Here is a 57,671-nt window from a genome sequence, read left to right as displayed (position 1 = left end):
CACCGACTGGTCGCGCGACGCCCCGATCCTGCTGCTGAGCCTGACCAGGCCCGAGCTGCTCGAGGAGCGCAGGCAGTGGGGCGGCGGCAAGCTCAACGCCACGTCGATGCTGCTGCAGCCACTCACCGAGGCGCGCTGCCAGCGGCTGATCCGCAGCCTGATGGGTTCGGACGACCTCGCCCCGGAGCTGGTCGACCGGATCACCTCGTCGGCGGCGGGCAACCCGCTGTTCGTCGAGCAGATGGTCGCCGCACTGGTCGACGACGGCCTGCTGCGCCGGGAGGGCAGCCGCTGGACGGCCACCAGCAGCCTGCGCAACGTCAAGGTCCCGCCGACGATCTCGGCGCTGCTCGCCGCCCGGCTCGACCGGCTCGACGCCGCCGAGCGCCGGGTGCTGGAGCGGGCGGCGGTGGTCGGCAACCGGTTCTACCTGGACGCCGTCGTCGACCTGTCCGAGCCCGACGAGCGGCCCCACGTCGCGGCGCACTGCCTGGCGCTGGTCCGCAAGGAGCTGGTCCACCCGGACCGTTCGGACCTGCCCGGCGTCGAGAGGTTCCGGTTCCTGCACGTGCTGCTGCGCGACTGCGCCTACCAGGCGACGTCCAAGCGGCAGCGAGCCGACCTGCACGAGCGGTTCGCCCGCTGGCTGCAGGCCAGGATGCTGGGCGGGCCGGGCGAGCACGACGAGCTGGTCGGCTACCACCTGGAGCAGGCCTACCGCTACCGGGTCGAGCTCGGCCAGCGGGACGAGGCGATCGGCGAGCTCGGCCGGCAGGCCGCGACCTGCCTGATCGAGGCGGCCGACCGGGTCCGCCAGGGCGACGAGATGGGCGCCGCCCAGCTGCTCAAGCGGGCGATCGTGCTGCTGCCTGAGCTGGACCCGCTGCGCCTGCGGGCCGAGATCGACCTGGGCTGGGCACTGTACTCGTTCGGCCGGCTCTCGGATGCCGACCGGATCCTGCGCCAGGTCACCGAGCGGGCGCGGCGCGCCGGCGAGGACGGGCTGCGGGCGCACGCCCGGCTCGCCCACCTCCGGGTGCTGTTCTCCACCGAGCCGGACGGGCTGGTCGCCACCACTCTGGAGGAGGCCGGCGAGGCGCTGGCGGACTTCGTCCGCGAGGGCGACGAGGTCGGCGCGGCGCTGGCCTGCCGCAGCCAGGCCGCCGCCTACACCGCGGCCGGCCAGTACGCCGCGGCCGAGAAGGCGATGGAGATGGCGGTCGGGCACGCCGAGGACTCGGGCGTGCCGCGGGCGGCCCAGTCGCTACGCCGCGAGCTGACCGGCCTGCTGAGCTGGACGCCGCGGCCGGTCGGAGAGTCGATCGCGATCGCGACGGCCGCGCTCGCGGAGGCGGGGGACGACCGCGGCCAGCGGCGGGCGTTGCTCGCCCAGCTCGCGGTGCTCACCGCCATGGCCGGCGATCTGGAGGCCGCGAGGGCTCATCTCAAGGACGCCGAGGAGATCGTCTGGGATCTGCGCGGCCCACGCTTCGACCCGTTGCACAGCGGGTTCGTCGTGGCCAGAGTGGCGCTGCTCGCCGACGACCTCACCACCGCCGAACGGGAGCTGCGCCGCAGCTGCCGGCGCCTGTCCCAGATGGGTGAGCGGGCCTACCTCGCGACCAGGGCCGCGGCGCTAGCCGAGACCATGCTGGCGCTTGGCCGGCTCGACGAGGCCGGCAAGTACGTGACCCGCTGCCGGGACGCGGCCGCCACCGACCAGCTGCCCGCCCAGGCCGGCTGGTGCGGCGTCCACGCGCGGCTGCTGGCCATCCGCGGCCGCGACGCGGAGGCGCTGCGGTTCGCCGACACCGCCGTGGACCTCGCCGGCAAGACCGACGACTTCGACTGCCAGGCCACCGCGCTGCTCGCCCGCGCCGAGGTGCTGCACCGCGCCGACCGCAAGGACGACGCGGCCGTGAGCCTGGCGGACGCGCTCGAGCGCTACCACCGCAAGGGCAACATCACCGCCGCCGCGCTGGCGGGCCGCGCCTTCGACAGCCTCGAGGGCCCCGCCACCGTCGTCATGCTGACCCCACCGCACTGAGTAGCTGGTTCGCTCCGTCCGGGCACCGCGCTCCGGCCCCTCACTCGCTTCGCTCCCGAGGGACCTCCGCGCGGTGTCCTCCTCCGCTCACGTGCCCTCCGGCGACCTCCGCTGCGGCCCAACCACTTCGCTTCGCTCGTGGCCGGGCCTCCGCGGAGGTGCGCCTCCGGGCCAGCTCAGTTACGGAACGTTTCAACGTTGCGAACCGGACTGGCCTTTTGCGGGAGGACGACTTCGTGGTCATGCGTGGCTGGGGCTCTTGGCGTCGCCTGGTTCGCGAGCGTGGGCGGTGGCTAACCGTCCTCGGGCTTCGGGAGGGGGTTGAGCCGCTTCACGTCATAGGCGAAGCCGGCCAGGTCGATCGTCTGTGGCGAGGCCGGTTTGAAGGTCGCGCCGCCGTCGCCGAAGGTGGCCGTCACCAGGAAACCGCCGACCCTCAGGTCGTTGGAGATCCTGGGGTTGAACTTCTGGTCCTTGAACACGAGCTGGCCGTCGATCCAGATGAGCATCAGCCCGTCGGCGAAACCCTCGAAATTCAACTTCAGACCCTGCTCGACGCAGACCCACCGCCCTCGTGGCCAGTGCCAGGTGTCCTTGCCCACGGTGTTGGTCGGATGATCGGAGCGGGCCGTGTTCGCATATACGAGGCCGGAGTCACCATCTCTCCACGCGAAACGCGTGGCAAAGCCGCTGCGCATCGTCTCCGTTCGTACCCGGTTCTTCACGATCGTCCCGAAGAAACCCGGCAGACGGCCACCCTTCCCGAAGTCGAAGTTCCGCGGAAATCTCACGTAATAACGCAGGTAGAGCTCGTACGGCGAGCGCAAGGTGTGGTCGACGAACATCTGGACGCCGCCGTAGGTGGCCCCGTCCTGGTAGGCCCGCGTCTCCTCGGGGTTCGTGACGTCGACCGGGATCGACACCCGCAGAAAAGAAGGGAACCGCTTGTCGTCGGACGGCAGCACCTCGGCCAGGTCGAGTCCGAAGCTGGACCGGGTCGTCGGGACCAGCTTCTCGCCGAAGAACTGCCTGGCGACACCCGGGTTGGCGAGGGTGCGGCGAGCACCCGCCGGCGCGGTCGTGGCCGCGGCCGGCGTCAACGTGTCCGGCGGCAACGTCTCGCTCGCCGGATCGACCTGCCCTGTGCCCGAATCGCAGGCGGCAAGCCCACCGCTGAGGCCGGCCGCCGCCAGCCCCAGCGCGCAGGCGGCCGACGAGCGCATCAACGCCCGCCGGCTCATTCCCCCGTTCAACCGTGTTTCCTGTTCGCCGATCCTCACAAGGTCGGCCGACCAAGTGCGTGAAAGGTCCAGCCGGCCTGCCGCCAACGCACCGGGTCGAGGGTGTTACGCCCGTCGATGACGACCGGATTACGAGCGACGGACGCGAGCACAGCGGGGTCGATCTCGCGGAACTCCGCCCACTCGGTCAGGTGCAGCACCACATCGGCGTCCAGCGCCGCATCGAGCGCGTTCAGCTCGTACCGCAGTTCAGGGTGACGGCGTCGGGCGTTCGGGATCGCCGCCGGGTCGCAGACGGTGACCACCGCGCCCGCGTCATACAGCGCCTTGGCGACGTCGAGCGCCGGCGAGTCCCGGATGTCGTCGCTGTTCGGCTTGAAGGCGGCGCCGAAGACAGCCACCCGCTTCCCGGTCACCTCGCCACCGATCACCTCGGTCGCCAGTTCCACGACGCGTGCCCGCCGTCGGAGGTTGATCGCGTCGACCTCGCCGAGGAACGCGACCGAGCGCCCGATGTTCAGCTCCTGCGCCCGCGCTTGGAAGGCACGAATGTCCTTGGGCAGGCAGCCCCCGCCGAAGCCCACACCGGACCCGAGGAATCGGCCGCCGATCCGGGTGTCGTAGGAAAGCGCCTTCGCCAGGACCGTCACATCGCCGTCGGTCGCCTCGCAGACCTCGGCCATCGCGTTGATGAACGAGATCTTCATGGCGAGGAAGGAGTTCGCCGCGACCTTCACCAGCTCGGCGGTGGCGAAATCCGCGACGATCAGGGGAGTGCCGGCGTCGAGCGGCCGGGCATAGATCTCGCGCAGGACGGCCTCCGCCCGGCCGCCGTCATCCGTCGGCACACCGAAGACGAGACGATCGGGGCGCAGGGTGTCCTCGATCGCGAAGCCCTCGCGGAGGAACTCCGGATTCCAGCCGAGGCCCGCCTGGGGCGCCTCGGCCGCCAGCCGGGCGGCGAGCCGGGCGGCCGTCCCCGCGGGCACGGTCGACTTGCCGATCACCAGCGCTCCCGGCCGGAGTCCGGCCGCCAGCAGACCGTCCATCGCGCTGTCGAGGTAGCGCATGTCGGCCGCCGACGAGCCCGCGCGCTGCGGGGTACCCACGCACAGGAAGTGCKCGTCCGCGTCGGCGACGTCCTCGAAGGACGAGCTGAAGGTAAGCCGACCTGACTCGAGATTCTTGCGAAGCAGCTCCTCGAGCCCGGGCTCGAAGAACGGCACGACACCCGAAGCGAGGCTCGCCACCTTGGCCTCGTCGACGTCCAGGCCGACGACCGTGAAGCCGAGCTCACTCATGCACACCGCGTGCGTGGCACCCAGGTAGCCGGTACCCACCACGCTGATCTTCCTCACCAGCGGACCAGAGGCCGCCGGACCATCTCCTCGCGAAACCGCGGTGTCAGAAAGCACGCTCGCACTCCCCCCATATACGTAAGGCGACCGGCCGCCATGAGCAGTCACGTGATGACGCTCAGCATCCGGTCCAACTAGCCATGCGGCCCGGACGGCATGTTGCCAAATGCCGCCGGCCAGCTAGACACCGGCCAGCCCAGGCGACGATTGCGGATACGGGGGCTTGCGGGGATTTAATCGCAGAGACCACTGTGGGACCACAGATTCACAACGGACGGAAAGATATAACGTTCCGTGATCAGAGCAGTCGCCAGGGATATGAAGATCCGCCATCTGACGATCAGCGCGAGCGCGGCGACCATCGGTGCCGACAGGACCACTGCTAGCCTACTGGCGTCCACCGGAGAAATCGATCATTGACTTGCCGGGGACGGAATTCAGGGCCGCTAAGGCGCGTAGCTGCCCGACCACGGGTCGCATCTGGGGGGTCCCGCGACAATGCAATGGCTCAGTACGGCGGTTGATTTCATAACCAGCCACCGAAGTCTCGTACCGATCGGCATCGCCGGCGTCATCTCGTGGGTGGTCTGGCTCACACGACGACTGTTCTCCATGCGTTACCGACCTGTACGGAACAACTTCAGGACGACGACATCTGTCGTCGTTCCGTCCTTCCGCGAGGACCCAGAGGTCCTCGAGCGCTGCCTGAAGACCTGGCTCGCCCAGAACCCGACCGAGATCATCATCGTCCCCGACGTCGAGGACACGGCGCTGATCGAGTTGCTCGACCGCCGCGCGGACCCGAAGGTCCGAGTGATCCCCTTCGTGCATGAGGGCAAGCGCTCCGCGCTCGGCGTCGGGATCTCAGCGGCGACGTCCGAGGTCATCGTGCTGTGCGACTCGGACACGGCGTGGGAGCCCGGCCTGCTGGCGGCCGTGCAGATGCCGTTCGTCGATCCAGAGGTCGGGGGGGTCGGTACCCGGCAGAACGTCTATGAGCCACGCAGCAGCGTGTGGCGGCGGGTCGCCAACTGGCTCGTGGACATCCGATACCTCGACTACGTCCCGGCCCAGGGCCGGGTAGGCGCGGTGGCCTGCCTGTCGGGGCGGACCGCGGCTTACCGCCGCGCGGCCGTCCAGCCCGTCCTGTACAACCTCGAGCACGAGTTCTTCCTCGGGCGCCGTTGCATCGCCGGCGACGACGGTCGGCTCACGTGGCTGGTGCTGGCCTCCGGATACAAGACGGTGCACCAGGAGACAGCCCGGGCCATGTCGATGTTCCCGGACAGCCTTCGGGCGTTCATCAAACAGCGGGTCCGATGGAGTCGTAATTCCTATCGCACCTATCTCACCGCGATCTACAAGGGCTGGTTGTGGCGCCAGCCACTCATCACCCAGGTCGGGGTGCTCCAAATCGTGCTGACACCGGTGACCATGGGTGTCGCGATGACCTACTTCGTGCTGTGGATGTTCCGGCCCGAGGCGAACGCACCMATCATCGCGATCTGCTGGCTCCTCCTCGGCCGAATGATCCGCGGTTTCTCGCATCTCAGGGAGAACCCGCGGGACATATTCATCCTCCCACTTACCGTGTTGATGATCATCGTCGTCGCGCTACCGATCAAGGCGTGGGCCTTCGTGTCCATGAACAAGCAGGGCTGGCTGACCAGACGCGCCGACATGATCGGTGGTGAGGGGCAGACGGACGCCTCCACCAGGACCGTCGCGCCCGGTACGGCCACGGTGGGTGCCTGATGACCGTGCCCCGGCGAAGCCAACCGGCCCATCGCCCGCGGGTGCTGATCGCGAGTCTGCTCGCCGGCGCCGCGGTCACCGCCATCGTCCTGGCCGCTCTGCCCGCGCAGGCCTCCTCCGTACAGCCTCTCCCTCCCATCTCGTCGGCCGACGCGAAGAAACAAGCCACGCTCGTGGATGCCGAGGACATCCGGCTACGGACGATGTTCGAACGTTTCGGTGTGCTCACCCAGCCGGTCCTGGTCGAGACGGCGGGCAGCCTGCCGACCGTGCTGCTCCCGGCGCGGTCGGAGCCCTACACGGCCGCCGATGTGATCGACGCCGGCGGCGGCCGGCGCGAGGTCGATGGAGCGGTGCTGTTCACGGCGAACGTGCTCGTCGGGCCGCAGGCGCGCCTGGTGATCAACTCACAGGCCACCGAACTCCGGCTGGCCAGCGGGCCAACCGGTTTCGCGACCGTCGCCGCCTGGCGCGGCGCGCTGGAGTTCGTCGGCGCGTCGCCGGACCACAAGCTGCCCATCGTCGGTTGGGACGTGCAGAACCTCCGGCCGGACACCACCACGGTCGACGGTCGGTCCTACATCCGGACGATGGGCGGTGAGCTCATCGTCCGCAATGTCGACGCGAGCAACCTGGGCTTCTGGACGGGACGCACCGGCGGCATCGCCTGGACCGGGAGCAAGGGCGAGCCCAGCAGCGGCGGCGCCGCGGACTCCATATTCCGAAACAACATCTACGGTGCCTACATCTCCGGCAGCGAGGGCATCCAGATGATCGGTGTCCGGCTCGAGGACAACGAACGCTCTGGGCTCGGCGTCCACCGGGACGCGACCGGAACACTGATCTCGGGCGTCACGGCGGCACGCAACCACGGCGACGGCATGACCATTGACCGCGCTTCCGGATCGCGGGTCATGCGCAGCACGGTCACCGACAACAGCGGTGACGGCATCACGGTCGACGGCCGTGGCCTCGGGGTGGTGGCGACCGCGACCGGCGTCCAGGTCAACCAGATCAAGGACACCCTGATCGACAGCAACACCGTCAGTGGCAACGGGCGGTACGGGATCCGGGTCGTCGGGGGTGAGAACGCCGTCGTCCGGGCCAACAAGGTCACCGGAAGCCAGGTCGGCATCATCGTCAAGAGCGGCGCCAACGGCACCCAGATCACGGACAACAAGGTGAACGACGCCAGCGAGACGGGGATCCAGGTCGGCCCGGACGCACGGCGCACCGCAATGGTCAACAACACGATGACCGACAGCCAGCGAGGCATCGTCGTCCAGGACGCCACGACGAACATCCTCAGCCGCAACCGGGTAACCGGTGCCACGGACTACGCGATCCTGATCCGTGGCCAGGCCACGGACACAAAGATCCAGAACAACACGCTCGCCGGCCGGGGATGGCGGGCGATCGACATCCGCAAGGCGCTCGGCATCAACACCCGCGAGGTGCACGACAACAGCACCGGAGGGTGGGTGTCGCTGAAGCCCCACCACTGGTACACGCTCATTGAGCAGCACCCGGCGCTCCTCGTCTGGGGAATAGTCGTGCTGCTGCCGATCTTCGGCTGGTGGAGCCGTCGGCGGGCGAGGAAGCGGCCGGCCGCGCATCCCTACCCGGAGTCGGAGCTGCTGCTCAAGCGGTTGACCGGTGGGACCATGCGGCCGCCGGGCCAGCAGGACCTGATCATGGGTCCGCGCGGCCGGCCCGCCGTCGGCGGTCGCGCATCCGACCCCGTGCGGACCGTGCCCCGGTCACGGCAAGCCCGCGAGTACGACGTCCCGGTCGAACAGCGCCCGGTCCGCGGACCGTCGCCCTATCCCCCCGTCGACGCCGAGGCGACGCTGACGGTGATGCGTGTGCAGCGCAGGGGATCGTCCGGCGCCGGCGGTGACACCCGCTCGGAGCAGGCGCCCGCCGCCGTGGACCTGGGCCTGGAGGACGAGTCGACGACGAACTACTTCGTTCCTCGCACGCCAACGCCAACGCCACCGGCGGACCGCGATCAGGCCCCGGGGCACCGACGGCCACCTCGCCGATCCGGACGATGACACCACTTGCCGGCAGGCGGAATCGGCGTGACTGATCAAGACGGGGTGACTATCGGTGAACGCCATGTCGATGCCGCGAGACCGCGCGTCGGCTCGGGTTCGCGGCGGCGGAGCCGTCCGCGTGGCGATGTTGGTCATCGCCGCCACGCTGGCCGCCGCGTCCTGCGGCGGCAGCGGCGACCGGCCCACCGAGCTCGCGTCGGTGCCAGCGGCCTCACCGAACCCGAGCGCGTCGCAGGGCCCGGGTGACGGGAAGGGGCACCCGAGTGGCGGCCCGGTGGGAGCGGGCGGTGCCGCCCCGAGCGCTCCGGCCGGCGGGAAGGTCACCTGCCCAGGTGGGGGCGGCACCACCGTGCACAACGCGGACGAGCTGACGGCGGCACTGGAGTCGGCCCACCCCGGCACCATCATCCGGATGGCCGCCGGCCGTTACGTCGGCGACTTCAGCATCACGGTCTCGGGAACCGAGGCGAGCCCGGTCTGGCTGTGTGGCTCGCCGGACGCCGTCATCGACGGCGAGGACGACGCCAAGTACCTCCTGTACCTGAACAAGGTGTCCTGGGTCCGGGTGGTCGGGTTCAGCCTCAGCGGCGGGCGCAAGGGCGTGGTGGCCGATTCCGTTCATCACTCGATCATCGCGTCGCTCCACGTCAGCAAGATCGGCGACGAGGCCATCCACCTGCGCACCGCCAGCACCGACAACCTGGTGATCGGGAATGTCGTCCGGGACACCGGCAACCGCTCGGAGAAGTTCGGCGAGGGCATCTACGTCGGCAGCGCCACCAGCAACTGGTGCACGTATACGAACTGCGAGCCCGACCGCAGCAACCGCAACTCGGTGATCGGGAACGACATCGCCGGCACCACCTCCGAGAACATCGACATCAAGGAGGGCACCGAGGGCGGGGTCGTCAGCGGCAACCGGCTCAGCGGCTCCGGGATGATCGCGGCCGACTCGTGGATCGACGTCAAGGGCAACGGCTGGCTGGTGGAGAACAACACGGGCTCGGCGGACGGCGGTTCCATCGAGGACGGCATCCAGACCCACGTGGTCGCAAAGGGCTGGGGCCGCGAGAACACCATCCGCGCCAACCGGCTGACGGTGGACGGCGAGGGCTTCGGCGTCTACATCCACGACGGCAAGGCGACCCTGAACATCGTCGGCTGTGACAACAAGGTGACCGGCGCGGCGAAGGGTTTCTCGAACATCACCTGCGCCTCGGGCTGACCGCCGCCGCGCGGACCCAACCTTCCCCACCGATTTGCTGGTCGGCACTCGATGCCCATCCGTACGTTCGGCGCCTCCACCACCGGTAGCAAATCGGCGGGGACCCCGCGGAAGGGTCGGGCTAGAAGTTTCGGTGCTGCTCCTGGAGCCAGTAGAGCTCCTGAGCCCAAACACGCAGGCGCTCGATGCCGGCCAGCTCGCGGGCCAGCGCGCGGGCGACGGCGGGGCGGCGCAGCACGTCCAGCTCGCTGTCACGGAAGGGCCAGCCGGGGCCGTCGTCCTCGCTGGCCCGCCGAAACGCCGCCCGCGCCAGGGCGATCTCGGCCAGGGCGTAGTCGACCTGCTCGCGCACCACCGCATACCGGGCGCTGAGATCCTCCTGGCTGGCCCAGCCTCCCCCGTCGACGGGCGGGGCGGGCACTCGGCGGGTGTCGGTGTGTTCGGCCTCCAGGCCACTCGACAACCCGTCACGGGCCCCGGGAACTCCGGGGACGGACTGGCGCAGGGCGACGGGACCGGTCACGGTCCCCGAGGACGCGCTCTGGACGTCGCCCTCAGCCGTGTTCATCGCCTCGGCCGCCGCGGCGGCGGTCGCGGCCAGCTCCGCCAGCAGGGCCGGCAACGCCGCGGTCGACGGCGCGGTAGACGGCGCCGTCCCGGCCAACGGGGGACTCGCGGCCGGCGGCGTCGGCGGCACGGTCTCGGGCCCGAAGGGCGACAGCGGTCGCTGGACCGGGACGGCGTCCATGACCGCCGGGCCGACCGGCGCGACCGGGTTGACCGGCGCGGCTGGACCCTGGACGACGACCGGGTCGACCGGGTCGACCGGGTCGACCGTCACGAACCGGTCAGCGGGCGCCGCGGGCGCGGGCGGGCGCACGCCCTGGCCCGGCACGACGTCGTCCACGAGCACGTCCCACCCGGCCGGCGACGCCGCCGACGGGTACGACGGGTACGACGGCGCCGGTGGCGCGGGCGGAGGCTGCGGGTACGGCGACGGGGATGGTTCCGGATACGGCGGAAGGGGCGCGTCGAAGTCGATCGCGCCCTCGTCCAGGGCGGTTAGGCCCACCCCGGTGTTTCCGGCCGGCACCGGCACGGACGCCGGCACCACACCGGCCGGCATCGACACCGAGGGCAGCGCCGCGTAGGGGGCCGGCGGGACGGCCATCGACTCGTCCACCGTCACCACGTGGGTGGTCACCGCGTCGAGCGAGGTGACCTCGGGCTGCCACCTGCCCGGCCGGGAGACGGTCGGAAAGGGCCCGTCCAGGTATGGCTCCGCTGTCGGCGACGCGTACCCATACGCGGGCAGGTGCGGCGGCGAGATTGGGGGGCCGACGACCGGTTCCTGGTACTCGGACGGCGACGGCCTCGGCGACGGGTGCGGATCTGGCTGGGGCGGGGGCGCCGACGGCGGCGGCGGAATCGGCCGGCCGAACTCGTCGACCGCGAGCCGCCAGTCGGTCACCGGCCCCGAGCGCCCGGGGGCGGGAGTGCTGCGCTGGCCGGCCGGCGCGGCGGCGTCGACCACCCATGGCGACGGCGGTTCGGCGGCCGGGTAGCTGTCCGAGCCATGCGCACGCTCGTAACGGTCCTCGTACGGACCGTGGCCTTCGTACGAGCCAAACGACGCAGACATGGTAAGGGCAGAGTACGGCGGTCCCGGTGCCGGACGCTCCGCGCCCGCACCCGGGCGCCGCCTGTCGGGCGCCGAGCGCCCTCCCTTCGTGGTTCCGGGTCCCGGCATATGGAGGTGGTCGATCCGGGTCCGAATCAGTGAGGTGGCTGGGTTGGCGCTGCGCTGAGGCGCCGTCACTGGCTGTGGCTGGCTTGTGCCCGCTGCTCACCAGCACCACGTCACGCCCTGGGTAGGGGCCGAGGAGGCGGCTGGGGTCGAACGGGCGATGTGGGGCAGGTCTGGCGAGCCGGTGCATTCTTCGTCAGGTCGGCGGGTCGGCGCGGGTGGGGCGGGCTCGGAGGTTCCGGGCAGCGGCGGCGGCCGGGCTGCCGAGTCGTCCGAGCGGTGAGAACGTGCAGGGGCGGGCGCCTTCTCCGACCGCCGCTTCCTCGGCCGGCTGGGCAGGTCGGGGCGGAGCAGGCGATACCGGTTTGACACCGGCATTTGGGACCACCTCGGTTTTACGGCTACCTCACGCGGTATGCGCGGAGAGGCTAACTCGTCATGGGTGAGGGTGGTACTGCAGAGTGACAAAGTGGCAACGGTGGGTAGCTGATAAATGGGCTACCTCGTCGCGGTCCGCGCCCACCGCGGCAAGGACCACGCGTTCTTTTGGTACCAGGCCTTTCAGGGGGTTCAGGTGGAGGTAACCGCGCCGTCGGCCGTTCTCGTGGTTGGGTTCCCGCTGCTGCTGATGCTCGTCATGCTGCTGATGAACGCTGTCGAACGACGGCTGACCGGCTCGGAGCGGTCCGCCCTGCGCCTGGTACCCACCGGCGGCACCGAGGAGACGGCCACCGGCGACGACGGAGCACTCGCGGCGACAACTGCCGCGCCGATCCCGCCATCCGGACCAACCACACCAACCACACCAACCGCGCCGGCGACCGACAGCACCGAACGGCCCGTCGCGGCCGAGCACCGCCGCACCCTTCGCCTCCTGCCGGTCGACCTCCTGACAGCCGATCTGGTGCCCGCCGACGCGACGCTGGCCTTCACCCACTCGGCGGTCCGCGCGGCCGAGGCCGGCGTCCTGTCCGGGGGGGCCGAGGCGGGTTACCACTGACCCCACTTCTTCCCTTGGACGTCCGACCTTGGACGTCCGCGGACTCCCACGGACCGAACTAGCGCGAGTCGGCGGAGAGGCGCGAGTCGGCGGAGAGGGCCGGCTGCGCCGGGACGACGCGGAGGCGGCCGGTCAGTCCGGTCGCCGCGACCAGTTCCAGGAACGCGGGCGTCGGCGCGCGAACCTCCAGCGTGGCGTGGACGCGCCGCAGTAGCAGATCCGCACGCAACAGCGCGGCGAGCGCCGGAATGTCCACCTGGCGCAGGCCACCGACGTCGACAGTCACCGTGCAGCCGCCGCGGCCGAGCAGATCGCCGACCTGGTCGCGCAGGCAGCGCCGGCCAGGCCCGTCCAGCTCGCCGACGAGCTCGATGAGCACGTCCTCGCCGCCCCGCGCATCGCGGTGCACCGTCATCCGCAAAGCCCCGGCGTCGACCTGCATCTCACCCCCGATCCCATGGCCGCCGGCTCCCCCGCGGCGAGATGGTTACGGAGAGTAACATGAGGCCGGCCGCCGGGCCCTCAGCGCAAAGGCTCGCGGCCAAGGGCCAAGGACCCGGAAGTGCCTGGCGCCCCGCGTCAGCCGGCCACGACGGACACTGGGAAGCCGGCGCGGAAGCGGCGGATCAGGGTGTTCGTCGAGGCATCGTGCGCGAGCTCCGGCTCACCGGAGGCGGCGAGCTCCGGAATGATCCGGCCGGCGAGCACCTTGCCCAGCTCGACGCCCCACTGGTCGAAGCTGTTGATCCCCCAGATCGCGCCCTGGGTGAAGACCTTGTGCTCGTACAGCGCGATGAGCTGTCCGAGGGTGAACGGGGTCAGCTCCCCCGCGAGCAGGGTGTTCGTCGGCCGGTCACCGGTGAAGACCTTGTGGGGCACGAGCTCGGGCGCCACCCCCTCGGCGGCGACCTCGGCGGCGGACTTCCCGAACGCCAGCGCCTCGGTCTGGGCGAAGAAGTTGGCCATCAGCAGCAGGTGCTGGTCAGCTGCTCCCGTCCCGCCGACCTGGGTGTGCGGCGGTGCGACGAACCCGATGAAGTCGGCGGGGATGACCGTCGTCCCCTGGTGCAGCAGCTGGTAGTAGGCATGCTGGCCGTTCGTGCCCGGGGTCCCCCAGACGACCGGCCCGGTGTCCATGGTGACCGGCCGGCCGGCTCGGTCGACCGACTTGCCGTTGCTCTCCATGTCCAACTGCTGCAGGTACGCCGGGAAACGGCTCAGGTACTGGCTGTACGGCAGCACCGCGTGCGTCTGCAGGCCGAAGAAGTCTCGGTACCACAGGCCGATCAGCCCCATCAGGACCGGAAGGTTGCGACCGGGCGGCGTGGTGCGGAAATGTACGTCCATCGCGTGGAACCCGGCGAGCAGCTGGCGGAAGTTCTCGGGCCCGATCGCGACCGCCAGGGAAAGGCCGATCGCCGAGTCCATCGAGTACCGGCCACCCACCCAGTCCCAGAACTCGAACATGTTCGCCGTGTCGATGCCGAACTCGGCGACCTTCTGGGCGTTCGTCGACACCGCGACGAAGTGGTGGGGGACGGCGTCCTCGCCGAGGGCGGCGACCAGCCAGGCCCGGGCCGTCCGCGCGTTGGCGATGGTCTCCAGGGTGGTGAAGGTCTTGGACGAGACGATGAACAGCGTCTCGGCCGGGTCCAGGTCGTGCGTCGCCTCCCAGATGTCGGAGCCGTCCACGTTGGACACGAACCGGCTCGTCAGGGAGCGGTCGGCGAACGTCCGCAGCGCCTCGGTGGCCATCGCCGGGCCGAGGTCGGAGCCGCCGATGCCGATGTTGACGACGTTGCGGATGTGCCGGCCGGTGGCACCCGTCCACGCCCCGGAACGGATCCGGTCGGCGAAGGCGTACATCCGCTCGAGCACCGCGTGCACGCCGGGGACGACGTCGACGCCGTCCACCTCGATCGTCTCGCCTTCGGGGGCACGCAACGCGGCGTGCAGCACGGCGCGACGCTCGGTCGTGTTGATCTTCTCGCCGGCGAACATCGCCTCGACCCGGGCGGGCAGCCCGGCCCGCTCGGCCAGCGCCACCAGCAGCCGGACCGTCTCGGCGGTCAGGAGGTTCTTCGAGAAGTCCAGATACAGGCCGTCGGCCTCCGCCGACAACGTGTCAGCCCTGCCCGGGTCGGCGGCGAACAGCGCGCGCAGGCCGGCACCAGCCAGCTCGGCGTGATGCGCCCGCAATGCCGCCCATTCCGGCGTCTGCGTGATGACGACCGGCTCGCCATCCAGGTGAGAGGGCTCGGAGCTCGGCAGTGAACTCGGCATCGCGCGACCACCCTTCGGTTCCAGACCTGCTCGCTGAGATCTGCTACCGCCAGTCTCCACGCCTCCTCTCCCACCGATTGGCCAGGTGGGGGCTTGATGCCTGTCGGGCGCGTCCGACCTCAAGCAACTAGGCGGCCAGTCCGGACCTCCCAGAGCCGATCGGCGGCCGACGGGCCGCCGCCGGTGTCGGTGAGAAGATGGGTGCACACCGTGTCAGACATCCGACGCCCACCAACTGACCCCCGCCAGGGGCGATCTCGGGGGTACCAGGCCGTAGTATCGCCGGGTACACGACGAAGGGTGTGTTTGCGGCCCGGGCGCGGCCTTCGTGATTTGTACGTCCGCGTGAAGTGGCCGGCGGCGAACGGGACCAGACCTTGCTAATCGATCGTTCTCTGGTGGAGGCGGCGCTTCCCGGCTACCAGGTCGAAGGTGACCTCGGTAAGGGCGGGTACGGCCTCGTGCTTGCCGGCCAGCACCGGCTCATCGGCCGCAAGGTCGCCATCAAGATCCTCCTCGACACCTCCGACGACCCCGAGCTGCGTGCCCGCTTCCTCGCTGAGGCGCGCGTGCTCGCCGAGCTCGACCATCCACACATCGTGCGCGTGCATGACTACGTCGAGCACGAGGGCACGTGCCTGCTGGTGATGGAGCTTCTCTCCGGCGGAACGCTCAAGCAGCGCATCCAGGCCGGGAAGGTCAGCCAGGAGACCATCTGCGCGGTCGGCATCGCGGGCGCTGCCGCGCTCGCCAACGCCCATGCCGCTGGCGTCCTGCACCGGGACATCAAGCCGGACAACATCATGTTCGACGGCGGCGGCCTGCTGAAGGTGACCGACTTCGGCATCGCCAAGATCTTCGACGGCGCCGAGACGACGGCGAGCGCGATCCTCGGCACGCCCCGTTACATGGCACCCGAGCAGATCCTCGGCAGCCGGCTGTTCCCCTCAACCGATCTCTACGCGTTGGCCGGCGTGCTCTACGAGATGTTCGCCGAACGACCGCTTTTCGGGAAGCCGATGGGCGTGCAGCCGCTCACCCATCACCACCTGAACGTGGCACCGGATCCGCTGACCAACGTGGCGATGCCGGTCTCCGCGGTCATCATGCGCACCCTCGCCAAGGACCCGGCGGCCCGCTACGGCGACGCCACCGAGTTCGCCCTGGAGCTGGCACGGGCCAGCGTTCGGGCCTTCGGCCCGAACTGGCTCACCAGGTCCGACGTCAAGATCCGTGTCGACGAMGAGGTCCGCGAGGCCGCGCAGGGCACGTCCTCGACCCCGAACCCGCCCTTCCCCGCGCCGCCCGTCGGGCCGCCGCTTCGCCCCGGCATCCCGGCGACGCCGCCCGTGGGACCACGTCCCGGTGGTGGCTACGGCGCCCCGGGGCAGCAGCCGTACGGACCACGCCCCAACCTGCCCGGCGGCCCGGCCTACCCGCCAGGACCCGGGCAGCCGGTCCCCGGCCGGCCCCTGCTCGGCCAGCCGATGCCCCCTCCGGCGCGGCCGTTCCAGCAGCAGCCGACGGGCGGCTCCGGGAACTGGGCGGGGCCACCCACCCCGTCCCCGCGCCCGGTGACCCCCGCGCCCCCGTCGAACACCCCGGGGCCGACGCCCCGGGTCACCTCGCCGACCAACTCCGGCTACCGCCCGCCGCCCGCCACCCCCTGGCCGACGACGAGTCAGCCGCTCCAGCCGCCGCGGCCGGCGCAGCCACTTCCCCAGCAGCCGCGGCCCCAGCCACCGCTGCCAGCGCACCGGGCACGCCAGAACGACAAGAAGGGGCTGTTCGGCCTCTCGGCGCGAGCGACCTGGATCGTCGCGACGCTGCTGTTCGTGCTCATCGCGGGCCTCACGACCGCGATCGTGCTGGCGGCGTCCAGCGGCGGGGGCGGCGAGGACGACGGGTCGCCCGCGGTGTTCCTCGACCGGTCCCACCGGCTGCCCGCGACGGCCGTCGGCTACTCGGGCCAGGCGCTGCGGATCCCGAACCTCGCCCCGTATGACCTGAGCATCGGCGACGACGGCTCGCTGTACGTGTCCAACCTGGACACGCACATCGTGCACAAGATCGCCAAGGATGGGGTCGTCACCCCGATCGCCGGGAACGCGCAGGACGGCTTCTCGGGTGACGGCGGCCCGGCCACGGCGGCGCAGCTGTACGGTCCCGGCCGGGTCGCCTGGGACAAGGCCGGCAACCTCTATATCCCGGACACGCAGAACTACCGCGTCCGCAAGATCGACCCGAGCGGCAAGATCACGACGGTGGTCGGCATCGGCACGGCCGGCTACTCCGGCGACGGCGGCCCGGCCACCCAGGCGCAGATCAACGGCGTCGAGGGCATCGCGGTCACGGCCGACGGCACCCTTTACCTGGCCGACTACGACAACCAGCGGATCCGCAAGGTCACCCCGGACGGGATCATCACCACGATCGCGGGCACCGGCGAGAAGGGCTACTCCGGAACGCCGACCACGGCGACCCAGGCCAAGCTCGACGGCCCGAACAGCATCAGCCTGGCCGACGACGGCACGATCTACTTCGCGAACCTGGGCAGCGACACCGTCCAGAAGATCGACAAGGCCGGCATGCTGACCACCTTCGCCGGCAACGGCAAGACCGGGCGCACCGGCGACGGCGGCCCGGCCACGAGTGCCACGCTGTCGATCCCCGACGTGTTCCTCGGCCACGACGGCACCGTCTACATCTGCGCCTACGGCAGCGAGACGATCCGCAAGGTCACCTCGGACGGGATCATCACCACGATCGCCGGCACCGGCGCCGAGGGCTACACCGGGGACGGCGGCCCGGCCAACGCGGCCCAGCTCTCGGACCCGACCTCGGTGGTCGTCGACGCGGGCGGAGCCATCTACGTCGCCGACAACGGCAACAAGGTGATCCGCCGGATCGACCCGAACGGAACCATCACCACCATCGCCCAACAGAGCTGACCAGCCGCGGCCCGGGGCGCGCGGGGAGATCCCCTCCCGCACGCGCCCGATGGCCGCGGCCGGACCCGCCGTCGCCCCGAACCCCGGTGCCGGTCGACCCGCCACTGCCAGGAGCCTCCGCGGTCCCGGCCACCCGTCGCCCGACCACAGACGCCTGGACATGGGAGCAGCCCCGACGATGCCGACGCCCATGCCTGACCTGATCGCCACCGCGCTGCCCGGCTACGAGATCGGGGCCGAGCTGGGCCGAGGCGGCTTCGGCGCGGTGCTGGCCGCGCGCCACCGGCTGATGGGGCGCGCCGTCGCGATCAAGGTGCTGCTCGACCCCGAGGCTGCCGGCGCCGGCTCCGGCAGCGGCGGCGGGCCAGCCGGCGGCCCGTCCGGGCCCGGTGGCGGCGTGTTCGGCTCGGGTGGGGACGAGTCGTCCGACCTGCGCACCCGGTTCCTCTCCGAGGCCCGGGTGCTCGCCGGCCTGGACCACACGCACATCGTCCGGGTCTACGACTACGTGGAGCACTCGGGACTCTGCCTGCTCGTCATGGAACAGCTCACCGGCGGCAGCCTGCGCCAGCGCATGGCCGCCGGCGGGCTCGACCCGCGGGCGGGCTGCGCGGTCGGCCTCGCGGCGGCGACGGCGCTGGCGGCGGCGCACCAGATCGGCGTGCTGCACCGGGACATCAAGCCCGACAACCTGCTCTTCGACGCGTCCGGCGTGCCGAAGGTGACGGACTTCGGCATCGCCAAGATCGTCGAGACGACCGCGGTGACGACGACCGGCCTGGTCGGCACTCCGCGCTACATGGCCCCCGAGCAGATCGAGGGCAGCAGGCTCGGCCCGGGCACCGACATCTACGCCCTCGGCATCGTGCTCTACGAGCTGCTCGCCGGCCGGCCGATCTTCCCGCGCGGGCTCACGGTGCCCGCGCTGCTGCACCATCACCTGTCCGTCCCGCCCCAGCCGCTGCCGGAGGTCCCGGCGCCGCTGGCCGCGGTGGTGCTCGCCGCGCTGGCCAAGCACCCGGCCGAGCGGCCGGCGAGCGCGCACGAGCTGGCCCTGCATCTGGCCGCCGCCGCGACCGCCGTGTTCGGCCCCGGGTGGCTCACCACGACCGGGGTGCCGGTCCGGCTGCCTGACGACGTGCTCACCGCCGCCGGCCACCGCCTCGGCGACACGCTGCCGGCCCCCTTCACCCCCTCCGGCGCCTGGACGACGCCCGCGCACCACCTGGCCCAGCCGACCATCATCACGCCGCCTGGCTCGACCCCGCTGGGCACGCCGCCGCCCACCCCGACGACGCCGGCGCAGCCTGGCCAGCCACTGCCCGCTGGTCAGGCCGGGCCGGCCGGGTGGCAGCCCTACGCGGCGAACGGCACCCCGCCACCCGGCTTCGGCGGTCCGGCGGGCTTCCCGCCGCATCCAGAACCGGCCTCCCCCTCGCTGGCGCCCACTCGTCGTCGTCGGCGCGCCCGCCCCAGCGCGCGCCGCCGGACGGCATTCATCGCCATGGGGGTGGGCGTCGTCTGCGTCGCGGCGCTCGTCGTGGGCCTGGTCCTGGCCACCCGCGGCGGCCCCGGCGGCGCGAAGGCCGGATACGCCGGCGAGCAGCGCGTTCTGACCGGTGGCGGCTACCTCGGGGCAATCGGCCTGGCCGAGAACGGCTCTGTCTTCGTCGCCGCCTCCGGCGCGTCCGACGGCACCGCGGCGGTGTACCAGCTCGACCCGGACGGCAACCTGCGCAAGATCGCTGGCGTCGGCCCGGCGGCGCCGCGGCCGTCGGGTACGCCCGCGACGGAGACGAGCAGCCCGTCCCCCACGCCCAGCCCCGCCCCGATTCCCGCCAGCGGGATCTCCGCGCTGTCGCTCGTCCTGCAGGATCCGCGGGCGGTGGCGGTCGCGCCGGACGGCGTCGTCTACATCGCCGACTACGGCGCCAGCCAGGTCTACCGGGTCACGCCCGGCGGCCAGGCGTTCGTGTTCGCCGGCGTCAGCGCCGACGAGGACGGTTTCACGGTGGACTCGGGCCTGGCGACCAAGGCCGCGCTCTACGGGCCCACGGCGCTGGCGATCGGCCCGGACGGCTCGGTCTACCTCGCCGAGGRAAACCGGATTCGGAAGGTCACCAAGGATGGTCTGATCTCGACGGTCGCCGGCGCGGCCAGCCGCTCCGGCGCCGGCAACCGCGAGGGCGACGGCGGACCGGCGACGAAGGCGACGTTGCCCTCGCCGAACGGGCTCGTCGTCGCCGACGACGGAACGATCTACGTCTCCGACGACAGCCTGGAGACCGTCCGAAAGATCACCCCGGCGGGCGTCATCAGCACGGTCGCCGGCATCGCCGGCACGAGCGGCGACACGGGCGACGGCGGCCCGGCGGCGAAGGCGCTGCTCTACGACCCGAGCGGCCTCGCCCTCGGCGGCGACGGCTCGCTCTACATCGCCGACCAGTCCAACGGCAGGATCCGCAGAGTTGGTGTGGACGGCGTCATCACGACGTACGCGGGCGTGGGCTCGTCCGGTTCCGGCGGCCTGGACGGAACACTGGCGACCCAGGCCGACCTGGGCAGCGTGGGCTCGATCATCGTCGACCCGTCCGGCGCGGTCTATGCCTCGCTGTACTACGAGTCCACCCTCGTCCGGATCGACTCGACGGACCACATCGTCCGGGCACTCGTGGTCCCGCCCGCGACGTAGCACCCGGCACACCGCCCGCCAGGCACGGTCGGCTGACCACCGTGCATGAGCTGGAGACCCGCCAGGCCACGGGTCGGACATTCGTCGCGCATGGCCCGCCGCTCGTCACGCGCGATCGACCTCCTGTCACTCGTGGGCCTCAAGCCATTGCGCGCCGTCAAGCCGGGCGAACGACCTGTGGCCTGGGGGTATGCACAGTTAAGGTCCGGACATGGAGGCCGTACCGGACAGGCGCGCCGTGCTGCGCGCGGGGCTCACGGTGCTCGGGGGCGCGGCCGTCGGCGGCGGAGGCCTGCTTGCCGGCTGCTCGTCGGACGGCTCGCCCACGCCGACGCCCAGCCCGAGCGCGACGGCGAGCCCGCCAGGGCCGTCGCCGTCTCTCGATCCGGCGCAGAGCTGGGACACGCTGGCGGCGAAGCTGACCGGTGAGCTGGTGCGACCCGGCGACGGCGAGTACGACGCCGCGCGGGCCCTGTTCGACCCGGCCTTCGACACCGTCCGCCCGCAGGGCATCGCCTACGCGGCGAACCAGGACGACGTCGCCAGCGCGGTCCGGTTCGCTAGGGCTACCGGGGTGGGCCTGGCTGCCCGCTGCGGGGGGCACAGCTACGGCGGCTACTCGACGAGCGAGGGACTGGTCGTCGACGTCACCCGGCTGAACCAGGTGAGCGTCGACGACCACGGCATCGCGACGGTCGGCGCCGGCACTCGGCTGATCAAGGTCTATACCGGTCTGGCGGGCGTCGGGCGGGCGATCCCCGGCGGATCATGCCCGACGGTCGGCATCTCCGGGCTCGCCCTTGGCGGCGGGGTCGGGGTACTCAGCCGGCTGTATGGCCTGACCTGCGACAACATGACGGGCGCCGACGTCGTACTCGCCTCCGGCGAGACCGCGCGGGTCGACGAGGACCACGACGCCGACCTGTTCTGGGCATTGCGCGGGGCCGGAGGCGGCAACCTCGGAATCGTCACCGCGTTCCGGTTCGCCACCCACCCCGCCCGCTCGCTGACCCTGTTCTCGCTGCGCTGGCCGTGGGGGGCGGCGCAGGAGGTACTCGCCGCGTGGCAGGACTGGGTCACCGGGAAGCTCGGCGCGATGCCGGACGAACTGTGGTCGACGCTGGTCGCGGGCTCGGCGCCCGGCGGATCCGCGCCGACGATGCGGATCAGCGGGGTGTTCGCGGGCGCGCGGGCGGGACTGGCCGGGCCGCTCGCCGATCTGCGGGCGGCGGTGCGCTCGGCCGCGCCCACGGGCACATCGATCACCGAACACGATTTCCTGGCCGCGATGCGCGTCGAGGGCGGCTGTTCGGCGAGCGGCGGCGAATGCGGCAGCACCGCCGGGATCAGGGCCGGTGCGCGCCGGCCCGGCCAGCGGGCGGCATCGTCGATCCTGCGCGACCCGCTCGCCGCCGCGGGGAACGAGGTGCTCGTCCGGATGATCGAGGAACGCCAACACGACCCGCTGGCCACCGCCAGCGGCGGGATCATCCTGGACGCCTGGGGCGGCGCGATCGGGCGAGTCGGCCCGGCGGAGACGGCCTTCGTCCACCGGGACGCGATCGCCAGCATCCAGTACTTCGGCGGCTACCCGGCCGGCGCCTCGGCCGAAGTGCTCGACGCGAACAGCCGCTGGCTGCGCGACACCGTCGCCGCGGCCGCTCCCCACGTCTCCGGTCAGGCCTACCAGAACTACATCGACCCCGAACTCACCGACTGGGCACAGGCCTACTACGGCGCGAACCTCCCCCGCCTGCGCACCGTCAAGACCCACTACGACCCTGACAACCTCTTCCGCTTCGCCCAAAGCATTCCTGTTTGAGCCAATGTCACAGAGGCACCTCGAGCAGGGAGTCGACGTCAACCGGCTCGAGGTGCCGAGGCCAGTAGAACGCGGAACGACTCCAGATCGCTACTGTCAGCTTCCTGTCCGTTCCTAGTCAGCCCTTGTCCGGATTACAGACAGGTCGCCAGGACACACACATTCTGTGGTCTGCCGTGTTCCCAGTGCGGCGGGTCGGCTTGCGATAAACACTCTCCGTGAGTAGAAAATCGAATCTGGTGATGCGGTAAGCGCGCCGGCGAGACGGTGGCCGCCGCGTCGCCAGTCCTCGACACCGCACGATCGCTCGCCGATCGGCGCCCGGATCACAGTGAGGTCTGGCGTGAAGAAGCTTCTGTATCCATGGGGATTCTGGATCTTCGTGGCCTTCTACATAGCCACGGCCCCCAGCGACGCCGCCAGCTTCGTCCACACCGCTTTCGGCTGGCTCGGGCAACTCGGCGACGGAATGTCGAACTTCGTCAGCGACGTCGCCGTCTAGCGGCGAGCGCGCGATCAGGCCCCGGCAGCCAAGGGGCGGGTGACCGCGACGACGTCCGTCCAGCTGGAGATGTCCGAGACGACCACGCCCCAGCGGGCACCCTTGGCCGCGATCATCTGGCCGTTGCCGACGTACATCCCAACGTGCCCGGGCGCGGCCACCGTGCCGTCCGAGCCGGGGATGAACAGCAGGTCACCCGGCTGCAGGTCCACGCCGGAGACGACCGGTCCGGCGGCGAGCTGATCGGTGGTCACCCGCGGCAGCTCGATGCCGACCGTCCGGTAGGCGGCTCGCACCAGCGACGAGCAGTCCCAGGCGCCCGGCCCCTCCGCTCCCCACACGTAGGGCTTGCCCACCTGGGACCTCATGAAATCGAGTACCGGTGCCACGGCGCCCGCCGGCACCGCGGCGCCAGGCACGAGCGCGTCACCGTACTCGCGTGCCTTCGCCAGGATCGTCCGCACGTAGTTGCGCGTCTCCGGGAACGGCGGGATGCCGGAGAAGGCGAGCACCGCGCCGGGCCCGGCGTTGTAGGCCGCGAGCATCTTCTCCTGCCCGGGCCCCGGGATCCGGGCCACCGACGCCGCGACGGCACAGTCGTAGCGGGCCGCGGCGGGAATCGCGTCCGCCGGGTTCCACACGTCTCCGCCGCCGCCGTGCGTCGCCCAGGTGCCCGGCATGAACTGGGCGATGCCCATCGCGCCCACCGGCGACGTCGCGCTCGGATTGAAGCCGGACTCCTGGAAGAGCTGCGCCGCCAGCAGCGCCGGGGTGACCTCGGCGCACCCGGCGTCGTTCGCCGCCGAGATAATCAGCCCGAGGTACTCCTCCGGTATCCCCTTGGAGTTGGTAATCGTTCGGGGGCCATTGTCCTGGTCGCTGAAAAAGGGACCGGTTATGAGCAGGACGACAAGGCAGATGAACAGCATGATCCCGCCGATCGAGACCATGCCGCCGACGCCGAGCCAGAGCAGCCACGCGCGCGGGCCGCGCGGTCCCCGAGCCATCCCCGCCTACCCTTCGCCCTTCGCGGAGTACCTGGTTGGCGGTGTGCCGACCGCCCGGTGCCTGGTGGCCGCCTCCCGGCGCCCGCTCGACGTCCGGGCGCCACCCCGCGACGCGCGATCACCCATCATGATCGCACATTTCCCAGTCTGTCAGCGCCCGGGCGCGTCGCCCGCGTTGTCGGACAGGTCGGCGCCCGCGATCCGCCACCGGCCGGCGGTGTCGCGCAGCAGCGTCACCGTCGGAGTGGAGACGGTTTCGACGGGTGCCGAGTTGTCGGTCACGAAGACACTGCGCGCGTTCAGCAGGTAGACCACCCGGCCGGTCGCGGCGGTGTCGGCGAGTGGGGTGGCCGCGAGCACGGTGACCGTCGAGCGGGCACCATGCGCCCGCTGTTCCTCCCAGGCCTGGCCGTCCACAGCGGGAGAACCCGTGCCACCGGCCCCGCCCGAGCCGGCGCCGGCGCTGGTCAGTTGGGCGAGGAAGTCGGAGGTGAAGCAGCCGTCGGCCTGGGCGCGCTCGACCCCGGCGGCCAGGTCCGCGTCGGAGCGCGCGTCGAACGACTGCCAGCGGGCGAAGCAGTAGGTGGCGACGGCGGCCGGGTCGGCCAGGTCGGGCGGCGTGCCCGTGCCGGGCTCGCCCGCCGAGGCGGTCGCCAGCGGTGGCCCGGGTGCCTGGCTCGCGCCGGGCGGTGGCCCGGTCGTGCCCGGCGGTGTCGCCGACGAGACGGCCCGATCCGTCCGGTCGCGCAGCGCGGAACAGCCGGCAACCGAGACCGCGGCCAGTACCACCACCACGGCGGCGGCCAGGATGGCCCCAAGCCCGGATGACGCCGCCGTCCCGACGGTGGCGCGCGGCGAACGGGCAACGGCCGCGGCGGGCTGGGCCGCCGGGGCAGTACCGGCCCGAGAGGGGGCCGGGGCCGGCGCCGGGCCGCGGCCGGCGCGCATCACATCCCGCACATCCCGCACATCCCGCGCCCGTCGCACCGCCGCGCCGGATTCGGCCTCGCCCTCCGGACGAGGCCCCTCCCCGGGCGTCCGTACGCTCACTCCCGCCCGTCCAACCAGTCCCGAACCCGTCCGCGGCGGATCCGCCACTGGTGTCCCACCTTTCGGGCGGGGATGGCCCGTTCGGACAGCAGCCGCAGCACCGTGCTCTCCGAAAGCCGCAGCCAGACAACCAGCTCGTCCACCGTCAGCACGTCGTCGTCGTCAACGCGTTGCGGGTGCCGGGGCGGGACGGCGCCCGTGCCCGCCGGGTCGCGCGCCGTCGGCACGCCCTCCTGCATAGCGGCTGCCCCTTTCGAACGGGTCAGGCCACAGGACACGCGACGAAGGCGAAGCCTCGCGCGCCCAACGACCATTCAGGTGTCACAGGCCAAAGCGAGCGCGACGGTGGCGAAGCCACGCACGCCGGCAGGCGGCCGAAGACGCCGGCATCCCAGTTGCCGGTTTCGTCAGCGCCTCGGGCGGCGGGTGCCATGACGAGCACGATCGCGCCTCCTTCGGCCGCGGCATCAGAGAGGAGGGCCGCCGGCCTGGTCGCCGACCGTGACGAATCCGCGCACCGAATGCCCGGACAGGCCCGGGCTCGGATACCGGCTACGGACGGTACACCACCCTAGGTAACCATGGTTAGGCTCTGTCGGAGCTTGTCATACTTCAGCGTCTCGGGTTACCTCGATTGGACGGTAATCCGAACTAAGTAACGGTAAGTAATCTCAACCGGGGCCAACGAGCCTGAACCAGCCAGGAGGGCGACGGCACGTGAGCAATGTGCCACCGACACCGTACGGCGAGGAAGGCGACGCGCGACCGGTATCCCTCATCGGCGCACAGTTCTCCGCGACCACCCCACCGTCCGGCGAGGACAGCGGTGATCTACGTCACGGGGACGCCGACGACCCGGGCACGTCACCCTCGTCGCGGTCCGGCAGGCGCCGCCACCGGCGCGGGCGCGCGGGTGCTCCCCCGTCCACGACCGCCCCGCACGGCGACGAGGCGTTCCACCTCGATGGCCGCCCGACGGATCCCCCGCCTGCGAGCGAGGCCCGGCGAGAGCCGGCGAGGCGACCGGAGCCCGCCCTCGCGGACGTGACGACCCAGCCGGTCGCACCGCCGACCGCGCCTCCGCCCACGGTCACCCCGGCGGGCGGCGGGGCGAGCCGGCCGCCGCGGCCCGAGCCAGCCGAGGATGGCCCCCCCAGGCAGCCGTCTCCGGCGCGGACGGGCTGGCTGCCGGCGACTCCATTCGCGGCCGCGCCACGCGGTCCGGAACCGGCGCAACCAGATCCAGGCGACCGGGCGGTGCCGCCCAGGCAGCGGCCCACGGTCGCACCACCACCGCCCTCGATGCCGCCGGGCGCCGAAGCGACCTCGTTCTCGCCGCCGATACCACCAGTACCACCACCGTCGCCGGTTGCCGGTGGTCGACCGGCGGCCCGGCCGCCGACGGCCAGGCCGCGGCCGTCCGCGGCTCCGACGGCGAGCGAGGCGACGACGGTTCCGAAAGAGGCGTGGGCGAGCGCCGGCCGGGCCGAGGCGCGGACGGCCGGTCCAGCGGGCACCAGGTTGCCCGCTGTCATCGCCGGGTCGGCCGCCGCCCGCCGGCCCTCGGCGGGACCGCCACCCGCCGTGCCCGCCGACGAGGACTGGAGCTGGGACGCGGACCACGACGATGACGACCTGGCTCCGTGGGACGAGATCCCGCTGCGCGAGTCGCTCGCCGACCGGGCCGCGGCCGACCTGCCCGGGTCGTGGCGGATCGGGGTCACCTCCGCGTTCCCCTACTCCGGTACCACCACGCTGGTCGGCATCCTCGGCCTGGTGCTCACCGGGGCGCGGGGCGAGTCCGTTCTCGCCGTCGACCTGCGCCCACGGACCTGGGCGGACGAGGACCCGGACGAGCCACGCGGCGACCCGTTGTGCCCCCGGGTGGGGGCGCCCGGCGACGTCACCGTGGCGGACATCGCCCGCCGCCGCGGCGGCGCGGCCGGCGCGCTCCGCGAGCTGATCGGGGGCCCGGCCCGGCCCGGCACCCCGGAACTCGATGTCGTGCCGCTCAGCCGCGGCGAGGGGACCGGCGGCGGTTCCGGCGCGATGGTCCCCGCGGACGACACCGTCACCCCCGGGATGCTGCGAACCGCTCTCAGCCACCTAACCCGCGCCTACCCGCTGGTACTGGTGGATGCGCCCATCGACGCTCCGCTGTCCCCGACGGCGCTGCGGGCAAGCGACCTGGTCGTCGTCGTGAGCCTCGCCGCGCCGGCGGACCTCGACCGGACCGCGGCGGCGCTGCGCGACCCCGCGGCGCCCCTGCTCCCCGTCGACGCGCAGGGGCGGAGGCCGCCGGTGATCGCCGCCGTGGTCTCGCCACGGCGGGGCCGCTGGTCGCCGCGCACCAGAGCGGCCGCCGGCCGGCTGACCAGACACGTCGACGCCCTGGTCCGGATCCCCTATGAGAGCCGGCTCGACCCGAGCCGGCGCGCGCCGGTGCGCATTCCCCGGCTACGCGCCAGCACCCGGCGGTCTTACCTCTATCTCGGGGTCGCCGTGGTCGAACGGCTAGTCAGGCTCGCGGCCGAGGAATCAACCAAGACGGGCGCAACGACCAACGACACAACTCGGGGGAGCACTCCGGAAACGCTGCGGACGCCCGTCGTATGATTCGCCAGACCTGCGGTCCGTTGGGGCGCAGTGCCCGCAGGAAGGACCCATGATGATCGCCGATGTCGCATCCGCGCGGGCGACAGTGTTGCTCGCGGCGGTTGAAGTCACACCGGACCCGACGAAGGCGCCCGGCCTCAACGCCCTGAAAGACCTGGTCAACGGCCTCGCGGCTTACGCGGCCATCGCGGCGGTCGCCTCGATTCTCCTGGGCGGCATCGCCTGGGCGCTCGGCGACCGGATGGGGCTCGACCGGGCCTCGTCCGTGGGCAAGAGCGGGGTGCTCGCCGGCTGCGGGCTGGCATTCCTCGTCGGCATCGCCGCGGTGCTGGTCAACTTCTTCCTCGCGACCGGCAGCTCGGCGTCCGCCGGACCACTCGAGACCGGCGGGACCGGTAGCCCACGCCCTCCGGCGGTGGTCCAGCTGGTGGACAGCGCCGCCGTGGTCCATGACGAACCTTCCGCAAACACCTGAGATGTTCTCCAGGTACGGGCGGGCCGGTATTGGGATGATGGCCCTGCCGACGGGGAGGGGGAGTGCGCGTTGGCCGACATCATGGAGTGGGCAACCCGACGACTGGTCCTGGTGATCATCGCGGCGGTGGTCGTCACGACCGCCGTCATGCTTCCCATCGGGTTGGTCCTCGGCCGGCACTCGACGTCAGCCGACGACCGCCAGCCCTTGGGAGCCAGCACCCCTCCCGCTTCCCCGCCACCCGCCACAGCCACTGTGACCGTGGTGCCATCGCCAGCCTCTGACGGCGTGGACCATACCGCCGAACCGGCCGGCGCTCTGCCAGGCGCGCCGAGCCGAGTGAACGAGTTCGGAATTCCGGTCGGCTACCCCCATACCGAGGCCGGCGCCATCAGCGCCTGCGGCAACTACGTCTCCGCGTACAGCGACGTCCGCAATCGTGAGCCTTCACGCATCCAACTAGTGTTGAACTCAATTGCAACAGGCGACGCCGGCAACCAAGTGAGCGATCGTATAATCAAGTCAGACCAAAAAAATGCAACAAGTGTGGGCGCAAATTCAATCACGGACCCTAATTTGAACTTCAACCTTCGAGTAGTCGGATTTATCGCCAAGACGTCTTCACATGATTCTGCAACAATATCCATCTGGTCAGTCGGCGGATTTGGAATCTACGACAACACCAACCAGGTGGCCGCACCACAAGAAATTTGGGGCTCCGACGACTGCACCGTACGCTGGGACAACGAGGACTGGAAGCTCTCAGCAGCGGTCGACGGGTCTAGGGGTCCAACAATCACTCAAAGGCCGGGCGAAAATTTCCGACGGTTTTCTTACATCGGGGGTCCTTCGACATGACCATGAGCCCGTCGCAGTCACAAACCCTCGCCATTAGCTTCGACCCGTTCGGCCCTTTTAAGGACGCTGTCTCCGGGACGGCGGATAGTTTTCTTGACTCCATTGGCACGGCGTTCTGCAACATGGCGGCGGATCTGTCGTCGTCGGTGTTCAGCTTCGCGTCGCAGAAGACGGCCGTTGACCTGCGGGCCGACTACGTGGTTGAGAACTACAACATCGTCTTCGGGGTCGCGGTCCTGATCGTGACCGGCCTGTTCCTGTGTTCGTGCGTCGTGGGCGCCGTCCGTGGTGACCCGCACGTCTTCGCGCGGGCGATCGCCTCCACTGGCACGGCAATTCTTGGCTCGTTCGTCGCGCTGACCCTCCTGCAGATGGTGCTCACCGCGTCCGACGGCGTCGCCGACGCGTTCGGCGACGGACAGCCGCTGGGCGCGAGTCTCGTCGGTCAGCTGCGAGCGTTGCCGGAACAGGGCAACTTCGCGCTCGACATGGTGCTCTCGTTGCTGGTCGCGCTGTTCTCATTCGCGCTCTTCGTGGTGCTTTACATCCGGAAAGTCGTGATCATCGTCGTGGCGGTGTTCATCCCGATCTACCTCGCCGGGCAGCCCGCGATGTCGACCAGCGCCTGGATGAAGCGCGCCACCGAGATCCTCGTCGCACTCGTGTTCGCCAAGCCGGTGATCTACGTGATCTTCACCCTTGGTGCCGGCATGGCCAGTGACAGCACCGGTTCAGCGGCCGATCAGACGTTGACCATTCTCAGCGGCGTCGTCGTGATGATCGCCGCAGTGTTCTCGCCGTTCCTGCTCCTACAGCTGTTCGCGTTCGCCGATGTTCAGCTGATGCGCGCGGTCGGCAGTGCCGGCCGACGCGGCGCGGCGTCCTTCGGCCAGGGCGCGGGCGCGCTGCTTGGTTCCACGTCTCGGGACACATTCCGCGGCATTGGAGCCCGGCTGCAGACCCGCAACCGCGGCATGCTCGGCGGTGCTGGCGCGGCGTTGCCGGCCGGCGTCGGCGGCGGAGCCACCGCCGGCGGCCTGGGTCGGCCGACCGTCCGCCCGGCCCGTCCGGGCTCGCGGCCCGGCGCCCCGCGGCCCGGCGTGGCCGCCGGCTCGCGGGTGGGACGCCCGGCCATCGCTTCGGCCGCCGGCAGCACCGGTGGCGTTGGCGCCGGTACCAGTGCCGTCCGGGGACGCGCTCGCTCCGCGGCCGCCGCGCTGCCCCCGGCGCAGCCTCGGGTCGGCGCGTCGCGCGCAACGACATCGGCCACCAGCACGTCACACGGTGCGGCCGCGCGGCCGCCGGTGACACAGCCCGCGCGCACCAGGGTCCCCGGCGGCTCCACTCGTGGCAGCTGAACCGCCGGCGCGCTGGCTGGGCGGGATGGCGGTCCAGCCGCCGGCGCCGTACAGGCCTCCGGATGGCGGCACGGCCGACAGGACGGCGGCACGGCCGGGGCGGCAGGGGCAGCGGCAGGACATACGGCAACGACCAGGTGGCCTCGCCGAGCCAGACAGCCACGGCTGGTGCGGCTGGTGCGGCTGGTGTTGTGCTACCGGCGGCACTCGCCTATGACCGCGTTGGAGTAGAGACGTCGCGTTGGAGTAAAGACAGGGGTCATGGTCGCGGAACGCAGCTATAGGTTCGGCCCGCTCGAACGGGGTGGGATCCTGCTCGGCCTGCGCTGGCCGCAACTCGGCCTGATGGTCGGGGTGATGCTCTGTGTGCTCGGCGCGCTGCGCTCACCGTTGCTTCTCGCACCTGCCTGGGTGCTGGTAGCGGTAGCCCTGGGCATCATCGCGTTCATCCGGGTCGAGGACCGTAACCTCGATCAGTGGGTGCCGATTCTGTTCGGCTACACGATGCAGAAGGTGACGGGCGAGACGTTGTTCCGCGGGGGAGTGTTCCGGCTCGGGCCGGACGAAGACCAGATCACCAGGACCGTTCTGCCCGGCCCACTTGCCAACCTGGTCATGCTGTCGGTCCCCGTCGGCAACGGGCGCTACGTCGCCGTCGTCAAGGACACCAAGAAGCAGACCTACACCGCCGTTCTGCAGGTCCAGGGCAGCCAGTTCGCACTGCTGGAGTCCGGCGACCAGCAGGCCAGGGTGGATGCCTGGGGCGAGCTGCTCGCCGGGCTCACCGCCGGTGGCGGCCGGCTCGCGCGCATCCAGTGGCTGGAGCGGACGTTGCCRGACTCGGGTGACACGTTGCAGCGRCACTGGCGGGTGCGGGGCCACCACGACGACTCCTGGGCAGCGGAGGCCTACCAGGAGATCATCGACGCGGCCGGCCCGGTGGCGCAGCGCCACGAGACCTACCTGTCGTTCCAGCTGCGCGCCCGCGACGCCCGCCGGGCGATCCAGCGGGGCGGCGGCGGCGACCGCGCGGCCTGCGCGGTGCTGCTCGGCGAGCTGCGCACGATGGAGGCGGYGCTCGCCAGGGCGCAGATCAGCACGGTCGGCTGGCTCCCGCCGCGGGCACTGGCGGCGGTCATCCGCACCACCTATGACCCGTACTCCGTAGACATGATCGACGCGCGCGGCGGCGCCACGCACGACCTGGCCGGTGGTCTGAAGGGCCTGCCGTCGGGGATCGACCCGGCGGTCGCCGRCCCGGTGCGCGCGGTCGCCTCCTGGGACCACTACCGCACCGACTCCGGTTTCCACACCACCTACTGGATCAACGGCTGGCCACGGGTGCCGTCGCCGGCCGCGTTCCTCGCCCCGCTGCTGATGGAGACGACCTGCCGGCGGACCGTGTCGCTGGTGGTCGAGCCGTTGCCTGGCCGCAAGGCCGAGCGGGCGGTGAACCGGCGCCGGATGACGCACCTCGGGGAGCAGGAGATGCGGGACAAGTTCGGCAAGGTGACGACCCAGCGCGACATGACCGAGGCGGATGAGGTGGAGCGACGCGAGCAGGAGCTGATCGCCGGCTTCGGCGCGTTCCGGTTCCATGGCTTCGTGACGGTGTCCGCCGACGACCTCGACGGCCTCGCCGACGCCTGCGGCGAGGCCGAGACGCTGGCCTCGCGCAGTCGGCTGGAGATGGTGCGCCTCGTCGGCGAGCAGGACCAGGGTTTCCACGTCGGTGCGCTGCCGCTCGCGGTGGGTGTGTCATGACGGACTCCGAGCCGGCCCGGCCGTCCATCACTGACGGCCGCGGCCACGCGAGCCGAGCGGGCGTCGCCGACGGCGCGAGCGCGGTCGACGACAACGACGGCTTCGACGAGGCATACGGCGACGGCCAGTACGACGGGCCCAACGGCCACGGCGAAGGACCTGGAACGGCCGATGGACGGGCGGCCGTGGGCGATGGCGGGTACCACGCCGCAAGCATTGGCTACCCCGACGACGACGGCTACGAGTACGACGCCGGCCCGCTGTCCGGTGACACGGCCCCGGATGGGCCGGTCAGGGGACCGGACTACGACCCGGGCCGGGACGCGACCGGCTACGTCGACCTCGGCGGAAACCCTCGCGGCAGGCGCCGGGCCGGCCGGCGCGACGGTGGGGGGTCTGCTCGCGGAGCACGCCGGGCGGAGAAGTCGGCCGCGGCGGCCGAACGGGCCGACCGCGCGGCGACGCGGCGCGCGCAGGCGGCGCTGCGCCGAGGGGCGCAGCCGCCGCGGACCAGTGGCGCGTTCCGGGGTCAGACGTTCCACAAACTGCGCCTACCAGCGCACATGGAGACGACGGCACAGATCGCCGGGATCTATCCGTTCGTCGTCGACTCAGGGCTGGACGCGCCGGGCATGTTCATCGGCCGGCACGTCTGGTCGGGCAACTCCTTCGTGTTCGACGTCTTCGAGCTCTACCGCCAGCAGGTCATCGAGAACCCGAACTTCGCCGTCTTCGGCGCGGTCGGCTCACGCAAGTCATCGCTGCTGAAGACGCTGATGTCGCGCGGCGCGGCGTTCGGCTACCAGGCGGCGGTGCCCTGTGACCCGAAGGGCGAGTACACCCGGCTCGCCCGCCGGCTCGGCTGCGAACCGACCTACATCGGCCCTGGCATGTCGACCCGGCTGAACCCGTTGGACGCGCCGCCCCGTCCGCGCGGCATTCACGACCACGACTGGGCGCGCGAGGTCAAGCGGGCGCGCTCGTCGCTGCTCGCGTCACTGATCGAGACGGCCAAGGGTGTGCCGCTCACCCCGGCGGAGCACACCGCGATCGACCTGGCCCTCGACGTCGTCAGCCGGCAGATCACCGGCGCGACCACGGACCGCTGGGCGACCCCGCTCCTCGGGCACGTACTGGACGCGATGACGGAGCCGAGCGAGGCGGACTGCGTCGGTCTGCCGATGACGGCCACCGAGCTGCGCGACGCCTCCCGGGATGCCACCCTCACGCTGCGCCGGCTCACGGGTGGGGCGCTGTCCGGCCTGTTCGACGGGCCGACGACCTCTCCACTCGACTTCGACCGGCCGATCGCCGTGCTCAACCTGGAGCGGGTGCAGGGCTCGGACGAGATGATCGCGCTGATCATGACCTGCGCGCAGGGCTGGATGGAGGCCGCGCTGATGCGCCAGGACGGCGTGCAGCGCTACGTGGTCTACGACGAGTGCTGGCGGCTGATGCGGTTCGCCGGGCTCGTCCGAAGGCTGTCGGCGCAGCAGAAGCTCGCCAGGCAGTGGGGCTGCGCGAACGCCATCGTGGCGCACCGGATCTCCGACCTGCTGTCCGCCTCCCCCGACTCGGTGGAGATCGCCAAGGGCCTGCTGGCCGAGACGTCCACCCGGATCCTCTACAAGCAGGCGACCGACCAGGTGGCGGCGACCCAGCAGGCGCTCGGCCTCACCGACGTCGCCGCCGACCTGCTGCCGCGCCTCGACCCCGGGTTCGCCCTCTGGCTGATCGGGCAGCGGGCGTTCTACGTCGAGCACGTCGTCGGCGATCTGGAGATTCCCGTCGTGCTCAACGGCTCGAAGATGCACGGCGAGGTCGACGACATCAACCTCGTTCCCGACGACCTCGACCCCGCCGAGCTCGACCCGCCGGGTCTGGGCCCGGAGGACTTCGCCGGTCACCTGCCCCCCGGCGGTGGAGACGACGGGATGGATGATCGCCTCGACGGCGACGGCGAGGACGTGTTCGACGTGTCCATCGCCTACCGCGACGACGAGGAGCCTGACGGCACCGGCGTCCGCGTCCCGCCTGGCTATCCCGGCTTCTGAGCTCGTTCGCGTCCGGGTGGGCTAGGCCGCGCCTGACGGCCTCCGGCCACGCGAGGCTCCGCCATTATCGCCGCAGGGTCCCCGGGAGGTCAGCGCCAGCCTATCTTTCGTGGGAGCGACTTTGGCTAGAGGCGTTCGCGGCGGCGCAGGCCGCGCAGCTTGGACAGGGCGGACCAGGTCGGCGGCGGGCCGGTTACCTGGTAGGCGGGCAGGACCCGCTCGACGACGTCGACGAGCATCGCGACATCCAGCGGGCGCAGCACCACCCCGGCGGACAGCACGTACTCGGCCACGCCCGCGGCCGGCAGCAGGAGAACGCCGTCGACCAGGGCGAGCCCGCCGGGGACGTCGGCACGCGCGAACGCGAGCACGGTCTGCGCCTGCAGCTGCCAGCCGTCGGGGAGCTCGGCGAGCAGGGCCGTGCTGACCTGTTCACCGGTCCACGCGACCAGTCCCAGCCGGGCGCGGAGCGGTACCTTGCCCACCCACACGCCGGCGCTGCTCTCCCGGACCGGGCCGCGGTGCGCGTCGGTCTCCACCACCCAGACGCCCGAAGGCCCGATGATCAGGTGGTCGATGTTGCCGGCCGACTCGGCTGTCGACCGGTCGTGCAGCACCGTGTAGCCGGCTCGGGTCAGCCGGTCGAGCGCCCTGGCGGTGTGCCGCTCGGCCCCGGCGTCCTGCCGCCAGGCCTCGATCTCCGGCKGGATCCGGTAGAAACGGACCKCCGCGACCACCAGGACCACCAGCGCGACGGCGATCCCGGCGCGGACCAGCGTGACCGCCGAGAGGTTGAGGGCGAGCCCGACCAGCACGACGGCGAGCACGGCACCGCCCGCGGCGAGGCCGGCGAGCACGGCGACGCGGATCCGCCGATCGTCCCGTTCGGCCGTGTACAGGGCCCGACGCCGCTGGTACTCCGCCATCGCCGAACGTCCAGGAGTCGCCCGGTTCCCGCTTCCCGTCAACCGTCCTCCCCAGGGTTCCTGCCGGATCGTCGGAGCCCGGGTTTCCGCCTGCCCGGCTTCGCCGAGCTGGCGGGTCTGCTGGGAGGTCCCCCGATCAGCCTGGTCTGCGTGTCCCGCGAATTCGGCGCCGGCAGGGGTCGGAAGCGGCTCGGTGGAATCCCCATGCTTCCGCCTGGTCTGCGTTCGTCCGCAGGATCACACGGTAAGGCAAGGACGTCACAGACGGCGCACTGGGCAACGGTTGTCCGTGTCTGCCCCTTGGGCTTGTCGTCACACGCGCGGCGAAATGTCGCGGCCCACCGGTTTATCCGCCACGCTCGGGGTGTATCGACGCGTCGGGTGACTGGGCGGCACGCCTGGCCGGGCACCTGGAAGGTCAGCGGGCGGCCAAGCCCGATCGCGGCCGCGCGGAAGTGACGTCGAGTCGGAAGGCGGCCGCGAGAGTGGACGCCAGCTTCCGCCCGTGGCGTGCGGGCCGTGGGCGATCCCGGGAGGATCCGATGCCACCACATCCGACCTCGTCCCCATCCGCGCCGACACCGGTGGCACCGGACGCCGCGCGGGCGGGCGTCCCGGTCGCGGGGGGCTCCCCGCGCCGCTCGCTCGCCGGGCTGACCGTGGACGACGTGTTGCGCTACGCGGCCAGCTGCCTGCCCGCGCGCCCCGGTCCGCGCACCGTCGGAATCGAGACCGAGTGGCTGGTGGTGGACCGGGCGGCGAGTGACACCTCGGTGCCACCGGAGCGGACCTGGGGCGCCCTGGCCGCGCTCATCGGGCGTTCCGGCGAGGCCAGCCGGCAGGGCTCGCCCGCCGGGGCGACCGAGGCCCCTGGCACCGCCGGCGGGGGCATCCCGACCATCGCGGCCGCGGCAGCGGTGCTCGCCGGGGGCAGCCGCGTCACCTTCGAGCCGGGCGGGCAGCTGGAGCTGTCGGGACCGCCATCGCCACTGCCGCTGGCGGTCAGCCGGCTGGCGAGCGACCTTGCCGCCGTGCGCGCGGCGCTCGCCRACGCCGGCCTGGGGCTCGCCGGTCTGGGGCTCGACCCGCTGCGCCCGCCCGTGCGCTGGCTCGCCGCCGACCGCTATGCCGCCATGGCGGGCTACTGGGCGGCGAACGGTCACGAGGCCGGCGAGATCATGATGTGCTCCAGCGCGTCGGTGCAGGTCAACCTGGACGCCGGCCACGACCAGCCCGACGTCGCCCGGCGCTGGCGGCTCGCGCACCAGCTGCAGCCGGTGCTGGCGGCGATGTTCGCCGCCTCTCCCGCCCGGCTCGGCGCGCTCACGGGGTTGCGCTCGGGTCGAACCCGGGTGTGGGAGGCGCTCGACCCGACCAGGACCCGGCCGGTTGGCCACGCGCACATGGCGGCGGCCGACATGACGTGCCGCTGGGCCGAGTATCTGCTCGCGGCCCGCCTCATGATGATCCGCGCCCCCGAGACGAACGCCCCCGCCCCGGACGGCTCCTCCCCGGACGGCCCCGACGGGCCGGGCCAGCGCCCGGCCCTCTCCCGCGACGCGGACGACCACGGCGAGGGCCTGCTCGTACCGGTGCGTGACGGGTCCACGTTCGGAGACTGGCTGCGCGGCGCCGGGCCGACGAGCCGCCCGCCCACCCTCGACGACCTGGTGCTGCACGCGACGACGGTGTTCCCGCCGGTACGGCCCCGCGGCTGGCTGGAGATCCGCTACCTCGACGCGCAGCCGTTCGACCTGTGGATGGTGCCGGTCGCGGTCACCACCGCGCTGCTCGACGACCCCATCGCCGCCGCGGGCGCGGCGGCCGCGTGCTCCGACGCGGACGAGGGGTGGTCCGCGGCGAGCGCGCACGGGCTCGCCGACGACACGCTGCGCACCGCGGCGCTGACCTGCATGGACCTCGCGCTCGACGCGCTCGGGCGCCTCGGCGCGGGCGACGACCTGCGCGCGGTCGTCGCGAGGTTCCGGGACGACTACCCGGCCCGTGGCCGCACGCCGGCCGACCGGCTGGCTGAACGCTTCGCCCAGGTCGGCCCCGCCGGCCTGTTGCGCGAGGAGACCCGGTGACCACGACGGCGGCCGGCTGGGCCGCGGCGCTGGAGGGCAGCCGTCGCCGGACACTCGCCTACACCGACCTCGACGACGACGAGTTGCTGCGCCAGCATTCGCCGCTCATGTCCCCGCTGGTGTGGGACCTGGCCCACGTCGGCAACTACGAGGAGCTGTGGCTGATACGGGCGCTCACCGGAGCCGACCCGCTGCTGCCTGGCATCGACGACATCTACGACGCCTTCCGGCACCCGCGGGCCGACCGGCCCACGTTGCCACTGCTCTCCCCGTCCCAGGCGCGCGCCTATCTCGCCGACGTACGCGACCGGGCGCTCGACACCTTCGCCACGCTTGACGCCAGGGGCACGCTCGCCCCACCGGACGTCGCGCTGGCCGAGTCGGCGCAAGCGGCCGGAGCGGCCAGGATCGCCGGGCCGGCCGCGCCCCCGGCGGCCGCCGTCCCCGGTCAGACCACCCTCGACCTGCCAGGCAGGCTGCTCACCGGCGGCTTCGTCTACGGGATGGTCGTCCAGCACGAGCATCAGCACGACGAGACCATGCTCGCCACGCTGCAGCTGCGCGCCGGCGAGCCCGTGGTCGACGAGGGCGCGCCCCCGCCGCCCGGCCGGCCGGTACCTGGCGACGACGAGGTGCTGGTTCCGGCCGGCGAGTTCGTGATGGGCACGAGCACCGACCTCTGGGCGTATGACAACGAACGCCCGGCCCATCGGGTCGCCCTGCCCGACTTCCGGATTGGCCGGCTGCCCGTGTCGAACCGAGCGCACCTGGCGTTCCTGGCGGACGGCGGCTACGACGACGAGCGGCTCTGGTCCGCGGCCGGCTGGGCGTGGCGGTGCCGCGAGGGGCTGACGGCACCGCTCTTCTGGCGCCGCGACGGCGCGGGCGGCTGGCTGCGGCGCCGCTTCGGCCGGGACGAGCCGCTCCCGCTGGACGAGCCGGTGCAGCACGTCTGCTGGTACGAGGCGCAGGCGCACGCCCGCTGGGCGGGGCGACGGCTGCCGACCGAGGCCGAGTGGGAGAAGGCCTGCGCGTTCGACCCGGCGACCGGCCGCTCACGCCGCTTCCCCTGGGGCGACCAGGCACCGGCGCCGGAGCACGCGAACCTCGGCCACCGGTCGGCGCGGCCGGCGCCGCTGGGCGCGTATCCGGCCGGCGCGAGCCCCTGCGGCGCCGAGCAGCTCATCGGCGACGTGTGGGAATGGACCTCCTCCGACTTCGCCGCCTACCCGGGCTTCGCCGCCTTCCCGTACCGGGAGTACAGCGACGTCTTCTTCCGGCCGCCCGCCGACCCCGCAGACGCCGTCGCCGGCCACGGCGCCGCGAGCGCGGGCGCGGGTACCCCCACCGACATCGAGCGTGAGTTCCGCGGCTACAAGGTGCTGCGCGGCGGCTCGTGGGCGACCGATCCCGGCGCGGTGCGCGCGACGTTCCGCAACTGGGATCACCCGATCAGGCGGCAGATCTTCGCCGGTTTCCGGCTCGCGAGGACAGGTGCCTAGCGCATGTGCAGACACCTCGCCTGGTTGGGCGCCGAGCGGACGCTGGCCGAGGTGGTCGCCGAACCGCCGTTCGGGCTGCTGCGTCAGTCATGGGCGCCTCGGCGGCAGCGGCATGGGCGGATCAACGCCGACGGGTTCGGCGTCGGCTGGTATGCGCCGGCCGTCCGGCCCGAGCCGGCCCGCTACCGGCGAGCAGTGCCGATGTGGACCGACGCCTCGTTCGCGTCGTTCGCCGGGGCGGTGGCGTCGGGTTGCGTCCTGGCCGCGGTTCGCGACGCCACGGTCGGCATGCCGATCGAGGAGACGGCCACGGCGCCGTTCGCCCATGGGCCGTTGCTGCTCAGCCACAACGGCCGCGCCGACCCCGCCATCCTGACCGCGCTGCTCGCCGGCCGACCGGACGCGCCGACGCCGGACTCGCGCTGCGACTCGGCGCTGCTCGCCGCGCTGGTCTGGGAGCGGACGATCGCCGGGGTGGGGCTGGCGGAGGCGGTCGCCGAGGTGGTGACGACGGTCGGGGCCAAGGCGGCCGCCAGCGCGGGGGCCCGCGAGGCGGGTGGCCAGGTGCCGCCGACCAGGCTCAACGTGCTCGTCACCGACGGCCGCCAGATCGTCGCCACCACCTGGAACGAGACGCTCTGGTACCGGCTCGGCCCCGCGGGGGTGCTGGTGGCGAGCGAACCAGACGACGACACCGTCGACGGCCCGGCCGGTGCCGGGCCTGGTCACGGCGACGACGCCACGGCGCTCCAGGCGTCGGCCTCGGTCTCGATCGAGGAGGCACCGTTTCCATCGGGCGCGGCGGACGCGGCGGGGCAGCCCAGCCCCGGTCCGGACGTCTGGGTCGAAGTACCGAACCACCGCTTGTTGGTAGCCGACACACGCGAAGTAACTCTAAGTAATTTGACCTTGTAGGACGACTACCCTGAGTTGACTAACTGACGAAGGACGTCCGCATGACTTCGAGGACACCGCAAGCCACGCGTACCCCGACCCCGGCCGACGTGGCCGCTCTGTTGAAGGCCCGAGGCGGCATCACGATCGAACGGCACCTGACCGAGGCGCAGCGCGCGGCGGCGCTGGCGGCCGACGCGCGCGCGGGGCTCACCGCCACTCCCAAGGAGCTGCCGCCCACCTGGTTCTACGACACGACCGGCAGCATGCTCTTCGGGAAGATCACCGAGCTGCCGGAGTACTACCAGACGAGGACGGAGCGGGGGATCCTGTCGGCGCACGCCGCGGACCTGTCCGCCGCGCTCGCGACCGCGCTGCCGGGCGGGGGAGCCGACACGCTGGTGGAGCTGGGCTCAGGCACCTCGGAGAAGACACGGATGCTGCTGGCCGCCCTGGCCGGTACCGGTCGCCTGCGCCGCTTCGTCCCGCTCGACGTCGACGCCGACGCGCTGTCCAGGGCGGGCGCCGCGGCCAAGGCCGCGCACCCGGGGCTCGCCGTGCACGCGGTCGTCGGCGACTTCCGCCAGCACCTCGGCCTGCTGCCGACGGCGGGCACCGCGACGAGGACCACCACGCGGCCGGAGGGTGCCGCTCTCGGCGTCGAGGCGCCGGGTGAGGGCGCGCCGGGCATGGGCGACGCGCCGGCTGGCACGCTGGTCGCCTTCTTCGGAGGCACGATCGGCAACCTGCGCCCGCCCGAGCGGCACCTGCTGCTGACCGGACTGCGGGAGCGGGTAGGCCAGGACGGCGCGCTGCTGCTCGGGACCGACCTCGTCAAGGATCCGCGCCGCCTGGTCGCCGCCTACGACGACAGTGCCGGCGTCACGGCGGCGTTCAACCGCAACGTGCTCACCGTGCTCAACCGTGAGCTCGGCGCCGACTTCGACCTGCGCGGGTTCGCGCATGTCGCCCGATGGGACCCCGAGAACCGCTGGATCGAGATGCGGCTGCGTTCGGTGCGGGCGCAGACCGTGCGCCTGACGAATCTGGACCTGACCGTCTCGTTCGCCGACGGCGAGGAGATGCGTACCGAGATCAGCGCCAAGTTCGACCGGGCGACGGTGGAACGCGAGCTCACCGCCGCGGGCTGGCGTCTGACCCACTGGTGGACCGACCCCGAGGACGACTTCGCCCTCTCCCTCGCCATGACGAGCTAGGCCGTCTCCTGGCGCTGATCCTGCCCGGGCGGTCACCCGCCCGGGCAGTCGGGCCGCCCAGGTACCGGGTCGCCACGCCGCGCCGGCCGAGGAACGACCGGTCGAGTTGCCAACCGAAACCGACTAAAGCCGGCCAGCGATAGTGGTATCGGGTGGGCTAACCTTTGTGATGGACGATCCGGTACGCGATTCATCGGGAGATGAATGACCGGATCGGCCAATCCGGGGGGCAAGGGTGGTCGGTAAGAGCGACGACGCCAAAAACGTGGCGGCGTTGGGCGAGAGCGACCCGGCCACCGTCGGCCCGTACACGCTCCTTGGCCGGCTCGGCGCTGGCGGCATGGGCACCGTGTACCTCGCCCAACCCACCTCCGACGCGGAGGCGGACAACGACCAGGGCGCCGGAGTCACCGCGCCGCGGCTGCTGGCGGTGAAGGTCATCCGGTCGGACCTCGCCCGCATTCCCGAGTTCCGCAGGCGCTTCCTGCTGGAGGCGCAGTCGGCCCAGCGCGTCGCTCGGTTCTGCACCGCCGAGGTTCTCGACGTCGACACCACCGGCGAACGCCCTTACCTGGTCACCGAATACATCAAGGGACCGACCCTGGCCAGGGCGATCCGGGACCGCGGGCCACTACCGCCGACAGAGCTGGAACGGCTCGCGGTCGCCGTCGCCTCGGCCATGACGGCGATTCACGCGGCCGGAGTCGTCCACCGGGATCTCAAACCGGGCAACATCCTCCTGTCGCCGACCGGCCCCTGCGTCATCGACTTCGGCATCGCCCGCGCGCTCGACGCCGCCAGTGCCATCACGACGGCGACGAGCGCATCCATCGGCACTCCCGCCTTCATGGCTCCGGAACAGGCCCTCGGTCAGGCCATCACCCCGGCGGTCGACGTCCATGCCTGGGGCGCGGTGATCCTCTTCGCGGCCACGGGACGCCCGCCCTTCGGCAACCAGGCCACCTCGACGGTCCTTCGTCACGTCGTCCACAGCACCCCCGACGTGACCGCGTTGCCACGGAGGCTGCGCTACCTGGTCGCCCATGCCATGGCCAAGGACCCGGCTGCCCGCCCCACGTCACGCGAGCTTCTGCTGCATCTCATCGACACCGACCCCTCGGTGATCGGGCTGGCCGAGCTCACCGACCCGGGTACGGAGGACCGCTCGGCCACCATCCTCGAGGAGGTCACCGGTCGGCCGGAGATCCCCACGAACCTGAACATCCCCACTCAGGCGTCGATGCCGACGACGGACTCCGAACCGCCGCCGGTCGTCGGCCGCGCAGCGGGCTCGGCGCGGCCGGCCGACCGGCTCCCCGAGGTGGCCGGCCAGCGCGGTGACGTCCCCGGTTTCATGGGTCGCCCGGCCGTGTCCACCGGCCAGGCCGGGCCGTCCGCTGGCCCGGGGCACCCGACCGACCAGGACTCGACGTCGGGCAGCGGCCAGCCCGGCATCGTCACCGGTCCGGCGACCGTCGAGGACCCCGACGTACCCGTCGACGCCACGGCCACCGATCCGCCTGGGCGGCGCCGGAGTCCGCGGCGCGGCCTGGTCGTCCTGGTCGCCATCCTGCTCGCCGGCGTGGCGGCCGGCGCGGCCGCCGTCATCCTGACCATCAACGCCCGCCAGGACACGTCGGGCACCCGAGCGGACGCGTCCGGCGCGGGCCCGCTGGCGCCAGCCAGTCCCGTCAGCACCGTCTACACGGGCCACACCGCCCCGGTGGCATCGCTGGCCTTCTCGCCGGACGGCAGGCTGGTGGCCACCGGCAGCTGGGACACCACCGTCCGGCTCTGGGACATCAGCAGTCCCGCTAGCCCGCTGGCCGTGGGGGCGCCGCTCACCGGCCACTCCATCGAGGTCCGCGACGTCGTGTTCTCGCCGGACGGCAAACTGCTTGCCACCGCCAGCGACGACACCACCATCCGCCTGTGGGACGTCAGCGACCCGGCCCACGCCGAGCAGATCGGCGCGCCGCTGCGGGGCCACACCGGCGGCGTGCGGTCGGTGGCGTTCTCACCTGACGGCAAGCTGCTGGCCACCGGCAGCCTCGACACGACCGCCCGGCTGTGGAACATCACCAACCCGGCGAAACCCGTGGCGGTCGGCCGGATCACCGGGCACACCGACGCCGTCCGGTCCGTGGCGTTCTCACCCGACGGCAGGCTGCTGGCCACCGGCAGCTGGGACACCACCGTCCGGCTCTGGGACATCACCAACTCCGCGAACCCCCGGGCCATCGGCGCCCCGCTCACCGGTCACACCGACCAGATCCGGGACGTCGCGTTCTCGCCGGACGGCAGGCAGCTGGCCACCGCCAGCGACGACAGGACCATCCGGCTCTGGGACATCGCCGACCCGGTGTCTCCCAGGTCGGACGGGCTGCTCACCGGCGACAGGAGCGCCGTGCGGTCCGTCGCGTTCTCCCCCGACGGTCACCTGCTCGCGACCGCCGGCGACGACAAGACCATCCGGTTGTGGGGCGTCACCGACCTCGCGCACCCGGTGGCCTACGTTCCGCTCACCGGGCACGGCGACGTCGTGTGGTCCGCGGTGTTCTCACCCGACGGCACCCTGCTGGCCAGCGTCAGCTCGGACCGGACCCTCCGGCTTTGGCGCGTCGAGTAGCCCGACAGCGGTTATCTGTCAGCAGGCAGGGTCAAGCGGGTCAGACCGGTGGGTGGTCGGTGGGATCAGCCGCCGAGGAGGCTGACGTCGCGGGCGGCGCCCGTGGAGGCCGACGTGGCCATCGCGGCGTAGGCGCGCAGCGCCGCCGAGACCTGCCGCTCCCTGCCGACCGGCCGGAAGCCCTGGCCGGCCTCGAGCTCGACCCGGCGGGCGGCCAGCTCCTCGTCCGGGACCATCAGCGCGAGCCGGCGGGCCGGGATGTCGATCTCGATCCGGTCACCGTCGCGGACCAGCGCGATCGTGCCACCGTGCGCCGCCTCCGGCGAGACGTGCCCGATCGACAGGCCCGAGCTGCCGCCGGAGAACCGTCCGTCGGTGATGAGCGCGCACTTCGGCCCGAGACCGCGGCCCTTGAGGTACGCCGTCGGGTAGAGCATCTCCTGCATGCCCGGGCCGCCGCGCGGACCCTCGTACCGGACGACGATGACGTCACCCGGCTTCACCCGGCCACCGAGGATCGCCTCGACGGCCTCGTCCTGGCTCTCGACGACGACCGCCGGGCCGGCGAACGCCCACTGGTCCTCGGGGACACCGGCGGTCTTCACCACGGCGCCGTCCTCGGCCAGGTTGCCGTGCAGCACGGCGAGGCCGCCCTCGGCGGAGTAGGCGTGCTCGACCGAGCGGATGCACCCGTCCGCGGCGTCGGTGTCGAGGGTGTCCCACCGGTTCGTCGAGCTGAACGGCTCGGTGGTGCGCACCCCGCCCGGCGCGGCGTGGAAGAGCTCGACGGCGTCCGGCGCGGGGCTGGCGCCGCGGATGTCCCAACGGTCGAGGAACTCGCGCAGGCTCGCCGAGTGCACGCTGTGCACGTTCGGGTCGAGCAGCCCGCCCCGGTCCAGCTCGCCGAGGATCGCGGGGATGCCGCCGGCGCGGTGGACGTCCTCCATGTAGTACTTCGTCGAGCTGGGCGCGACCTTGCACAGGTTGGGCACCCGCCGGGAGATCTCGTCGATGTCGGCGAGGGTGACCTCGACACCGGCCTCGACGGCGGCGGCGAGCAGGTGCAGCACGGTGTTCGTCGAGCCGCCCATGGCGACGTCGACGGCGAAGGCGTTGCGGAAGGCGGYGGCGCTGGCGATCGAGCGCGGCAGCACGCCCTCGTCGTCCTTCTCGTAGTAGCGGCGGGCGAGGTCGACGACGAGCCGGCCGGCCTCGACGAACAGCTCCCGGCGGGCGGCGGCGGTGGCCAGCGTCGAGCCGTTGCCCGGCAGTGACAGGCCCATCGCCTCGGTCAGGCAGTTCATCGAGTTCGCGGTGAACATCCCCGAGCAGGAGCCACAGGTCGGGCAGGCGGAGCGTTCGATGATGCTGAGGTCGGCATCGCTGACGTCCGGGTTGACGGCCGCCGTCATCGCGTCGATGAGGTCGAGCCGGGAGCGGACCGTGCCACCCTGGACGACCGCGTTGCCGGACTCCATCGCCCCACCGGAGACGAACACGGTCGGGATGTTGAGCCGCAGCGCGGCGAGCAGCATCCCCGGGGTGATCTTGTCGCAGTTGGAGATGCAGACCAGGGCGTCGGCGCAGTGCGCGTTGACCATGTACTCGACGCTGTCCGCGATGATCTCTCGCGACGGCAGCGAGTACAGCATCCCGCCGTGCCCCATCGCGATCCCGTCGTCCACGGCGATCGTGTTGAACTCGCGCCCGACGCCGCCGGCCGCCGCGACCGAGTCAGCGACCAGCCTGCCCAGGTCCCTCAGGTGCACGTGCCCCGGGACGAACTGGGTGAAGCTGTTGGCGATCGCCACGATCGGCTTGCCGAAGTCGTCCTCGGTCATGCCGGTGGCCCGCCACAGGGCGCGGGCGCCGGCCATGTTGCGGCCATGGGTGGTCGTACGGGAACGCAGTGCGGGCATCTTGTGACCTCAGGACCTTCGACTGCCGGGGATCCGGGGCGTCCCCCGGGATGACATTGCGGGCCTCCAGGAAAGCGACCGCTGGTCGGCGACCAGGCACGGCGCCTCGGCGTGCGGCCGGCGAGCGCGGCGGGGCGGGGTCGCGCGGCCCGGTCGCTGCACTCGTGGCGGCGCGCGCCAGGCCCGGGCTTGCCACTGGGTTCGCCAACTGGGTTCGCCAGCGGGCCGCCAGCACGCGGGGGCACGCACCCGATTCGGTTCCGCGCCGCTTATCAGCGTATCCGCCGCGGCCGCCATCCTGACCTCAGGACGGGGCCGGTCCGAGCCGGCGGCGAGTCAGCTGGTCGACCCGCGCGCCGTCGCGGGCTCCGCGTTCCGCCGGACCCGCATGACGTCGAGGACGTGGAGGACGCCGCCGAACCGTCAGTCGGCGGGGTGCGCCGGAGGGGGTGTGGACGGCCCGGGGGGCGGGACGGCCCAGGGCAGGCCGGGGGGGCGGGGCGGTTCGATGGCGGTGGGATCGCCGTCTGGCGGGGGAGGCGGGGTGGGCTGCCCTAGCTGGCCGGGCTGACCGGGCTGACCGGGCTGATGGGCCGGTGGGAAGGCCGGATAGCCGGGGTAGCCAGGGTGCGGGGCATAACCGGGGTGCGGGGTGTAGCCGGGCTGGACAGGCGGCGGGAAGGCCGGGGGCTGGCCGTATCCGGGGTGACCGTAGCCGGGATGGCCGTAACCGGTCCGGCCAACCCCGGGGTAGGTGGGCGCCGGCGGCCCGCCTGGTCGAGGGCGACGGGGGAAGCGCTTGCGCAGCAGGCGCTGAATCCACCAGGAGAGTGCCAGCGACGCCAGCGTGCCGAGGATCGGGCCCGCCTGGTGGTGGCGCCCGCCGCCGTCCGCCGCGCTGAGCTTCGACCCGACGACGAGCAGATAGATCGCCGTGATCGCGATGAAGACGTAGCCGGTGACGAAGAAGTGGAAGAACCGCAGGTTCAGCCGGGCGAGCTGGTCGCGCAGGAACACGGCGGGCAGGACCCAGATGCCGACCCCGAACACCGCCGCGGTCAGCGGCGCGAAGATCAGGAATCCGAAGAACTGCTTGAAGAACTCGGCCATCGCTCCCCCGGTCGTCTGCCCGGCGCCGTCAGGCCGAGCCGACGGAGGCGGAGGCAGCGGACGAGGACGAGACGTCCACGCCGGCGACGTGCTCCACGGTCGGCGTGCCGGCGAAGTACGGGCTGATCGCCGCCCGCCAGCGGCCGTAGCCGTCGGAGCCGCGGAACCCCTCGGTGTGCGCCTCCAGGCTGTCCCATTCGACGATCAGCACGAACGAACTCGGTGACTCGACACCCCGGCTCATCCGCATCGAGCGGCAGCCGGGCGAGGTCGCGATCTCGTGCCGGACCGTGTGGTACGCGGCGATGAAGTCGCTCTCCGTTCCTGGTTTCACGTTAAACCTTGCGATCTCCGTGACCGCGGACTCAGGGCCACGGGTGCCGTCCGCGGCCGCCCCGGATGCGCTCATGCCGCAAGTCTGGCACCCGCCGCGACGGCGCCGCCGGCCAGCCGGACATCCCGGGTGCCGTCGAAGCGGAGTAACGGCGGGTTGGCACCGAATATCCTCTCAAGCCAGCGGTTTCCCAGGGCGACAGGGGCGTCGGCATGGTGGTCGGAGACGGCACGGTCGAAGGCCCGGGCGGCGGCGGGGTGGAACCTCTCGACGAGGACGACCCGACCAGGCTTGGTCCCTACGAGCTGCTGGGGCGCCTCGGCCAGGGCGGGATGGGCACGGTGTTCCTCGGCCGCCGGGCAGACCCCGACGGGGCTGATGACGGCGAAACGGCGGCAGGCGCCGCCGCCCCGGACAGGGCCGACCCTCGCGGGAGTGGCCGGGAGCGGCTCGTCGCGGTCAAGGTGATCAGGCCCGACCTGGCGCGCGAGCCGGAGTTCCGGGAGCGGTTCGGCCAGGAGGCGACCGCGGCCCGCCGGGTCGCGCGGTTCTGTACCGCCGAGGTGTTGGACGTGGACGTCGCGTCCCGCCGGCCTTACCTGGTCACCGAGTACATCGAGGGGCGCACGTTGGCCGCCGCCGTCCGCGAGGACGGGCCGCTGCCGGGCGTCGAGGTGGAGCGGCTGGCGGTCGCGGTCGCCTCGGCGCTGACGGCCATCCATGCCGCCGGCCTGGTCCACCGTGACCTGAAACCGGGCAACATCATGCTGTCGCCATCGGGCGCCCGCGTCATCGACTTCGGCATCGCCCGGGCGATGGACGCGACGACCACGTTCACCCATGCCGGCGTCGGCACGCCCGCGTTCATGGCACCCGAACAGGCGCTCGGCGGCGTGGTCGCCCCGCCAGCCGACATCTACGCCTGGGGTGGGGTCGTGCTCTACGCGGCCACCGGTCGGCTGCCACACGGCGACGGCCCCAGCCCGGTGGTGCTCTACCGCGCCGTCAACGAGGAACCCGACCTGACCGGCCTCGACCCGGGCCTGCGGGAGCTGGTCGCCCGGGCGATGGCGAAGGACCCGGCCACGCGCCCGACCGCCCAGGGCCTGCTGCTGCTCCTCGTCGGCGCCACCCAGCTCGACGACGAGGAGAACAAGGAGGACGACGAGGAAGACGCGCCGCTCGAGCCGGAAGAGCCGGTCGAGCCGGTCGCCGCGACCGCGAGACCCGACGCGGCGCCACTCCCGCCTTCTCAGCGGCCGTCGTCGGCCAACCCGTCCGCCGGCGCGATCTTCCCAGCCGCGCCATCTCCACGACGGGTCGCGCGGTCGGCGATGGAAGAGGCGCTGGCGCTGGCCGCGGACATCGCCCGGGACATCGACGCCGGTCGCGCCGCACTGGCGAGGCCGCGCCCGGCCAGCGTGTCCCCGGCCGGTCCGGGCACCCACGCCGCCGGCGAGGAGACGACCGCCCGGGCCCTACCGACAGATCCTCGCGGGCGCGCCGCCCCCGCCCGGCCGGCCGCGACGACCGACCCGCCCACCCGGGAGGCGACCACCTTCGTTCCGCCTCACCTGGCCGGCGGGACGCGGCCGCCCGACGATGCTCACCGACTCGACGATGGCCGCCCGGTCGACGGCGGCGCGGACCCGGCCGGCCGCCGCCGGCCGACCAGGCGGTTCGGCGTGCGCCGCGCCGGGCTGGTCGGGCTCGGACCGGCCGTCGACGCGGTCCCGCTCGGCGAGCCGCTCGCCGGCCACACCGGCCAGGTCACGTCGGTCGCGTTCGCCCCCGACGGCCGGATGCTCGCGACGGCGAGCGTGGACGGCACCGCCCGGGTGTGGCGGCTCGCCGGCGAGACCGACACCGGCGCGTCCCCGCTGGGTGAACCGCTGCGCGGCCACGAGGGGCGGGTGCTCGCGGTCGCGTACTCGCCGGACGGGCGCGCGCTGGCGACCGCGGGTGGCGACCACACGGCGCGGCTCTGGCTGCGGGCGGCCACCGGCTCCGAAGCGCGGCCCGCCGTCGACGGCCATGGCTACCACCCGCTCGGGATCGCCCACGGCCACTCCGACCAGGTGACCTCGGTGGCGTTCGCCCGCGGAGGCCGGCTGCTCGCCACCGGCGGCCTCGACGGGACGGCCCGGCTCTGGCAGCTCGACCTCGACGGCGCCAGCCGGGACGCCGTCCGCCCGCTCGGGCGCCCGCTCGCCGGCCACCAGGGGAAGGTCCTCGCCGTCGCGTTCTCGCCGGACGGCCAGATCCTCGCCACCGCCGGGACGGACCACACCGCGCGGCTCTGGGACCTGACGTCGTCGGTCCCCCGCCCGCTCGGCCCGCCGCTCGCCGACCACCGCTGGCACGTGCGGGCGCTCGCCGTGTCACCCGACGGTGTCACCCTCGCCGTGGCCGCCGGCTTCGGCGCCGTCCGCCTGTGGGACCTGACCGACCCGGCGCATCCGTCAAGCCTCGCCGAGCTGGCCAGCCGGCAGAGCGGCCAGGTCCGGGCGGTCGCCTTCGCCGCCGACGGCCGCACCCTCGCGGCCGCCGTCGGTATCGGCGCCGCAGTCAGCCTGTGGAACGTCGAGGACCCGGCGAGCCCGGAGCCGCTCGGCCAGCTCTCGACCGGTCACGTCGGCACCGTCCGGGCGCTCGCCTTCTCCCCGACCGACGACATCCTCGCCACCGCGGGCGACACCTCAGCCCGCCTCTGGCGCCCCGCGGAGTAGCTCGACCGATTCCGACCACCAGCCGGACGGATGACGAGGAAGGCTCAGCCAGGACGAGCCGCCAGGACGGGCTCAGTAGCCCATCGGCGGTCAGTTCGCCATGTCGACGAAGCGGGAGTAGTGACCCTGGAACGCGACCGTGACGGTGCCGGTCGGGCCGTTACGGTGCTTGGCGATGATCAGGTCGGCCTCGCCGGCCCGGGCGGATTCCTTTTCGACGGTGTCCTCGCGGTACAGCAGGATCACGGCGTCGGCGTCCTGCTCCAGGCTGCCGGACTCGCGAAGGTCGGAGACCTGGGGCCGCTTGTCGGCACGCTGTTCGGAGGCGCGGTTCAGCTGTGAGATCGCCACGACGGGAACCTCCAGCTCCTTGGCGAGCAGCTTCAGCGACCGGGAGATCTCGCTGACCTCCTGCTGCCGGCTCTCCACTCTCTTCGGCGAGGACATGAGCTGCAGGTAGTCGAGGATGACGAGGCGAAGGTCATGGCGCTGGCGCAGCCGGCGCGCCTTCGCCCGGATCTCCATCATCGTCAGGTGCGGGCTGTCGTCGATGAACAGCGGCGCCTCGGCGACCTCGCCCATCCGCCGCGCCAGCCGTGCCCAGTCGTCGTCGGTCAGCCGGCCGGTCCGGATGTTCTGCAGCGAGACCCGGGCCTCCGCGGACAACAGCCGCATGGTGATCTCCATGCGGCTCATCTCCAGCGAGAAGATGACGGACGTCATTCCGTGCTTGATGGAGGCCGCCCGCGCGAAGTCGAGACCCAGAGTCGACTTCCCGACCGCCGGGCGGGCGGCGACGATCCACAGCTGTCCACCGTGGAGTCCGTTGGTCAGCTCGTCGAGGTCGGTGAAGCCGGTGGGCACGCCGGTGAGGGCGCCCTCGTGGCCGGCGATCGCCTCGATCTCCTCGAGGGCCGGGTTGAGCAGGTCACCCAGCGGCGAGTAGTCCTCGGTGGTGCGCCGCTCGGTGACCTCATAGACGGCGGCCTGGGCGCGGTCGACCAACTCGTCGACATCGTTCGACGGGCCGTAGGCGAGCTGGACTATCTTCGTGCCGGCCTCGGCGAGGCGGCGCAGCACGGCCTTCTCCGCGACGATCCTGGCGTAGTAGCCCGCGTTCGCGGCGGTCGGCACGCTGGAGATCAACGTATGCAGGTAGCCGGGGCCGCCAACGCGATCCAGCAGGTCACGCCGGCCGAGCTCCGCGGCGACGCTGACCGTGTCGGCCGGCTCGCCGCGACCATAGAGGTCACCGATGATCTCGAACACCGTGGAGTGCGCCGGCCGGTAGAAGTCGCCCGCGCGCATCACCTCGATGACGTCGGCGATGGCGTCCTTGGACAGCATCATGCCGCCGAGCACGCTCTGCTCGGCCGGCAGGTCGTGTGGGGGTGTGCGGTCGAACTCGACGGGCTGGCCGCCACCGCGCGCGATGTCGGTGACCGTCACCCGCCTCACCCCCCGTCCACGATCTTCCAGCACGGCCCGACAACGCTACGTACCGCCCCCCGGCTGACCAGGCCGGTCAACCAGTGCTGGTCAACCGGGGCCGGTCAACCAGTGCTGGTCGACCCAGGCCAGTACCGTGCATCGAACAAATGTTCGATGAGGCGGYCGGCCTGTGTCAAGCAGGAGCGCTGGGACGGCCGCGCGCGCCGGATGGGGACGAACGTGCGTGCGCCTCCCCGCGCGTCGCCCTCGGAGCCCCGCGGCGATCCCTGAGTGGCCGACTTTAGGGAACACAGCCCCCGACCAGCAAAAAGTTATCCACAGGCATGTGTGGAAAACCTGTGGGCAACGCCGGTACGACCTGGGGAGGACCTCGGGACGACGGCCGATGAGCTGTGGACAGACTAGCGGCTTACCGGCCAGGATCGGCTGTCAGGCTGGGCATTCTCCCCGGCGCCCTGTGGACACAAAAAAAGTTCACCAAAGTCTCCGAACGGGGCCCCTGCAGGGAGAGCGTCGCCTTACGAGGGCCACTTGTGGACCACGCGACGTGCCGACGCCGACATTCGATGACACGGACAGGCCGGTCCGGAGACGACGATGCCCGGTGCCCCGGACGTTTCCGGGACACCGGGCAGGTGTCGTGCGGGGGCTCGGCGCCTGGGCGCCGAGCCCCCGCGTGACCGCTTCCGCGCGTCAGGCCGCGGCGACCTTGACGGTCAGCTGGGCGGTCACCTCGGGGTGCAGGTGCACCGCGACGGTGTGCTGACCGACGGCCTTGATCGGCGAGGTCAGCTGGACCTTCCGCCTGTCCAGCGCCGGGCCGCCCGCCTTCGCCACGGCCTCCGTGACGTCGCCGGCGGTGATCGAGCCGAAGAGCCGGCCTTCCTTGCCCGCCCGGCTGGTCAGCGTCACGGACAGCGCCTTGAGCTGCGCGGCGATCTCCTGCGCGTGCCCCAGGTCACGGACCTCGCGGGCCGATCGGGCCCGCTTGATCTGCTCGACCTGGCGCTCGATGCCGCGGGTCGCGATGATCGCAAACTGCTTGGGAACCAGGTAGTTACGGCCGTAGCCGTCGGCCACCTCGACGATATCGCCGGGGCTGCCGAGACCTGGCACCTCCTGGGTGAGAACGAGCTTCATGTCCCGTCACCCTCCTCAGCGCGCGGTGGAGGTGTAGGGCAGCAGCGCCATCTCGCGGCTGTTCTTCACCGCGATGGCGACGTCCCGCTGATGCTGGCTGCAGTTGCCGGTGACCCGGCGGGCACGGATCTTGCCGCGGTCCGAGATGAACTTGCGCAGCAGCGACGTGTCCTTGTAGTCGATGTACTCGGTCTTGTCCTTGCAGAAAACGCAAACCTTCTTCTTAGGCTTGCGCACAGCCGCCTTGGCCATGGTTGTGCACTCCTAGATTCAGACGAAGTCGGGTGAGGTCCCGGAGACCTCGTCAGGCGCGAGGCGCCATCGAGGTCCGGGTCCGGTCCCGGGCAGCATCGCGGCCTGGGCGAAGTCGCCAAGCGCGCGGCGGGCAGGCTCAGCCGGCTCGGCGCGCGCCGGGCGAGAGACGCCCGGACACCACGAACGGGCGCTAGAAGGGCGGCTCGTCGGAGTAGCCACCGGACGGCTGCGACCAGGGGTCCTCGACGGAGCCGCCGGAATAGCCGCCCCCCGAGGAGGACGAGCCACCGCCGCCACCGCCGCGGTAACCACCGCCGCCGCCACCGGGGCCGCTCGCGCCGCCGGCACCGGCCGCGCCGCCGTTGTAGCCACCGGCGCCAGCGGCGCCAGCGCCAGCACCAGCACCAGCGCTTGCGCCGCCTCGGTACCCACCGTCCGACGGGCCGTCGTAGCCGCCGCCACCGCCGGGACCGCCACCGCGCGCCGCGCGGACGACCTTGGCCGTCGCGTACCGCAGCGACGGGCCGATCTCATCGACGTCGAGCTCGATGACGGTGCGCTTCTCGCCCTCACGGGTCTCGAACGAGCGCTGCTTGAGTCGACCCTGGACGATCACGCGCGCGCCCTTGGTCAGCGACTCCGCGACGTGCTCGGCCGCCTGCCGCCAGATCGAGCAGCGCAGGAACAGCGGTTCGCCGTCCTTCCACTCGTTGGTGGCCCGGTCGAGCGTGCGCGGCGTCGAGGCGACCGTGAAGCTGGCGACGGCAGCCCCGTTCGGGGTGAACCGCAGCTCCGGGTCGCTGGTCAGATTGCCGACGACTGTGATGACGGTCTCACCGGCCATGGGATGTGCCCCCTGTCCCGCGGGTGTGTCAGGCGGCCGGCCGGCGGGCGACGCGCGGCTTCTTCGCGTCGGGCAGCCGGATGACCTTGGTGCGGATAACCGACTCGTTGAGCGTGAGCTGACGGTCGAGCTCGGCGACGACGTCAGGATCGGCGTGCAGATCGATGACGGCGTAGATGCCCTCGTGGCTCTTGCGGATCTCGTAGGAGAGCCGGCGCCGACCCCAGACGTCGACCTTCTCCACCGCGCCGCCGCCGTTGCGGACGACGGACAGGAACTGGTCGAGGGATGGCGCGACGGTGCGCTCCTCAAGATCCGGATCGAGGATGACCATCAGTTCGTAATGACGTGCCAAGGCTGAACCCACCTCCTGTGGACTCGGCGGCCACGGGTTGCACCCATGGCAGGAGGGAATGATGCGCGCTCTCGCTACCGCACCCCCGCTGCCGCGCCGTTGGTACCGGGACATCCCTGGTACCGGGGCCGTAGTGGTGGGTCACGGCGGAGAACGCGCCGACGGCGCCCGCGATAAGGCAAGCACCGTGCCGCGTCGAGCTTACTCGACGTGCTCGGCGTCCCGGCCGGGCAGGGCACCCCGGTCACCGGGCTGGCCGTCCGCCGCCGGCCCATACCACACGGTGCGCGCCCACCCCCAGACGACCGCGAGCAGGCCGACGATCGCGAGCAGGATGAGCAGGCCGCGCAGGTGCCGCCCGGGCGACGGGTCGACGGCCGCCAGCACGATGACGCACAACACGGCGGCGGCTGCCCCGCCGGCGAGCGGGTAGGCCAGCGCGTTCCTGGCCCGCTCGCCGTCGCCGGCCGGGCCTCCGGCCGGGCGTCCTTCTAGGTCACCGCCTGTACTCATCGTCCCCATCCTGGCGCACTCACGACGCGATTCGCCTCGTGGTGGCCGTATCGGCGGGGCGCGTCGCCCGCCGACGGCGCTCGGCCCGCTCGCCCACGCCGCGCTCCCCAACATGACCGTCACTCTGGGTTACCGTCCGCGCGATGCCAGCGCACGGACGGGCCGACCCGGGGTAAGGAGTGGCGACGGCGGTGGTGACCTCGCATCGGCAGCGGCCGGCGCACGGCGCGGACGAGGCGCCCGTGATGCCGTACCCGGCACAGGCCATGGCCACGTTGCTCGCTGGTGTCGTCGTGGCCGGGTTCGTCCTGGTGGCGGGCGGCGCGTTGGCGCCGCCCGCCGGGGGCACCGAGCCATCCACCTCGGGCCGGTTGGCGGCGCGGCCGACCTCGACGGCGGCCGCGCCGCCACCGCCGGCCGCGGCGCCGACGCCCACGGTCAGTCCGGCACACGGGCCGGTGGCCCAGCCGCCATCTCCAAAACGACTACCCACAGTGACGGAGAAACTGGTTCGAGGCGGGGGCTCGCCGACGCCCGGTCGGCACTGACCGGCCCGACTGGGCCGACTGGGCCGAGTCCAACCCGACTCGACTCGACGGCATGGTCGTCGGTCAGTCGACCCAGCGGCCCTGGGTGAAGGCGACCACGAAGGCGGCCATCACCGGACCGGACAGCCACAGGTAGGCGGGCGCCGCCCGGGGGAACCGGCCGGCGAGCCGCGCGAGCAGCAGGTAGACCGGGAACGCGACCAGCATCGTGCGCACGCCCGACGCGTAGTAGTTGGTCGCGGCCATCAGCACCGTGGCGGTACCGATGAACGTCGCCTCGGCCCACCGGCGGCTGTACAGCAACGCGATCGTGACCACGATGCCGAGGACCACGGCCAGCAGCTCGGCCCGCCAGAACCAGGTGAACGTCGTCGAGCCGTCCGGCCCCGGGAAGGCCGACTCCCAAGTCGCCTTCCAGCCCGACCATGGCCAGTCGACCCAGCGGTGCCAACCCTCGCGCATCGCGACCGTGTATGCGTTCCACTCCCCGGTCTTGCCATGCAGGTACCAGAGGAAGCCGAACACGGGCAGCGGCGGGAGCGCCAGCGACAGCGCCGGCAACGCCAGCACCGGCAGCCCGGCCCGGCGACGTTCGACGAGGTACAGCACGACGAGCCCGCACCACAGCGGAATGCCGGTGACCCGGGTCGCGGCGGCGCCGGCGGCGAGCGCGCCGGCGAGCCACCACCGGCCGCGCCGGCCGGCGAGCCACGCGGTGCTCGCGAACGCCAGGAAAAGCGCCTCGGAGTAGCCGGCGAACAGGAACACGGCGTACGGCGCGAAGATCATTGCCAGCACCGCCGCCCGGCCGGCGGCCGGGCCGCCGTCGTCCGTGGCCAGCCGCCAGATCGCCGCGGCCGAGACCGCCCCGGCCAGGAACACGACGATCAGTCCCGCGACGATCCAGTTCGGCACGACGTAGTGCACCAGCCGGATGGCGAGCGGGAAGGCCGGGAAGTCGACCTCGGTCTTGTCGGAGTAGTGCGGCGAGACGTAGCCATAACGCGCCACCTTGGTGAACAGGCCGACGTCCCAGCGGTCCCACAGCTCGGTGAACCGGGGCACCTGCCCCAGCGCGCCCTCGACCACGACCCGCGCCGCGGCGAACGACAGCAACGCGACCGCCACCCGGCTGGCGCACCACAGCGGCAGCGTCGCCCGCGCCGACTCTGGCAGCCGAGCCCACCACCCACTCGCGGACGACGACAGCCGGGCCAGCGAGGTTGCCGAATCCGGCGGGCCCGGCGGCGCCGACGGGCCCGCCGGGTCCACCGGGTCCACCGGGTGCAGGGGTCTCACTGGGGTTCGGGATCAGTCCGCCGCGGCCGGAACAGCGCGCCAGGTTCCAGGACGTCGCCGTCGGGCGCGCCGGTGGGACCGGCCGCGCCGCCGGGAGCGCCGGGAGCGCCGCCTCCGTCGGTCTGCCCGCGATCGTCGGCGACCGTCGCCGCATCGGCCCAGAGGCCACCGGAGCTGGACGGGCCGTCGACGACCTCACCGACGAGGACCCGCGCCGGCCGCCGGTGCGGGCCGTAGGCATCCGCGGCTTCGTCCAGAACGCCGCCGGCCGGGTCGTCCACCCCACTGGCCCGGACGACGTCGAGCTCGGGGCGCAGGATCTCGCGGACGACGAGACCAGCGAGTACCAGCAGCACCAGGTCACGCAACGCGACCGCGCCGACGAACCAGCCACGGGCGACCCCGCGTGCCCCGTTGGTGTCGTTGTAGATGAAGTGCATGAAGCGCATGAACAGCAGGTAGGCCTCGGCGGCCTGCCAGACCAGGAACGCGCGCCACTTCGGTCTCGCCAACGCGTACAGCGGCAGCAGCCACAGCGTGTACTGCGGCGAGAACACCTTGTTGGTCACCAGGAACGCGACCACGAGCAGGAACAGGACCTGCGGCAGGCGCGGGCGGCGCGGCGCGAACCAGCACAGCCCGGCGATCGCGGCGATCGAGGCGATGAGGGCGATCGAGGTGAGGGCGTTCAGCACCGACACCGAGATGCCGTGGTCACGCACCGCCGTCAGCACGACCGGCGTGGCGATGACCACGACCAGCCAGGCGGCGGCGCCCACGGCCAGCGTCGCCCCGCGGACGGCGCCACTCGCTCCACTCGCGCCAGTCGAGACGCCGGCCGAGTCATCCGCCTCGTCGTCCCCGGACTCGTTCCAGCGCGCGCGTACCAGTGGGCCGGCTGCGACGGCGGCGAGGCCGAACGTGGCCAGCGCGATGACGATCAGGTGCGGACCACCGAACCAACCGGGGTCGTACGCCCCGGACAGCCACTGCACCGCGAACGCGAGCGAGTCCCAGTCGGCGGGGCGGTGCTCGTTGAGGTCGATGAAGCGCGCCACCGCGTTCTGGGCGCCGCCCGCGTGCCCGTCGAGCATGCCGAACCAGCCGCCGGACCCCAGGCTCGACAGGATGCCGTCGTGCGACTTCTTGTCACCGATGAAGTAGCCGGCGATCAGGTAGGTCGGCAGCACGACGACGGCGACGGTCGCCGCGGTGGCGGCGACCAGCCGGCCGAAGGCCCGCAGCTGGCCGGTGCGCAGGCACAGCATGCCGATCGCGACGAGGAAGAACACCGGGTAGAGCTTGGTGGCCACTCCGAGGCCGAGCAGGACGCCGGCGGCCACCGGCGCCCGTCTGGACCAGGCGTAGACGGCCAGCGCCCCGAACGCGACCGCGACGATGTCCCAGTTGGTCAGCAGGTGCAGCACCATCGTGGGCGCGAGCGCGAACAGCGCCGCGTCCCAGACCCGCCTTCGGCCGGCGGTCTTCGCGACGGCGACGACCGCCGCGCAGGCGAAGCAGAGGAAGACCAGCGCGGTCAGGTCGTAGAACAGCGCGGACCGGGCGTCGATGGTCCAGTGGTCGATGACCTGGTCACCGTTCTCGGTCCGGTAGACCGGCCGCTGCGACGGCGCGACCCGCGAGACGGCGGCCACCACCTCCATGGTGGCGCCGATCAGCGGCGGGTACTCGGTCGGGTAGTCAAGGTAGGGGACCTTCCCGTCCTTGAGGCCCTCCTGCGAGTAGAGCGCGACGACGTCCGAGTAGCACATCCGCGTGTACTGGTACTCGTGTGTCCAGTTCCGGGTGTCCCGGCAGGTGGACTTCTGCGCGTAGCCGAGGCCGCACACGACGATCGTCAGTGCGAGCAGCACCCGCACCGGCGTCCACCAGGTCCACCGGTCGGGCAGCACCGCGTGCCGCCCCGGCGGCCCACCGATGAGCTCGCTCGCGCCCCGCGCCATCGGATCCTCGAGGCTGGGGCTCACCGCCTCGTCCGCCGTCATAGCCCGGTCGGTGACCGGTGCGTCGGGGGTCGTCATACCGGCCGCCT

General features: G+C 72.2%; 42 protein-coding genes (1 of these 42 running past the window's edge). 22 read left to right on the top strand and 20 right to left on the bottom strand.

Annotation, left to right across the window (positions count from 1 at the left end):
* On the top strand, positions 1-2,047 hold the 3' portion of the coding sequence (locus BCD49_RS08400) for an ATP-binding protein (RefSeq protein ID WP_035924376.1). The gene continues 1,181 nt to the left of window position 1, outside the view; the window shows 2,047 of its 3,228 coding nt (coding positions 1,182-3,228); the start codon falls outside the window, past its left edge; the stop codon is at positions 2,045-2,047.
* A gap of 293 nt (positions 2,048-2,340) precedes the next feature.
* On the opposite strand, the gene BCD49_RS08395 is transcribed toward BCD49_RS08400, so the two are convergent.
* On the bottom strand, positions 2,341-3,300 hold the full coding sequence (locus BCD49_RS08395; RefSeq protein WP_232793933.1) for a polysaccharide lyase: 960 nt from the start codon (positions 3,298-3,300) through the stop codon (positions 2,341-2,343).
* Between the two features lie 23 nt (positions 3,301-3,323).
* Entirely contained in the window at positions 3,324-4,649 is a 1,326-nt protein-coding gene (locus tag BCD49_RS08390; RefSeq protein WP_442960471.1) for a UDP-glucose dehydrogenase family protein, read from the bottom strand.
* Between the two features lie 495 nt (positions 4,650-5,144).
* Between BCD49_RS08390 and BCD49_RS08385 the strand changes: the two genes are divergently transcribed.
* From BCD49_RS08385 to BCD49_RS08375, 3 genes are all read left to right on the top strand, one after another.
* On the top strand, positions 5,145-6,401 hold the full coding sequence (locus tag BCD49_RS08385) for a glycosyltransferase family 2 protein (protein ID WP_007516189.1): 1,257 nt from the start codon (positions 5,145-5,147) through the stop codon (positions 6,399-6,401).
* Positions 6,401-8,458, top strand: coding sequence for a right-handed parallel beta-helix repeat-containing protein (locus BCD49_RS08380; RefSeq protein ID WP_007516190.1), 2,058 nt, complete (start codon positions 6,401-6,403; stop codon positions 8,456-8,458). Before BCD49_RS08385 ends, BCD49_RS08380 begins: the two co-directional genes overlap by 1 nt.
* 127 nt (positions 8,459-8,585) lie before the next feature.
* A complete protein-coding gene (locus tag BCD49_RS08375; RefSeq protein ID WP_035926502.1) occupies positions 8,586-9,686 on the top strand; it encodes a hypothetical protein in 1,101 nt (366 codons plus the stop codon).
* Positions 9,687-9,807: 121 nt separating this feature from the next.
* Here the strand turns inward: BCD49_RS08375 and BCD49_RS44925 are convergent, their stop codons facing one another.
* Positions 9,808-11,328 (bottom strand): hypothetical protein, encoded by a 1,521-nt coding sequence (locus tag BCD49_RS44925; RefSeq protein WP_007516192.1) that lies wholly within the window; start codon positions 11,326-11,328, stop codon positions 9,808-9,810.
* A 679-nt stretch (positions 11,329-12,007) separates the two neighbouring features.
* Here BCD49_RS44925 and BCD49_RS08365 point away from each other — a divergent pair.
* A complete protein-coding gene (locus tag BCD49_RS08365; protein ID WP_131803420.1) occupies positions 12,008-12,433 on the top strand; it encodes a hypothetical protein in 426 nt (141 codons plus the stop codon).
* Positions 12,434-12,491: 58 nt separating this feature from the next.
* Here BCD49_RS08365 and BCD49_RS08360 read toward each other — a convergent pair whose 3' ends face one another.
* Together BCD49_RS08360 and pgi are read right to left on the bottom strand one after the other, a co-directional pair.
* Positions 12,492-12,875 carry an STAS domain-containing protein gene (locus tag BCD49_RS08360; RefSeq protein WP_007516194.1) on the bottom strand — a complete coding sequence of 128 codons (384 nt, stop codon included), beginning with the start codon at positions 12,873-12,875 and terminating at the stop codon, positions 12,492-12,494.
* Positions 12,876-13,012: 137 nt separating this feature from the next.
* Positions 13,013-14,716, bottom strand: coding sequence for a glucose-6-phosphate isomerase (gene pgi, locus BCD49_RS08355; protein ID WP_007516195.1), 1,704 nt, complete (start codon positions 14,714-14,716; stop codon positions 13,013-13,015).
* A gap of 398 nt (positions 14,717-15,114) precedes the next feature.
* On the opposite strand from pgi, the gene BCD49_RS08350 reads away from it, so the two are divergent.
* The 4 genes from BCD49_RS08350 to BCD49_RS44025 all read left to right on the top strand — a co-directional run bounded on the left by BCD49_RS08350 (position 15,115) and on the right by BCD49_RS44025 (position 22,683).
* Positions 15,115-17,667: a protein kinase domain-containing protein gene (locus BCD49_RS08350; RefSeq protein WP_241832289.1), complete on the top strand. Its 2,553-nt coding sequence runs from the start codon at positions 15,115-15,117 to the stop codon at positions 17,665-17,667.
* A 190-nt stretch (positions 17,668-17,857) separates the two neighbouring features.
* Positions 17,858-20,359 carry a serine/threonine-protein kinase gene (locus BCD49_RS08345; RefSeq protein WP_241832288.1) on the top strand — a complete coding sequence of 834 codons (2,502 nt, stop codon included), beginning with the start codon at positions 17,858-17,860 and terminating at the stop codon, positions 20,357-20,359.
* Between the two features lie 211 nt (positions 20,360-20,570).
* Positions 20,571-22,181 carry an FAD-binding oxidoreductase gene (locus tag BCD49_RS08340; RefSeq protein ID WP_007516198.1) on the top strand — a complete coding sequence of 537 codons (1,611 nt, stop codon included), beginning with the start codon at positions 20,571-20,573 and terminating at the stop codon, positions 22,179-22,181.
* Between the two features lie 343 nt (positions 22,182-22,524).
* Positions 22,525-22,683, top strand: coding sequence for a hypothetical protein (locus BCD49_RS44025; RefSeq protein WP_007516199.1), 159 nt, complete (start codon positions 22,525-22,527; stop codon positions 22,681-22,683).
* Positions 22,684-22,697: 14 nt separating this feature from the next.
* Here BCD49_RS44025 and BCD49_RS08335 read toward each other — a convergent pair whose 3' ends face one another.
* From BCD49_RS08335 to BCD49_RS40445, 3 genes are all read right to left on the bottom strand, one after another.
* Positions 22,698-23,690, bottom strand: coding sequence for a bifunctional lytic transglycosylase/C40 family peptidase (locus BCD49_RS08335; protein ID WP_007516200.1), 993 nt, complete (start codon positions 23,688-23,690; stop codon positions 22,698-22,700).
* A 150-nt stretch (positions 23,691-23,840) separates the two neighbouring features.
* Complete coding sequence (locus BCD49_RS08330; protein WP_241832287.1) at positions 23,841-24,650, bottom strand: hypothetical protein; 810 nt, start codon at positions 24,648-24,650, stop codon at positions 23,841-23,843.
* Positions 24,651-24,736: 86 nt separating this feature from the next.
* Positions 24,737-24,979 carry a helix-turn-helix domain-containing protein gene (locus BCD49_RS40445; RefSeq protein WP_007516202.1) on the bottom strand — a complete coding sequence of 81 codons (243 nt, stop codon included), beginning with the start codon at positions 24,977-24,979 and terminating at the stop codon, positions 24,737-24,739.
* Between the two features lie 1,282 nt (positions 24,980-26,261).
* On the opposite strand from BCD49_RS40445, the gene BCD49_RS08315 reads away from it, so the two are divergent.
* The 6 genes from BCD49_RS08315 to BCD49_RS08295 all read left to right on the top strand — a co-directional run bounded on the left by BCD49_RS08315 (position 26,262) and on the right by BCD49_RS08295 (position 33,865).
* Positions 26,262-27,356: a MinD/ParA family ATP-binding protein gene (locus BCD49_RS08315; protein WP_131803418.1), complete on the top strand. Its 1,095-nt coding sequence runs from the start codon at positions 26,262-26,264 to the stop codon at positions 27,354-27,356.
* A 52-nt stretch (positions 27,357-27,408) separates the two neighbouring features.
* Entirely contained in the window at positions 27,409-27,831 is a 423-nt protein-coding gene (locus BCD49_RS08310; protein ID WP_027140300.1) for a DUF6112 family protein, read from the top strand.
* Between the two features lie 69 nt (positions 27,832-27,900).
* The gene (locus tag BCD49_RS40440) at positions 27,901-28,689 is read left to right on the top strand and encodes a hypothetical protein (protein WP_106410147.1); all 789 of its coding nucleotides are present in this window, start codon (positions 27,901-27,903) and stop codon (positions 28,687-28,689) included.
* Entirely contained in the window at positions 28,686-30,047 is a 1,362-nt protein-coding gene (locus BCD49_RS08305; RefSeq protein ID WP_071041351.1) for a hypothetical protein, read from the top strand. Before BCD49_RS40440 ends, BCD49_RS08305 begins: the two co-directional genes overlap by 4 nt.
* Positions 30,048-30,308: 261 nt before the next feature.
* Positions 30,309-31,811: an SCO6880 family protein gene (locus BCD49_RS08300; RefSeq protein WP_071041350.1), complete on the top strand. Its 1,503-nt coding sequence runs from the start codon at positions 30,309-30,311 to the stop codon at positions 31,809-31,811.
* Positions 31,808-33,865 (top strand): hypothetical protein, encoded by a 2,058-nt coding sequence (locus BCD49_RS08295; protein ID WP_007516928.1) that lies wholly within the window; start codon positions 31,808-31,810, stop codon positions 33,863-33,865. The genes BCD49_RS08300 and BCD49_RS08295 overlap by 4 nt, the downstream gene beginning before the upstream one ends.
* A gap of 125 nt (positions 33,866-33,990) precedes the next feature.
* Here the strand turns inward: BCD49_RS08295 and BCD49_RS08290 are convergent, their stop codons facing one another.
* The gene (locus BCD49_RS08290; protein WP_071041349.1) at positions 33,991-34,791 is read right to left on the bottom strand and encodes a nuclease-related domain-containing protein; all 801 of its coding nucleotides are present in this window, start codon (positions 34,789-34,791) and stop codon (positions 33,991-33,993) included.
* A 542-nt stretch (positions 34,792-35,333) separates the two neighbouring features.
* On the opposite strand from BCD49_RS08290, the gene egtA reads away from it, so the two are divergent.
* The 5 genes from egtA (at position 35,334) to BCD49_RS08265 (ending at position 43,120) form a co-directional block, all read left to right on the top strand.
* On the top strand, positions 35,334-36,878 hold the full coding sequence (gene egtA / locus BCD49_RS08285) for an ergothioneine biosynthesis glutamate--cysteine ligase EgtA (protein ID WP_083401344.1): 1,545 nt from the start codon (positions 35,334-35,336) through the stop codon (positions 36,876-36,878).
* Complete coding sequence (gene egtB / locus BCD49_RS08280; RefSeq protein ID WP_007516931.1) at positions 36,875-38,380, top strand: ergothioneine biosynthesis protein EgtB; 1,506 nt, start codon at positions 36,875-36,877, stop codon at positions 38,378-38,380. The genes egtA and egtB overlap by 4 nt, the downstream gene beginning before the upstream one ends.
* 3 nt (positions 38,381-38,383) lie before the next feature.
* Positions 38,384-39,295 carry an ergothioneine biosynthesis protein EgtC gene (gene egtC / locus BCD49_RS08275; RefSeq protein ID WP_007516932.1) on the top strand — a complete coding sequence of 304 codons (912 nt, stop codon included), beginning with the start codon at positions 38,384-38,386 and terminating at the stop codon, positions 39,293-39,295.
* 41 nt (positions 39,296-39,336) lie between these two features.
* Complete coding sequence (locus tag BCD49_RS08270; protein WP_007516933.1) at positions 39,337-40,491, top strand: L-histidine N(alpha)-methyltransferase; 1,155 nt, start codon at positions 39,337-39,339, stop codon at positions 40,489-40,491.
* Between the two features lie 265 nt (positions 40,492-40,756).
* Positions 40,757-43,120 carry a WD40 repeat domain-containing serine/threonine protein kinase gene (locus tag BCD49_RS08265; RefSeq protein ID WP_232793938.1) on the top strand — a complete coding sequence of 788 codons (2,364 nt, stop codon included), beginning with the start codon at positions 40,757-40,759 and terminating at the stop codon, positions 43,118-43,120.
* A 65-nt stretch (positions 43,121-43,185) separates the two neighbouring features.
* Here the strand turns inward: BCD49_RS08265 and ilvD are convergent, their stop codons facing one another.
* From ilvD to BCD49_RS08250, 3 genes are all read right to left on the bottom strand, one after another.
* Entirely contained in the window at positions 43,186-45,039 is a 1,854-nt protein-coding gene (gene ilvD / locus BCD49_RS08260) for a dihydroxy-acid dehydratase (RefSeq protein ID WP_071041348.1), read from the bottom strand.
* 423 nt (positions 45,040-45,462) lie between these two features.
* A complete protein-coding gene (locus BCD49_RS08255; protein WP_007516936.1) occupies positions 45,463-46,149 on the bottom strand; it encodes a hypothetical protein in 687 nt (228 codons plus the stop codon).
* A 28-nt stretch (positions 46,150-46,177) separates the two neighbouring features.
* Positions 46,178-46,558, bottom strand: coding sequence for an antibiotic biosynthesis monooxygenase family protein (locus BCD49_RS08250; protein ID WP_007516937.1), 381 nt, complete (start codon positions 46,556-46,558; stop codon positions 46,178-46,180).
* 137 nt (positions 46,559-46,695) lie between these two features.
* Here BCD49_RS08250 and BCD49_RS08245 point away from each other — a divergent pair, with 137 nt between their 5' ends.
* Positions 46,696-49,212, top strand: a complete 2,517-nt coding sequence (locus tag BCD49_RS08245) for a WD40 repeat domain-containing serine/threonine protein kinase (protein WP_007516938.1) — start codon at positions 46,696-46,698, stop codon at positions 49,210-49,212.
* Between the two features lie 90 nt (positions 49,213-49,302).
* Here the strand turns inward: BCD49_RS08245 and dnaB are convergent, their stop codons facing one another.
* The 6 genes from dnaB to BCD49_RS08215 form a co-directional block, all read right to left on the bottom strand.
* Entirely contained in the window at positions 49,303-50,661 is a 1,359-nt protein-coding gene (dnaB, locus tag BCD49_RS08240; RefSeq protein WP_007516939.1) for a replicative DNA helicase, read from the bottom strand.
* Between the two features lie 696 nt (positions 50,662-51,357).
* Positions 51,358-51,804 (bottom strand): 50S ribosomal protein L9, encoded by a 447-nt coding sequence (gene rplI, locus BCD49_RS08235; protein ID WP_007516940.1) that lies wholly within the window; start codon positions 51,802-51,804, stop codon positions 51,358-51,360.
* A 15-nt stretch (positions 51,805-51,819) separates the two neighbouring features.
* Positions 51,820-52,056 (bottom strand): 30S ribosomal protein S18, encoded by a 237-nt coding sequence (gene rpsR / locus BCD49_RS08230; protein WP_007516941.1) that lies wholly within the window; start codon positions 52,054-52,056, stop codon positions 51,820-51,822.
* A 193-nt stretch (positions 52,057-52,249) separates the two neighbouring features.
* The gene (locus tag BCD49_RS08225) at positions 52,250-52,903 is read right to left on the bottom strand and encodes a single-stranded DNA-binding protein (protein ID WP_007516942.1); all 654 of its coding nucleotides are present in this window, start codon (positions 52,901-52,903) and stop codon (positions 52,250-52,252) included.
* A 28-nt stretch (positions 52,904-52,931) separates the two neighbouring features.
* Positions 52,932-53,258, bottom strand: coding sequence for a 30S ribosomal protein S6 (gene rpsF, locus BCD49_RS08220; protein ID WP_027140301.1), 327 nt, complete (start codon positions 53,256-53,258; stop codon positions 52,932-52,934).
* Between the two features lie 201 nt (positions 53,259-53,459).
* Entirely contained in the window at positions 53,460-53,771 is a 312-nt protein-coding gene (locus tag BCD49_RS08215; RefSeq protein ID WP_007516944.1) for a hypothetical protein, read from the bottom strand.
* 191 nt (positions 53,772-53,962) lie between these two features.
* Here BCD49_RS08215 and BCD49_RS43455 point away from each other — a divergent pair, with 191 nt between their 5' ends.
* Entirely contained in the window at positions 53,963-54,319 is a 357-nt protein-coding gene (locus tag BCD49_RS43455; RefSeq protein ID WP_157845175.1) for a hypothetical protein, read from the top strand.
* Positions 54,320-54,382: 63 nt separating this feature from the next.
* On the opposite strand, the gene BCD49_RS08205 is transcribed toward BCD49_RS43455, so the two are convergent.
* Both BCD49_RS08205 and BCD49_RS08200 read right to left on the bottom strand, forming a co-directional pair.
* On the bottom strand, positions 54,383-55,591 hold the full coding sequence (locus BCD49_RS08205) for a hypothetical protein (RefSeq protein ID WP_442960469.1): 1,209 nt from the start codon (positions 55,589-55,591) through the stop codon (positions 54,383-54,385).
* A gap of 23 nt (positions 55,592-55,614) precedes the next feature.
* Positions 55,615-57,660: a glycosyltransferase family 87 protein gene (locus tag BCD49_RS08200; protein ID WP_007516947.1), complete on the bottom strand. Its 2,046-nt coding sequence runs from the start codon at positions 57,658-57,660 to the stop codon at positions 55,615-55,617.
* Between the last annotated feature and the right edge of the window lie 11 nt (positions 57,661-57,671).

This window comes from Pseudofrankia sp. EUN1h (assembly GCF_001854645.1).
Classification (GTDB): Bacteria; Actinomycetota; Actinomycetes; order Frankiales; family Frankiaceae; genus Pseudofrankia; species Pseudofrankia saprophytica.
The sequence above is the reverse complement of the archived record's forward strand: the minus strand, read 5'-3'. Positions and strand labels throughout refer to the sequence as shown.

Bases quoted from the DNA above. Each gene is read 5' to 3' on its own strand.
- BCD49_RS08380 (WP_007516190.1), top strand. From the start codon at position 6,401: ATGACCGTGCCCCGGCGAAGCCAACCGGCCCATCGCCCGCGGGTGCTG.
- BCD49_RS08375 (WP_035926502.1), top strand. From the start codon at position 8,586: ATGTTGGTCATCGCCGCCACGCTGGCCGCCGCGTCCTGCGGCGGCAGC.
- BCD49_RS44925 (WP_007516192.1), bottom strand. From the start codon at position 11,328: ATGTCTGCGTCGTTTGGCTCGTACGAAGGCCACGGTCCGTACGAGGAC.
- BCD49_RS08360 (WP_007516194.1), bottom strand. From the start codon at position 12,875: ATGCAGGTCGACGCCGGGGCTTTGCGGATGACGGTGCACCGCGATGCG.
- pgi (WP_007516195.1), bottom strand. From the start codon at position 14,716: ATGCCGAGTTCACTGCCGAGCTCCGAGCCCTCTCACCTGGATGGCGAG.
- BCD49_RS08340 (WP_007516198.1), top strand. From the start codon at position 20,571: ATGGAGGCCGTACCGGACAGGCGCGCCGTGCTGCGCGCGGGGCTCACG.
- BCD49_RS08335 (WP_007516200.1), bottom strand. From the start codon at position 23,690: ATGGCTCGGGGACCGCGCGGCCCGCGCGCGTGGCTGCTCTGGCTCGGC.
- BCD49_RS40445 (WP_007516202.1), bottom strand. From the start codon at position 24,979: ATGCAGGAGGGCGTGCCGACGGCGCGCGACCCGGCGGGCACGGGCGCC.
- BCD49_RS08310 (WP_027140300.1), top strand. From the start codon at position 27,409: ATGATCGCCGATGTCGCATCCGCGCGGGCGACAGTGTTGCTCGCGGCG.
- BCD49_RS08305 (WP_071041351.1), top strand. From the start codon at position 28,686: ATGACCATGAGCCCGTCGCAGTCACAAACCCTCGCCATTAGCTTCGAC.
- BCD49_RS08295 (WP_007516928.1), top strand. From the start codon at position 31,808: ATGACGGACTCCGAGCCGGCCCGGCCGTCCATCACTGACGGCCGCGGC.
- egtC (WP_007516932.1), top strand. From the start codon at position 38,384: ATGTGCAGACACCTCGCCTGGTTGGGCGCCGAGCGGACGCTGGCCGAG.
- BCD49_RS08270 (WP_007516933.1), top strand. From the start codon at position 39,337: ATGACTTCGAGGACACCGCAAGCCACGCGTACCCCGACCCCGGCCGAC.
- BCD49_RS08255 (WP_007516936.1), bottom strand. From the start codon at position 46,149: ATGGCCGAGTTCTTCAAGCAGTTCTTCGGATTCCTGATCTTCGCGCCG.
- BCD49_RS08250 (WP_007516937.1), bottom strand. From the start codon at position 46,558: ATGAGCGCATCCGGGGCGGCCGCGGACGGCACCCGTGGCCCTGAGTCC.
- BCD49_RS08245 (WP_007516938.1), top strand. From the start codon at position 46,696: ATGGTGGTCGGAGACGGCACGGTCGAAGGCCCGGGCGGCGGCGGGGTG.
- rplI (WP_007516940.1), bottom strand. From the start codon at position 51,804: ATGAAGCTCGTTCTCACCCAGGAGGTGCCAGGTCTCGGCAGCCCCGGC.
- rpsR (WP_007516941.1), bottom strand. From the start codon at position 52,056: ATGGCCAAGGCGGCTGTGCGCAAGCCTAAGAAGAAGGTTTGCGTTTTC.
- BCD49_RS08225 (WP_007516942.1), bottom strand. From the start codon at position 52,903: ATGGCCGGTGAGACCGTCATCACAGTCGTCGGCAATCTGACCAGCGAC.
- BCD49_RS08215 (WP_007516944.1), bottom strand. From the start codon at position 53,771: ATGAGTACAGGCGGTGACCTAGAAGGACGCCCGGCCGGAGGCCCGGCC.
- BCD49_RS08200 (WP_007516947.1), bottom strand. From the start codon at position 57,660: ATGACGACCCCCGACGCACCGGTCACCGACCGGGCTATGACGGCGGAC.